53 protein-coding genes, 1 pseudogene and 1 riboswitch (1 of these 55 only partly in view) are annotated in these 57,120 nt (G+C 72.6%); of the genes and pseudogenes, 35 read left to right on the forward strand and 19 right to left on the reverse strand.

What is annotated here, in order from left to right:
* Positions 1-225: 225 nt before the first annotated feature.
* The 4 genes and pseudogenes from FGW31_RS35290 to FGW31_RS25595 all read left to right on the forward strand — a co-directional run.
* Positions 226-435, forward strand: a pseudogene (locus tag FGW31_RS35290) (Scr1 family TA system antitoxin-like transcriptional regulator); the annotation flags it as partial.
* On the forward strand, positions 432-620 hold the full coding sequence (locus FGW31_RS25585) for a DUF397 domain-containing protein (RefSeq protein WP_142195873.1): 189 nt from the start codon (positions 432-434) through the stop codon (positions 618-620). The pseudogene FGW31_RS35290 and the gene FGW31_RS25585, both read left to right, overlap by 4 nt.
* Positions 617-802 (forward strand): DUF397 domain-containing protein, encoded by a 186-nt coding sequence (locus tag FGW31_RS25590; RefSeq protein ID WP_142195874.1) that lies wholly within the window; start codon positions 617-619, stop codon positions 800-802. The genes FGW31_RS25585 and FGW31_RS25590 overlap by 4 nt, the downstream gene beginning before the upstream one ends.
* 39 nt (positions 803-841) lie before the next feature.
* The gene (locus FGW31_RS25595) at positions 842-1,597 is read left to right on the forward strand and encodes an endonuclease/exonuclease/phosphatase family protein (RefSeq protein WP_142195875.1); all 756 of its coding nucleotides are present in this window, start codon (positions 842-844) and stop codon (positions 1,595-1,597) included.
* 6 nt (positions 1,598-1,603) lie between these two features.
* On the opposite strand, the gene FGW31_RS25600 is transcribed toward FGW31_RS25595, so the two are convergent.
* Positions 1,604-2,260: a hypothetical protein gene (locus FGW31_RS25600; RefSeq protein WP_142195876.1), complete on the reverse strand. Its 657-nt coding sequence runs from the start codon at positions 2,258-2,260 to the stop codon at positions 1,604-1,606.
* Positions 2,253-3,050, reverse strand: a complete 798-nt coding sequence (locus FGW31_RS25605) for an alpha/beta hydrolase (RefSeq protein WP_142195877.1) — start codon at positions 3,048-3,050, stop codon at positions 2,253-2,255. Before FGW31_RS25605 ends, FGW31_RS25600 begins: the two co-directional genes overlap by 8 nt.
* A 221-nt stretch (positions 3,051-3,271) precedes the next feature.
* On the opposite strand from FGW31_RS25605, the gene FGW31_RS25610 reads away from it, so the two are divergent.
* From FGW31_RS25610 to FGW31_RS25620, 3 genes are read left to right on the forward strand one after another with little or no spacing between them, the layout of a single operon-like run.
* On the forward strand, positions 3,272-4,075 hold the full coding sequence (locus tag FGW31_RS25610) for a lysophospholipid acyltransferase family protein (protein ID WP_142195935.1): 804 nt from the start codon (positions 3,272-3,274) through the stop codon (positions 4,073-4,075).
* A 24-nt stretch (positions 4,076-4,099) separates the two neighbouring features.
* A complete protein-coding gene (macS, locus tag FGW31_RS25615; RefSeq protein WP_142195878.1) occupies positions 4,100-5,359 on the forward strand; it encodes a MacS family sensor histidine kinase in 1,260 nt (419 codons plus the stop codon).
* Positions 5,356-6,057: a response regulator gene (locus FGW31_RS25620; protein WP_142195880.1), complete on the forward strand. Its 702-nt coding sequence runs from the start codon at positions 5,356-5,358 to the stop codon at positions 6,055-6,057. Before macS ends, FGW31_RS25620 begins: the two co-directional genes overlap by 4 nt.
* Positions 6,058-6,132: 75 nt before the next feature.
* Here FGW31_RS25620 and FGW31_RS25625 read toward each other — a convergent pair whose 3' ends face one another.
* On the reverse strand, positions 6,133-8,037 hold the full coding sequence (locus FGW31_RS25625; RefSeq protein WP_142195882.1) for an anthranilate synthase family protein: 1,905 nt from the start codon (positions 8,035-8,037) through the stop codon (positions 6,133-6,135).
* A 146-nt stretch (positions 8,038-8,183) separates the two neighbouring features.
* Positions 8,184-8,240, reverse strand: a complete 57-nt coding sequence (locus FGW31_RS36255) for a trp operon leader peptide (RefSeq protein WP_142195936.1) — start codon at positions 8,238-8,240, stop codon at positions 8,184-8,186.
* Between the two features lie 416 nt (positions 8,241-8,656).
* Between FGW31_RS36255 and FGW31_RS25635 the strand changes: the two genes are divergently transcribed.
* Both FGW31_RS25635 and FGW31_RS25640 read left to right on the forward strand, forming a co-directional pair.
* Positions 8,657-10,009 carry a class II 3-deoxy-7-phosphoheptulonate synthase gene (locus tag FGW31_RS25635; RefSeq protein WP_142195883.1) on the forward strand — a complete coding sequence of 451 codons (1,353 nt, stop codon included), beginning with the start codon at positions 8,657-8,659 and terminating at the stop codon, positions 10,007-10,009.
* Between the two features lie 155 nt (positions 10,010-10,164).
* A complete protein-coding gene (locus tag FGW31_RS25640) occupies positions 10,165-10,401 on the forward strand; it encodes a (2Fe-2S)-binding protein (protein WP_182674608.1) in 237 nt (78 codons plus the stop codon).
* Between the two features lie 50 nt (positions 10,402-10,451).
* On the opposite strand, the gene bfr is transcribed toward FGW31_RS25640, so the two are convergent.
* Complete coding sequence (bfr, locus tag FGW31_RS25645; RefSeq protein ID WP_142195885.1) at positions 10,452-10,943, reverse strand: bacterioferritin; 492 nt, start codon at positions 10,941-10,943, stop codon at positions 10,452-10,454.
* Between the two features lie 182 nt (positions 10,944-11,125).
* On the opposite strand from bfr, the gene FGW31_RS25650 reads away from it, so the two are divergent.
* Positions 11,126-11,773: a sulfite oxidase-like oxidoreductase gene (locus FGW31_RS25650; RefSeq protein WP_142195886.1), complete on the forward strand. Its 648-nt coding sequence runs from the start codon at positions 11,126-11,128 to the stop codon at positions 11,771-11,773.
* Between the two features lie 83 nt (positions 11,774-11,856).
* On the opposite strand, the gene FGW31_RS25655 is transcribed toward FGW31_RS25650, so the two are convergent.
* The 5 genes from FGW31_RS25655 to thiO form a co-directional block, all read right to left on the reverse strand.
* The gene (locus FGW31_RS25655) at positions 11,857-12,735 is read right to left on the reverse strand and encodes a deoxyribonuclease IV (RefSeq protein WP_142195887.1); all 879 of its coding nucleotides are present in this window, start codon (positions 12,733-12,735) and stop codon (positions 11,857-11,859) included.
* Positions 12,736-12,806: 71 nt separating this feature from the next.
* Entirely contained in the window at positions 12,807-14,747 is a 1,941-nt protein-coding gene (gene pknB / locus FGW31_RS25660) for a Stk1 family PASTA domain-containing Ser/Thr kinase (RefSeq protein ID WP_142195888.1), read from the reverse strand.
* A 215-nt stretch (positions 14,748-14,962) separates the two neighbouring features.
* The gene (locus FGW31_RS25665) at positions 14,963-15,757 is read right to left on the reverse strand and encodes a thiazole synthase (RefSeq protein ID WP_142195889.1); all 795 of its coding nucleotides are present in this window, start codon (positions 15,755-15,757) and stop codon (positions 14,963-14,965) included.
* Between the two features lie 2 nt (positions 15,758-15,759).
* Positions 15,760-15,972 (reverse strand): sulfur carrier protein ThiS, encoded by a 213-nt coding sequence (thiS, locus tag FGW31_RS25670; protein WP_142195890.1) that lies wholly within the window; start codon positions 15,970-15,972, stop codon positions 15,760-15,762.
* Positions 15,969-17,135, reverse strand: a complete 1,167-nt coding sequence (thiO, locus tag FGW31_RS25675) for a glycine oxidase ThiO (protein WP_142195891.1) — start codon at positions 17,133-17,135, stop codon at positions 15,969-15,971. The genes thiS and thiO overlap by 4 nt, the downstream gene beginning before the upstream one ends.
* A riboswitch (TPP riboswitch) is annotated at positions 17,133-17,244 on the reverse strand. It overlaps the preceding gene by 3 nt.
* A gap of 50 nt (positions 17,245-17,294) precedes the next feature.
* On the opposite strand from thiO, the gene FGW31_RS25680 reads away from it, so the two are divergent.
* The 6 genes from FGW31_RS25680 to FGW31_RS25705 all read left to right on the forward strand — a co-directional run bounded on the left by FGW31_RS25680 (position 17,295) and on the right by FGW31_RS25705 (position 22,414).
* Complete coding sequence (locus tag FGW31_RS25680; RefSeq protein ID WP_142195892.1) at positions 17,295-17,696, forward strand: hypothetical protein; 402 nt, start codon at positions 17,295-17,297, stop codon at positions 17,694-17,696.
* 36 nt (positions 17,697-17,732) lie between these two features.
* Positions 17,733-18,974, forward strand: a complete 1,242-nt coding sequence (locus FGW31_RS25685; protein ID WP_182674610.1) for an NAD(P)/FAD-dependent oxidoreductase — start codon at positions 17,733-17,735, stop codon at positions 18,972-18,974.
* Between the two features lie 90 nt (positions 18,975-19,064).
* Positions 19,065-19,430: an Rv2175c family DNA-binding protein gene (locus tag FGW31_RS25690; RefSeq protein WP_125507055.1), complete on the forward strand. Its 366-nt coding sequence runs from the start codon at positions 19,065-19,067 to the stop codon at positions 19,428-19,430.
* Between the two features lie 289 nt (positions 19,431-19,719).
* On the forward strand, positions 19,720-20,382 hold the full coding sequence (gene thiE, locus FGW31_RS25695; RefSeq protein ID WP_142195893.1) for a thiamine phosphate synthase: 663 nt from the start codon (positions 19,720-19,722) through the stop codon (positions 20,380-20,382).
* A gap of 107 nt (positions 20,383-20,489) precedes the next feature.
* Entirely contained in the window at positions 20,490-21,413 is a 924-nt protein-coding gene (metF, locus tag FGW31_RS25700; RefSeq protein WP_142195894.1) for a methylenetetrahydrofolate reductase [NAD(P)H], read from the forward strand.
* A 56-nt stretch (positions 21,414-21,469) separates the two neighbouring features.
* On the forward strand, positions 21,470-22,414 hold the full coding sequence (locus tag FGW31_RS25705) for an SCO2102 family sporulation regulator (RefSeq protein ID WP_142195895.1): 945 nt from the start codon (positions 21,470-21,472) through the stop codon (positions 22,412-22,414).
* Between the two features lie 114 nt (positions 22,415-22,528).
* On the opposite strand, the gene FGW31_RS25710 is transcribed toward FGW31_RS25705, so the two are convergent.
* From FGW31_RS25710 to FGW31_RS25725, 4 genes are all read right to left on the reverse strand, one after another.
* The gene (locus tag FGW31_RS25710) at positions 22,529-24,025 is read right to left on the reverse strand and encodes a phytoene desaturase family protein (protein ID WP_142195896.1); all 1,497 of its coding nucleotides are present in this window, start codon (positions 24,023-24,025) and stop codon (positions 22,529-22,531) included.
* Positions 24,026-24,638: 613 nt separating this feature from the next.
* Positions 24,639-25,271, reverse strand: coding sequence for a TetR/AcrR family transcriptional regulator (locus FGW31_RS25715; RefSeq protein ID WP_142195897.1), 633 nt, complete (start codon positions 25,269-25,271; stop codon positions 24,639-24,641).
* Positions 25,272-25,306: 35 nt separating this feature from the next.
* The gene (locus FGW31_RS25720) at positions 25,307-27,391 is read right to left on the reverse strand and encodes a YhgE/Pip domain-containing protein (RefSeq protein WP_142195898.1); all 2,085 of its coding nucleotides are present in this window, start codon (positions 27,389-27,391) and stop codon (positions 25,307-25,309) included.
* Complete coding sequence (locus tag FGW31_RS25725) at positions 27,363-28,265, reverse strand: ATP-binding cassette domain-containing protein (RefSeq protein WP_142195899.1); 903 nt, start codon at positions 28,263-28,265, stop codon at positions 27,363-27,365. Before FGW31_RS25725 ends, FGW31_RS25720 begins: the two co-directional genes overlap by 29 nt.
* 166 nt (positions 28,266-28,431) lie before the next feature.
* On the opposite strand from FGW31_RS25725, the gene FGW31_RS25730 reads away from it, so the two are divergent.
* From FGW31_RS25730 to FGW31_RS25740, 3 genes are all read left to right on the forward strand, one after another.
* Positions 28,432-29,004 carry an SAV_6107 family HEPN domain-containing protein gene (locus FGW31_RS25730; RefSeq protein WP_142195900.1) on the forward strand — a complete coding sequence of 191 codons (573 nt, stop codon included), beginning with the start codon at positions 28,432-28,434 and terminating at the stop codon, positions 29,002-29,004.
* Positions 29,005-29,543: 539 nt separating this feature from the next.
* Positions 29,544-30,314, forward strand: a complete 771-nt coding sequence (locus tag FGW31_RS25735) for a methyltransferase (protein WP_161175631.1) — start codon at positions 29,544-29,546, stop codon at positions 30,312-30,314.
* 290 nt (positions 30,315-30,604) lie between these two features.
* Entirely contained in the window at positions 30,605-31,009 is a 405-nt protein-coding gene (locus FGW31_RS25740; protein WP_142195901.1) for a DUF3040 domain-containing protein, read from the forward strand.
* Between the two features lie 526 nt (positions 31,010-31,535).
* On the opposite strand, the gene FGW31_RS25745 is transcribed toward FGW31_RS25740, so the two are convergent.
* From FGW31_RS25745 to FGW31_RS25760, 4 genes are all read right to left on the reverse strand, one after another.
* A complete protein-coding gene (locus tag FGW31_RS25745; protein ID WP_182674643.1) occupies positions 31,536-33,875 on the reverse strand; it encodes a transglutaminase TgpA family protein in 2,340 nt (779 codons plus the stop codon).
* Positions 33,876-33,922: 47 nt separating this feature from the next.
* On the reverse strand, positions 33,923-35,284 hold the full coding sequence (locus tag FGW31_RS25750; RefSeq protein WP_142195902.1) for a DUF58 domain-containing protein: 1,362 nt from the start codon (positions 35,282-35,284) through the stop codon (positions 33,923-33,925).
* Positions 35,284-36,357 carry an AAA family ATPase gene (locus FGW31_RS25755; protein WP_370009518.1) on the reverse strand — a complete coding sequence of 358 codons (1,074 nt, stop codon included), beginning with the start codon at positions 36,355-36,357 and terminating at the stop codon, positions 35,284-35,286. Before FGW31_RS25755 ends, FGW31_RS25750 begins: the two co-directional genes overlap by 1 nt.
* 272 nt (positions 36,358-36,629) lie before the next feature.
* Positions 36,630-37,175: a beta-class carbonic anhydrase gene (locus FGW31_RS25760; protein ID WP_142195904.1), complete on the reverse strand. Its 546-nt coding sequence runs from the start codon at positions 37,173-37,175 to the stop codon at positions 36,630-36,632.
* 418 nt (positions 37,176-37,593) lie between these two features.
* On the opposite strand from FGW31_RS25760, the gene rsmH reads away from it, so the two are divergent.
* The 16 genes from rsmH (at position 37,594) to FGW31_RS25840 (ending at position 55,358) form a co-directional block, all read left to right on the forward strand.
* A complete protein-coding gene (gene rsmH, locus FGW31_RS25765; RefSeq protein ID WP_142195905.1) occupies positions 37,594-38,550 on the forward strand; it encodes a 16S rRNA (cytosine(1402)-N(4))-methyltransferase RsmH in 957 nt (318 codons plus the stop codon).
* A 99-nt stretch (positions 38,551-38,649) separates the two neighbouring features.
* On the forward strand, positions 38,650-39,195 hold the full coding sequence (locus FGW31_RS25770; RefSeq protein WP_142195906.1) for an FtsB family cell division protein: 546 nt from the start codon (positions 38,650-38,652) through the stop codon (positions 39,193-39,195).
* A gap of 5 nt (positions 39,196-39,200) precedes the next feature.
* The gene (locus FGW31_RS25775) at positions 39,201-41,159 is read left to right on the forward strand and encodes a peptidoglycan D,D-transpeptidase FtsI family protein (protein ID WP_373303335.1); all 1,959 of its coding nucleotides are present in this window, start codon (positions 39,201-39,203) and stop codon (positions 41,157-41,159) included.
* A 170-nt stretch (positions 41,160-41,329) separates the two neighbouring features.
* Complete coding sequence (locus tag FGW31_RS25780) at positions 41,330-42,850, forward strand: UDP-N-acetylmuramoyl-L-alanyl-D-glutamate--2,6-diaminopimelate ligase (RefSeq protein WP_142195908.1); 1,521 nt, start codon at positions 41,330-41,332, stop codon at positions 42,848-42,850.
* 4 nt (positions 42,851-42,854) lie between these two features.
* Positions 42,855-44,285 carry a UDP-N-acetylmuramoyl-tripeptide--D-alanyl-D-alanine ligase gene (locus FGW31_RS25785; RefSeq protein ID WP_142195909.1) on the forward strand — a complete coding sequence of 477 codons (1,431 nt, stop codon included), beginning with the start codon at positions 42,855-42,857 and terminating at the stop codon, positions 44,283-44,285.
* Entirely contained in the window at positions 44,285-45,355 is a 1,071-nt protein-coding gene (gene mraY, locus FGW31_RS25790) for a phospho-N-acetylmuramoyl-pentapeptide-transferase (protein WP_142195940.1), read from the forward strand. The genes FGW31_RS25785 and mraY overlap by 1 nt, the downstream gene beginning before the upstream one ends.
* Complete coding sequence (gene murD / locus FGW31_RS25795) at positions 45,352-46,755, forward strand: UDP-N-acetylmuramoyl-L-alanine--D-glutamate ligase (protein WP_142195910.1); 1,404 nt, start codon at positions 45,352-45,354, stop codon at positions 46,753-46,755. The genes mraY and murD overlap by 4 nt, the downstream gene beginning before the upstream one ends.
* A gap of 82 nt (positions 46,756-46,837) precedes the next feature.
* The gene (gene ftsW / locus FGW31_RS25800) at positions 46,838-48,190 is read left to right on the forward strand and encodes a putative lipid II flippase FtsW (protein ID WP_142195911.1); all 1,353 of its coding nucleotides are present in this window, start codon (positions 46,838-46,840) and stop codon (positions 48,188-48,190) included.
* 6 nt (positions 48,191-48,196) lie between these two features.
* A complete protein-coding gene (gene murG / locus FGW31_RS25805; protein WP_142195912.1) occupies positions 48,197-49,291 on the forward strand; it encodes an undecaprenyldiphospho-muramoylpentapeptide beta-N-acetylglucosaminyltransferase in 1,095 nt (364 codons plus the stop codon).
* A 25-nt stretch (positions 49,292-49,316) separates the two neighbouring features.
* Positions 49,317-50,114, forward strand: coding sequence for a cell division protein FtsQ/DivIB (locus FGW31_RS25810; RefSeq protein WP_142195913.1), 798 nt, complete (start codon positions 49,317-49,319; stop codon positions 50,112-50,114).
* A 287-nt stretch (positions 50,115-50,401) separates the two neighbouring features.
* Entirely contained in the window at positions 50,402-51,595 is a 1,194-nt protein-coding gene (gene ftsZ, locus FGW31_RS25815; protein WP_142195914.1) for a cell division protein FtsZ, read from the forward strand.
* The gene (gene pgeF / locus FGW31_RS25820; protein WP_142195915.1) at positions 51,592-52,320 is read left to right on the forward strand and encodes a peptidoglycan editing factor PgeF; all 729 of its coding nucleotides are present in this window, start codon (positions 51,592-51,594) and stop codon (positions 52,318-52,320) included. The genes ftsZ and pgeF overlap by 4 nt, the downstream gene beginning before the upstream one ends.
* 6 nt (positions 52,321-52,326) lie before the next feature.
* A complete protein-coding gene (locus FGW31_RS25825) occupies positions 52,327-53,046 on the forward strand; it encodes a YggS family pyridoxal phosphate-dependent enzyme (RefSeq protein ID WP_142195916.1) in 720 nt (239 codons plus the stop codon).
* 129 nt (positions 53,047-53,175) lie between these two features.
* Positions 53,176-53,817 carry a cell division protein SepF gene (locus tag FGW31_RS25830; protein ID WP_142195917.1) on the forward strand — a complete coding sequence of 214 codons (642 nt, stop codon included), beginning with the start codon at positions 53,176-53,178 and terminating at the stop codon, positions 53,815-53,817.
* A gap of 49 nt (positions 53,818-53,866) precedes the next feature.
* Positions 53,867-54,157 (forward strand): YggT family protein, encoded by a 291-nt coding sequence (locus tag FGW31_RS25835; protein ID WP_004932337.1) that lies wholly within the window; start codon positions 53,867-53,869, stop codon positions 54,155-54,157.
* A gap of 52 nt (positions 54,158-54,209) precedes the next feature.
* On the forward strand, positions 54,210-55,358 hold the full coding sequence (locus FGW31_RS25840) for a DivIVA domain-containing protein (RefSeq protein ID WP_142195918.1): 1,149 nt from the start codon (positions 54,210-54,212) through the stop codon (positions 55,356-55,358).
* A 315-nt stretch (positions 55,359-55,673) separates the two neighbouring features.
* Here the strand turns inward: FGW31_RS25840 and ileS are convergent, their stop codons facing one another.
* Positions 55,674-57,120, reverse strand: the 3' end of a protein-coding gene (ileS, locus tag FGW31_RS25845) for an isoleucine--tRNA ligase (protein ID WP_142195919.1). The gene runs 1,700 nt beyond the window's last position; the window shows 1,447 of its 3,147 coding nt (coding positions 1,701-3,147); the start codon falls outside the window, past its right edge; it ends in the stop codon at positions 55,674-55,676.

Below are 57,120 nucleotides of genomic sequence, written 5' to 3' on the forward strand. Positions count from 1 at the left end.
GGCCCGAGCAGAGGCCCCGCTCGTAACCCGGCCCGCCGACCGGAGCGTTGTACGGCTGCAAGGTTGCCGGCAACGTGACAAGGGGGTCGTCGTCCATGGCGAACGGCAGCACGCTCGAGTCGTCCGACAGTCTCAAGGCGTTCGGGGCGGCCTTGAAGGCGTTCCGGGAACGTGCGCTCCTCACCCAGGAGCAGCTTGCCGAGCGGCTCAGCGGTCCGGCAGCCGTATCACGCGGGGACGGATGGGCCGATGCGGCTTCTTGAGACCTCGGAGCGGCAGTGGGTGGGCTACTCCGAGGGGCAGAAGACGGGGCAGCTCGTGTGTGACCGAGAAGCAGTGAGTGTGATGCAGATGCGCTGTGCCAAGATGCGCTCACAGACCTTGTCCCCGGCGGACTCGGTGGAGTTGTTGCAGCGGATGAGGGGAGCGCTATGAACACCGTCAGCGAGCTGGACTGGTTGAAGAGCAGCTACAGCGGGTCCGAAGGCGACGACTGTGTCAAGGTGGCCTTCGCGCTTGGGATGGTGCACGTGCGGGACTCCAAGGAAATGGACGGGCCGCGGTTCGTGGTGTCCTCGTCCGCGTGGCGTGACTTCCTCGGCCGTGCGGGAGCCAAGTGAGCACCCACAGTGAGCTGGACTGGTTCAAGAGCAGCTACAGCGGATCTCAGGGCGACGACTGCGTGGAAGTGGCCTTCGCAGGCGACGCCGTGCACGTGCGGGACTCCAAGACACAGGACGGGCCGCGGTTCGTCGTCTCTCCGGCCGCGTGGCAGGACTTCCTCGGTCGCGTGCGGCGCTGACCCGCGTGGTGTCGTGCCGGGCGGCGTATCTTGATCCGCATGGCGACGACTCCGCTGCTGCCCGGCTCCCGGACCGAGGCCGACGGTTCGGCCGTCGTCCGGGTCCTGAGTTACAACGTCCGTTCGATGCGCGACGACACCGGCGCCCTCGCCCGGGTGATCTCCGCCTGCGCGCCCGATCTCGTCCTCCTCCAGGAGGCGCCGCGTTTCTTCCGCTGGCGCAAGAAGATCGCCCGGCTCGCCTCCGAGTCCGGGCTGGTGATGCTCTCCGGAGGTGCCACGGCCGCCGGTCCGGCGATCCTGTGCTCGCTGCGGGCGACCGTCGAGCGCACCGAGGACGTGCTGCTGCCGCTGACGCCCGGGCAGCACCGGCGCGGGTTCGCCACCGCCGTCGTACGGTTCGGCGGGGCGCGGCTCGGGGTGCTCAGCTGCCATCTGTCGCTGGAGCGGAACGAGCGGTACGAGCAGGGCGGCATGCTCCTCGACCGGCTCGCCGCGATGGGCGTGGAGCACGCCGTCGCCGGCGGGGACGTCAACGAGCGGCCGGACGGGCGCACCTTCCGGCGGCTGGCCGAGTCCCTGACCGACTGCTGGGCCGCCGCTCCCTGGGGCGGCGAACACACCTGGGTGCGCGACGCCCCGCACCGCCGCATCGACGCCCTCTTCACCACCAAGGGCGTGGAGGTGCTGGGCTGCGGCGTGCCGATCGAGCAGCCGGGCGTGACCGAGAACGACCTGAGGGCCGCCACGGACCACCTCCCGGTCCTGGCCGCCCTCAGAGTCCCGGGTGCCTGAGCGGCGTCAGACCACCGCACCCCGGCCCGGGTCGTCGTCGTCCTCGTCGTCGGTGCGCATGCGCACGACCAGCGTGGCGAAGCCGCCCAGGAAACCGCCGATGCACAGCGTGTTCAGCCACCAGGTCATCTCCCAGCCGAGCAGTATCGCCAGCAGCAGGAGCAGCGGCCCGCCGAGCACTCCGAGCCAGGCGAACTTCGAGGTGACGTCGGCCTCCGGCAGCGGCGGCGGCTCCGGCGGGACGAAGTGGCCCTCGTCGCTCTCGTCGAGGTCGTCGTCCGACGGTTCGGCCACGCTGTAGTCGCGCGGGCCGACGCCGGGCGCGAAGGACACCGAGCCGCCGAGCGGCTTGGCCGGCTTGTCCTCCGCCTTCCGCGCGGGCGCCTCGGCCCCGACGCCGCCCTCCTCGTTGGTCTCGGGCTCCAGCAGCGCCAGGTCCTCGACCGACTTGAACGGTTTGGCACCCGGCGGGTCCGGCGGTTCCTCGCCGTATCCGGCGACGATCGCCGCCCATGCGGCGTCCTCGTCGAAGGGGACGCCCGCCGTCTCCTCCGGCTCGCGGCCCCGGCGGTCCTCACGGTCCCGGCGATTCTCGCGGTCCTCGCGGTCCTCGCGATTCTCCCGGTCCTCGCGGTCCTCGCGGTCCGAGTCGTGCTCAGCCACCTGCGGTCGTCCCTTCCTTGCCGAGACCGGGCTCCCTGACGGCACCGGGTGCGAGCCGGCCGATGAACGCGGTGCTCTCCTCGAAGATCCGCTCCGCGTCATGGTCCAACGTCGCCACGTGGTAGCTCTGTTCCAGCAGGACCTCCGTCACGTCCGTCGACGACACCCGGCCGAGGATCCGCGCCGAGTCCGCGGGCGGCACCACGTGGTCCTGCGGGCTGCGCAGCAGCAGCAGCGGCTGGGTGACCCGGGGCAGCTCGCCGTCCAGCAGCCGCAGGAAGGTCCGCAGCGAGTGCGCCGCGTGCAGCGGCACCCGGTCGTAGCCCAGCTCCGTGACCGACGGCTTCGCGATGTCGCTCGCGATGCCCCTGGTCGCCGGAACGAGATGGCGGATCACCGGAAGGGCGTGCGCGGCGACGCCGTGCACCCGGTTGGCGGGGTTCACGACCATGACGCCGCTCACCGCGTCGCCGTGCAGCGCGGCCAGCCGCAGCGCCAGCGCACCGCCCATCGACAGGCCGGCCACGAACACCCGCTCGCTGCGCTCCCGCAGCAGCCGCAGCTCGCGGTCCACCTGCGCGTACCAGTCCTGCCAGCCGGTGACCCCGAGGTCCTGCCAGCGGGTGCCGTGCCCGGGCAGCAGCGGCAGCGAGACGGTCAGGCCGTGCCCGGCGAGATGCTCCGCCCAGGGGCGCAGCGACTGGGGTGAACCGGTGAAGCCGTGGCAGAGGAGGACGGCGGTCTCCCCGCCCTCGTGACGGAACGGCTCGGCTCCGGCGAGCAGCGGCACCTTCGGCCTCCTGTTCGTAGGAAGGTACGGACACTTCGCGAGAAGGTACGGATGAGAGGCCGGCACGCGTCGGACCGGCCGGACGGGCGGCACACGGATTGCAGGACCTTCACCGTACGCGACCGCACTGACACCGACCAGGGCCGTCGGGCCCTTTGACGGTGCTCCGGGATATGGTCTGACCGACAGACACAGGAGGCACTCGGTTGTTGTACGGCACGATGAAGGTCGCCATCGGAGGGCCGCTGAAGCTCGCCTTCAGACCCTGGGTGGAGGGCCTGGAGAACGTCCCCGCCGAGGGCCCCGCCATCCTGGCCAGCAACCACCTGTCGTTCTCCGACTCGTTCTTCCTGCCCGCCGTGCTGGACCGCAAGGTCACCTTCATCGCCAAGGCCGAGTACTTCACCACGCCGGGCGTCAAGGGCCGGCTGACGGCCGCCTTCTTCAAGGGCGTGGGCCAGCTCCCGGTGGACCGCTCCGGCGCGCGCGGCGCCGGCGAGGCCGCGATCAGGAGCGGCATCGAGGTCCTGGAGCGCGGCGAGCTGTTCGGCATCTACCCGGAGGGCACCCGCTCGCCCGACGGCCGCCTCTACCGCGGCAAGCCCGGCGGCCTGGCCCGCGTGGCGCTGGCCACCGGCGCGCCCGTCATCCCGGTCGCCATGATCGACACGGAGAAGATCCAGCCGCCCGGCAAGGTCGTGCCCAAGCTGATGCGCCCCGGCATCCGGATCGGCCGGCCGCTGGACTTCAGCCGCTACCAGGGCATGGACCACGACCGCTTCGTCCTGCGCGCGGTGACCGACGAGGTCATGTACGAAATCATGAAGCTCTCCGGCCAGGAGTACGTCGACATGTACGCCACCGCCATGAAGCGGCAGCTCACGGAGGCGGCCAAGGCGGAGAAGGAAGCCGAGAAGGCGGCGAAGGCCGCACTCGCGCGGGCGGAGAAGGAACAGGCCGAGAAGCTGAGGGCCGCGATGGAGCAGCCCGGCCGCGAGCAGACCGAGCGACGGTCCGACCCCTAGACGGGGTCCGGGGGAGTGGGGGACATGGCCAGCCGCGAGAAAGTCATGCGCATGTCGGTCGAGCAGCCGCTGTGGCGCGCACTGGCCGGCTACCGGATCCTCGCCCTGGTGTACGCGGTCGGCCTGTTCGCCGCCGCCCACGAGGAGTTCATCCGCCCCTGGCCTGCCGTCGCCTACTACGCCGTCCTGACGGTGTGGACCCTGGCCACCCTGCCCAGGGTCGCGAGCGCCGCCGCCTGCACCAAGCCGTTCCTCGCCGTCGACCTGACCATCGCGCTCACCGGCATCCTGCTCACCCCGTTCGCCGACGCGCACGAACGCGTCCAGGCGGGCGGCCCCACCCTGCCGTCCATATGGACCGCCGGAGCGGTGCTCGCCTTCGCCATCAAGGGCGGCTGGCGCTGGGCGGCCCTGGCCTCCACCCTGGTCGCCGTCGCCAACCTCGTCGAGCGCGGCGGCCCCGCCCGCGACACCGTGCACAACGTGATCCTCGTCTGGGTCGCCTCCATCGCCATCGGCTACGTCGTGGAGGTCGCCCGCGCCTCCGAGCGCACCCTCGCCCGCGCCCTGGAGATCGAGGCCGCTACCCGGGAGCGGGAGCGGCTCGCGCGGGACATCCACGACAGCGTGCTCCAGGTCCTCGCCATGGTGCAGCGACGTGGCGCGGTGATCGGCGGCGAGGCGGCCGAACTGGGCCGGATGGCCGGTGAGCAGGAGGTGGCACTGCGCACCCTGGTCTCCGGCGGCCTGGTACCGGTCTCCCGGACCTCGCCCGACACCGCGGCGGACAGCGCCGTACGGACCGCGGACCGGCACGCCGCGGACGCCGGGAGCACGGACGACGACGCGGACGAGCCGGTCGACCTGCGCGCGCTGCTCGCCCCCTACGCCGGGGCCCGGGTCAGCCTGGTCGAGCCGGGAGCGCCGGTCCGGCTGGCCCCGCTCGCCGCGCGCGAGGTGGCCGCCGCCGTCGGGGCCGCCCTGGACAACGTGCGCAAACATGCCGGTGAGCGGGCCTGCGCGTGGATCCTGGTCGAGGACGAGCCGCACGAGGTGACCGTCACCGTCCGCGACGACGGCCCCGGCATCCCCGAGGGCCGGCTCGCCCAGGCCGAGGGTGAGGGGCGGCTCGGCGTGGCGCTGTCCATCCGGGGCCGGCTGCGCGACCTCGGCGGCCGCGCGGAGCTGATCTCGGTGCCGGGACAGGGCACCGAGGTCGAACTGACCGTGCCCAAGGACCCGAAGACCACGAACGAACCCCGGGGGAAGGCGGAGCAGCGATGACGGACACGGCAGCCGGAGCAGGAGCCGGACAGGGCCCCATCAGGGTGATGGTGGTGGACGACCACCCCATGTGGCGCGACGCCGTCGCCCGCGACCTGTCCGAGTCCGGCTTCGAGGTGGTCGCCACCGCGGGCGACGGCGACCAGGCGGTGCGCCGCGCCAAGGCCGCCGCACCCGACGTCCTCGTCCTCGACCTGAACCTGCCCGGCAGGCCCGGCGTCCAGGTCTGCAAGGAGGTCGTCGCCGACAACCCCGCCGTCCGGGTGCTCGTGCTGTCGGCCAGCGGCGAGCACGCCGACGTGCTGGAGGCGGTGAAGTCCGGCGCCACCGGCTATCTGCTGAAGTCCGCCTCCACCGAGGACCTCCAGGACGCGGTGCGCCGCACCGCCGTCGGCGACCCGGTGTTCACCCCCGGCCTGGCCGGGCTGGTCCTCGGCGAGTACCGCCGCCTCGCCTCCGAACCGGCGGGCCCCGCCCCGGGCGACGACGCGGCGAAGGCACCGCGGCTGACCGACCGGGAGACCGAGGTGCTGCGCCTGGTCGCCAAGGGCCTCAGCTACAAGCAGATCGCCGAACGGCTCGTCATCTCCCACCGCACCGTGCAGAACCACGTGCAGAACACCCTCGGCAAACTCCAGCTGCACAACCGCGTGGAACTCGTCCGCTACGCCATAGAGCGCGGCCTCGACGACGAGTAGACGGTCCCCGCCGACGAGACGAATGGACGGCACGAAGAGACGGATCTCGGCGGCTCGGCGGCTCGCGGCCCTCGACTACAGCGCGGGCCGCCGCGCCGGGAACGCGTCGGTGCCGCACAGCCGACCCATCAGCTCCCGCACCACCGCCGCGCCGTTCAGCGTCAGCACCGACTCCGGGTGGAACTGCACGCCGGCGAAGCCCGGCCCGCGCAGCGCGTGCACCTCGCCGTTCGCCGCGTGGCTCACTTCGACGCCGTGCGCGGCCAGTTCCCGCAGCGCGTCCTCGTCGCAGTGCGCGACGAAGCTGTTGTAGAAGCCGACGGTCTCCGTCCGCCCGAACAGGTCGATCTCCGTCTGCGCCCCCTGGTACGGGACCTCCTTCCGTACGATCTCCAGGCCCAGCTCGGCCGCGATCAGCTCGTGGCCGAGGCAGACGCCGAGGACGCCGTGCCGGTTCTCCCGGACGGCCTCGGCCGCCAGCGCGCGCAGCAACCGCATCTTCGGGTCGGCCGTGTCGGACGGGTCGCCCGGGCCGGGGCCCAGCACCAGCGGCCCCTCGTGCGCGCGCACCGTCTCCCGCAGCCCCGGCTCGTCGTACCGGCGCACCGTCACCTCCAGTCCGCCCGCGCGCAGTACGTGCGCGAGCATCGCGGTGAAGGTGTCCTCCCCGTCGACCACCAGCGCGTGCCCGGTCAGCGTGTCGGACCGCTCCTGCATCCGCAGCCAGAACGGCGCCAGCGCGGCCCGGCGCCCGTCCAGCGCCGCCCGTACCCGCGGGTCGTCGGCCAGCCGCGGCCGTACGGCCCGCAGGCGCGGGCGGCCCGGGCGCACGCCCAGCGCGGCCAGCACCCCGGCCGCCTTGGCGTGGGTCTCCGCCACCTCGCCCGCCGGGTCCGAGCCGCGCACCAGCGTGGCCCCGACCGGCACCCGCAGCCGCCCGCGGGCGTCGATGTCGGCGGTGCGGATGAGGATGGGGGAGTCCAGGGTCTGGGCGCCGTTCGCGTCCCGGCCGAGGAGCGCCAGCGCGCCCGCGTAGTAACCGCGTCCGACGCCGTCCCGCCCGAGGGGCTCGTACCGCTCGATGACCCGGCAGGCGTTCTGCACCGGCGACCCGGTGACGGTCGCCGCGAACATGGTCTCCTTCAGCACCTCGCGCACGTCCAGCGAGGAGCGGCCGCGCAGTTCGTACTCGGTGTGCGCGAGGTGCGCCATCTCCTTCAGCCGCGGCCCGACCACCACACCGCCCATGTCGCCGACGGTGCACATCATCTTGAGCTCCTCGTCGACGACCATCGACAGCTCCTCGATCTCCTTGCCGTCGGCGAGGAACTCCAGCAGGTGCTCCGGCGTCGGGCCCTCGGCCGGGTAGCGGTAGGTCCCGCTGATCGGGTTCATCACGACCGTCCCGCCCGACGCCCGCACATGCACCTCGGGACTCGCCCCGACCAGCGTCCGCCCGCCGGTGTGCACGACGAACGTCCAGTACGCGCCCCGCTCGCCCTCCAGCAGCCGCCGGAACAGCGCGAGGGCGTCGGCCCGCCCGAACCCGGGGATCTCGCCCTCGTACGTCCGCCGGATCACGAAGTTGGCGCCCTCGCCCCGTCCGATCTCCTCCCGCAGCACCCGGCCGACGATCTCGGCGTACTCCTCGTCGGCCACGTCGAAGCCGCCGCCGGTCACCCGCACCGCGTGCGACGGCAGCTGCGACAGGGCGTCGGCGAGCGGGATGTCGTGGCGCTCCTGCGGGGTCAGCACCAGCAGCGGGGTGCCGTCGTCGCGGACGTCGAAGCCGCGCTCGCGGATCTGCCGGAACGGCACGAGCGCCAGGCAGGTGTCGGGCAGTTCGGCCAGGCGCTCACGGACGCCGACGGGGCCGATCAGCAACTCGACCACGTCGCCGTCCTCGACGGGACGGCCGGGCGTGCGGCGGCGCAGCAGGGCGAAGGGGCGGTCGTCGGTGACGAGCTGTGCCAGGTCCATGGTGCGTTCCTCGTTTCGTCGCGGTCGCGAGCGGTGACGCCGCCGTCGCGGGCGGTCGCGTCTGTCGTGAGCGGTGAGGAACGACCCCGGAAAACACCGAAGGCCGCCCCTCGGGCGGCCTTCGCGGAGTCTGTGCGTACGCGCAGTCAGTGGGCCGCCGGAGAAGCGGTCCACCACCAGTTCTGGATCGAGTGCGCGAACATGCGACGCACCCTACCGCATCAGCAGCAGGTCGAGCGTCCGCTGCGGACGGCGCTCCGGCTCCGCGTCCGCGGGCAGCGAGGCGGGGACGGCGCGGCCGGGCCGGACGTGCGGGCCGGCTCCGGTGCGGACGGTCCCGGCGTCGCGCGGTGCCTCTCGCTGCCCACCGCCGGCAGGTGTCGGTCCTGGTGGACGAGCCGGCCCGGCGGGTGACGACGAGCTGCAGGGGCCGGCTGCACGACCGGTGGGGCCGCCTCCACCGGGCGCCGGCCCGCCGCGGTCACCCCGTCGCCCCCCGCCTGCTGCGCGGCGCCCACCGCCGTCCCGCCCTCGCGGCACCCCGCGCGGGCGAGCGGCACCCGTCTCACTTGGTGAGCGGCGGGGTGGACGGCGGTGTCGACCCCGTAGTGTTGATGCCGTGACCGTGAACGCTAAGACCAGCGCGAGTGCTGGCAACACCTGGCGAAACCTGCCCGCGGCGCAGCAGCCCGAGTACCCCGACGCCGAGGCTCTGCGCGCAGTGATCGCGGACCTCGAGTCGTATCCGCCGCTCGTCTTCGCGGGCGAGTGCGACCAGCTGCGCGCCCGGATGGCGGCCGTCGCCAAGGGAGAGGCGTTCCTCCTCCAGGGCGGCGACTGCGCCGAGGCCTTCGACGCGGTGTCCGCCGACCACATCCGCAACAAGCTCAAGACGCTGCTCCAGATGGGCGCCGTCCTCACGTACGCGGCCTCCGTGCCGGTCGTGAAGGTCGGCCGGATCGCCGGCCAGTACTCCAAGCCGCGCTCCAAGCCCACCGAGACCCGCGACGGCGTGACGCTGCCCACCTACCGGGGCGACTCCGTCAACGGCTTCGACTTCACCGAAGAGGCCCGGATCCCGGACCCCGAGCGGCTGAAGCGCATGTACCACGCCTCGGCCTCCACGCTGAACCTGGTGCGCGCCTTCACCACCGGCGGCTACGCCGACCTGCGCCAGGTGCACGCCTGGAACCAGGACTTCGTGAAGTCGTCCCCGTCCGGCCAGCGCTACGAGCAGCTCGCCCGCGAGATCGACAACGCGCTGAACTTCATGCACGCCTGCGGGGCCGACCCGGAGGAGTTCAAGACCGTCGAGTTCTTCTCCTCGCACGAGGCGCTGCTGCTCGACTACGAGTCCGCGCTCACCCGTGTCGACTCCCGCACCGGCCAGCTGTACGACGTCTCCGCGCACATGGTGTGGATCGGCGAGCGCACCCGGCAGCTGGACCACGCGCACATCGAGTTCGCGTCGCGGATCCGCAACCCGATCGGCATCAAGCTCGGCCCGACCACCACGGCCGAGGAGGCGCTGCAGTACATCGACCGCCTCGACCCCGAGCGTGAGCCCGGCCGGCTGACCTTCATCGTCCGCATGGGCGCGGACAAGATCCGCGACAAGCTCCCCGAGCTGGTCGAGAAGGTCACGGCCTCCGGCGCCACCGTGGCCTGGGTGACCGACCCGATGCACGGCAACACCTTCGAGGCGGCCTCCGGCCACAAGACCCGCCGCTTCGACGACGTGCTCGACGAGGTCAAGGGCTTCTTCGAGGTCCACAAGGCGCTCGGCACCCACCCGGGCGGCATCCACGTGGAGCTCACCGGCGACGACGTCACCGAGTGCGTGGGCGGCGGCGACGAGATCTTCGTCGACGACCTGCACCAGCGCTACGAGACGGCCTGCGACCCGCGGCTCAACCGCAGCCAGTCGCTCGACCTGGCGTTCCTCGTCGCGGAGATGTACCGCGACCAGTGATCGGCTCCGCCGCTGACCAGTGGCGAAAGGGGGTGGGGCGCGGATCACACGGGACCGCGCCCCACCCCCCTTTCACGCCCTCGGGGCGACGGGTAAGGTTAGGTTTGCCTCACCGGCCAGGGTCGGTACGGCACGACCCAGCACTTCGTCGGGAGGTGAACCGCGTGTTCGTCTGCAGTTGCTTCGGTGTGACCGAGGAACAGGTGAAGAGCCACGCGGAAGCCGGCGCCTGCACGCCCCGGCAGATCGCCTCCGCCTGCAAGGCCGGAACGGACTGCGGCGGCTGCGTACGGCGCATCCAGGCACTGCTCGGCCGCGGTTCCTGCCCCCGCAGGCAGCTCATCGACCAGGGCGATTCCTCGCTGGCGGCGAAGCTGCCGGAAGCGGCCTAGGCCGCGCGCAGGCCTTCACGGCCTCTGGTGATCCTCCGGTGCGTTCGCCTCTAGTGCGACGCGTCGGGCTGTGACTGCTCGATCACCGTCGACAGGTACAGCGCCTCGCCCAGCTTCTCGATCAGCTCCAGCTGCGTGTCCAGGTAGTCGATGTGGTGCTCCTCGTCGGCCAGGATCGCCTCGAAGACGTTGGCCGACGTGACGTCGCCCTTGTTGCGCATGACCTCCACCCCGCGGCGCAGCCGGTCGATCGCCTCCAGCTCGATCTCCCGGTCGGCCTGGAACATCTCGGTCACCGTCTGGCCGACCCGGACGTGGAACAGCCGCTGGTAGTTCGGCAGGCCGTCGAGCAGCAGGATGCGGTCGGTGAGCACCTCCGCGTGCCGCATCTCGTCGAAGGACTCGGCGCGCGTGTACTGGGCGAGTTTCGTCCAGCCCTTGTGGTCCTGCAGCTTCGAGTGCAGGAAGTACTGGTTGATCGCCGTGAGCTCGGCGGTCAGCTGCTCGTTGAGGAATTCGATGACCTCGGGGTCGCCCTGCATCGCATGGGCTCCTTCCGCGCGGGAACTGGCAGGTTGGGGCGCATGATTGCACCGGCGAGGAAGATCGTCCAGTAAGTCTTCACTTAGTAAGTAAGTCCATGCTTAGTCGATTTAGTACCTGATTGCCCGAATCTTCCGGGCCCGGTTCAGGGGCATCGTCCCTGGTCTGTCAGGATGGAGACATGGGTCAGCCGGCGGAACGCGAAGCGGGGGAGCGCGCATCACAGGGGGCGGCGCGGTTCGAGCTCCCGCCGGGACAGCGACTGCAGAAGGGCTGGCCGGTCACGCACTACGGGCCGGTCCCGAAATTCCGTCCCGAGCGCTGGGAGTTCCGGGTCTTCGGCGCCACCGCCGACGGTGAGAAGCACTGCTGGAACCACGAGGAGTTCACGGCCCTGCCGTACACCACCGTCGTGGCCGACCTGCACTGCGTCACCAAGTTCAGCATGGTCGGCGCCGAATGGGGCGGGATCCCGGCGCGCACCGTCGTGGACATCGCCCCGCCCGCGCCGGACGTCACCCATGTGATGGTGTGGGCGGAGTACGGCTTCAGCTCCAACCTGCGGCTGGCCGACTTCATGTCCGAGCGCGCGCTGTTCGCCACGCACAAGGACGGCGAACTGCTGACCGCCGAGCACGGCTTCCCGCTGCGCCTGATCGTCCCCCATCTGTACGCCTGGAAGGGACCCAAATGGGTCCGCGGCGTGGAGTACATGACCGCCGACCGCCGCGGCTTCTGGGAGGAGCGCGGCTACCACAACGTCGGCGACCCCTGGCGCGAGCAGCGCTACTCCTACCAGGAGGAGCCCGGGGACGGCCCCGACCTCTGACCGCGGCCCGCCGGGCGGTCCTCTGACCGCGGCCCGCCGGGCGGTCCTCTGACCGCGGCCCGCCGGGCGGTCCCCGCGGTCTCTCAGAGGTCCCGCAGCTTCTTCAGCCGCTCCACGTCCGCCGCGTGCCCCTCCTTGCCGCCGGGCGTCTCGATGATCAGCGGTACGCCCTCGGTCGCCGGATGCGTCATCAGCGCCCGGAACGGGTCCTCGCCGATGTGCCCGGCGCCGATGTTCGCGTGCCGGTCCTTGTGCGCGCCGACCACGTCCATGGAGTCGTTGGCGTGGATCAGCTTCAGCCGCCCCTCACCGACCGTCTCCACCAGCAGATCGAGCGTCCGGTGCATCCCGGCCGGCCCGGTCAGGTCGTGGCCGGCCGCGAACACGTGGCAGGTGTCCAGGCACACACCCAGCTTCGGATGGGCGTCCAGCGCCTCGAAGTACGGTCCGAAGTCCCAGGTGCGCGAGCACAGCGAGGAGCCCTGCCCGGCGGTCGACTCCAGCAGCAGGAACGGGTCGTCGTCGTGGGTGAGCTCGTCGAGCAGCGGCAGCAGGTGCTCACGCACCTGCCGCAGCGCCACCGGCCGCTCCCGCCCGCCGGTCGCGCTGCCGGTGTGCACCACCACGCCCAGCGCGCCGATCTCCCGCCCGCGCCGCAGCGAGTGCCGCAGCGACGCCACGGACCGCTCGACGGTCGCCTCGGTGTGCGACCCGAAGTTGATCAGGTACGGGGCGTGCACGTACGCCGGGATCGACTCCGCCGCGCAGGCCGCGCGGAACGCCTCGTCCTGCTGCGGCCGGCCGGCCGGTGTGGCCCAGCCGCGCGGATTGGCGACGAAGACCTGCACGGCCTCGGCGTTCAGCTCACGCGCGTACGACAGACCGACGGAGTGCAGGCCGCCGGCCACAGGGACGTGGCCGCCGACCGGGTTGCGGGCGGGGCCGGACAGGTGACTCTTCACCCGTCAAGGGTGTCATGGCCACCCGGCCCGGCCGTCGGCGGAGTCAGCGGATCTCGATGGTGATCGCGGAGTCAGCGGATCTCGATGGTGATCGTCGAGCCCTTGGGCGCGGTGTCGCCGCCGTCCACGGACTGGCCCTTGACGGTGTCGCCGAACAGTCCGAGCAGCCCGCGGTCCTCGCGCACCGCGAACCCGGCGCCCTCCAGCTTCGCCTTCGCCTCGTCCACGCTGTCGCCGACCACGTCCGGGACCTCGATCATCTCCGGGCCCTTGGACAGGGTCAGCGTCACGGTGTCGCCCTCGGCGGCCTGCCGTCCGGCGCCCGGGGTCTGCCGGGCCACCCGGCCGGCGTCGTGCTCGGAGTTGACCCGCTCGGCGGCGATCTTCACCTCGAGCCCGGCCTCCCGCAGCTCGGTGCGGGCGTCCGCGAGGTCGTCACCGGTCACGTCCGGCACGTCCACCGGGCGGCCCTTGCTCACCGTCAGCGCCACCGCGGAGCCCGCGCGGACCTTGGTGCCCTTGCCCGGCTCGGTGGAGATCACCGAGCCCCGCGGGACCGTCCCGCTGAACGACCGGGTGACCATGCCGGGCTCCAGGCCCTCCTCCTCGAGCAGCGACCGCGCGTTGTCCAGCGGATAGCCGTCCAGGTCGGGCACCCGCACGGTCTGCGGGCCCTTGGAGAGGGTGAGCGACACCGCGTCGTGGCTGCGGATCCGGGCGCCCGCCTTCGGATCGGTGCTGATCACCGTGCCCCGCTCCACGGTGTCGCTGTACGCCTCCGTCACCTCGCCGACGTCCAGCCCGGCGTCCGCCAGCCGGTCCCGGGCCTCCTGCTCGGTCTTCGACAGCAGCGGCGGGACCTTGGTGAACTGGCCGGAGTTGATGTACCACACGCCCGTGCCGACCCCGAGGACCAGCAGCACGGCCACGACGACCGCCATCGGGCCGCGCCGCAGCGCCGTCCGGCGCCGGGGCGGCAGCGGCGGCGACCGGAACCGGCTGGTGCGGTGGAAGGAGTCCGCCGCGCCGCTGTCGTCGTCCCCGTCGTCCTCGTTGACCGGGAGCGGGCGGGGCACCGTCAGCGAGCGCGGGATGACGCTCGTACGGTCCTCGGCGTTGTCGTGCTCGACCGTCAGGGCCCGCGGCGGCATCGCGTCGAGCTGCCCGTCGCCGAGCCGGGCGCGGGCCGCGCGGACCTGCGCGAGCAGCGCCACCGCGTCGTGCGGACGGACCTCGGGGTTGCGCGCGGTCGCCGACGCCACCAGCTCGTCCAGCTCGTACGCCATGCCGGGCACGGTCGCCGACGGCGGCGGCACGTCGTCGTGCAGGTGCTTGTAGAGCACGATCGCGGGCGAGTCGCCGTCGTGCGGCTTCTCACCGGTCAGCATCTCGTGGAGCAGGATGCCGCAGGCGTAGACGTCCACGCGGGGGTCGGCGGTGCCGCTCTCGATCTGCTCCGGGGCGAGGTAGGAGACCGTGCCCAGCACGGTGCCGGTGGTGTTCGTCACCGTGTCCACGGCGCGCACCAGCCCGAAGTCGGCGACCTTGACCCGGCCGTCGTCCCCTATCAGCACGTTCTCGGGCTTCATGTCGCGGTGCACGAAGCCGGCCCGGTGCGCGGCGCCGAGCGCGGCCAGCACCGGCTCCAGGATGTCCAGCGCGGCCCGCGGCTGGAGCGCGCCGCGCTCGCGCAGCACGTCGCGCAGGGTGCAGCCGGCGATGTACTCCATCGCCAGGTAGACGTACGGCCCGTCGGTGCCCTGGTCGAAGACCTGCACGACGTTCGGGTGGTCCAGCCGGGCGGCCGACTTGGCCTCGCGGATGAACCGCTCGACGAAGGAGACGTCGGCGGCGAGGGAGGGGTGCATCACCTTGAGCGCGAGGACGCGGTCCAGCCGGGTGTCCACGGCCCGGTAGACCGTGGCCATCCCGCCGACCGCGATCCGCGCGTCGACGCGGTACCGGCCGTCGAGCACCTGCCCGACCAGAGGGTCCTGAAGGGTCGTGTCCACGCAGGGAGTCTACGATCCGCCACCGACACCGCCGTCCCGTTCACCCACCGTTGCAGCGGACCTGTGACGTGTATCGCGCAGCCGCCCGGCCGCCCCGACACCGCACCACGGGCAGGTCCGCCGCCTCGCCGCGGGCAGGCGCGCGGCCGGGGCGGCACGGGCGGGCGCGGCCACCGTGCCCGCGCGCACACCCGCCCCGACCCCGGCCCCGGCGCCTAGAAGGCGGGCCGCTCCGGATCCAGTACTGCCAGCCCTTCCGTGGGCGACGACGCCTCGGCGAAGTGCCGCCGCGGAATCCTGCCCGCCAGCCGGGCCAGCCGCCCCGCCTCCACCGCGCACCGCATCGCGGACGCCATCAGCACCGGCTCCTGCGCCCGGGTGACCGCCGACGCCAGCATCACCCCCGCACACCCCAGCTCCATCGCCAGGGCCGCGTCCGACGCCGTCCCGGCGCCCGCGTCCAGGATCACCGGCACGCCCGCCCGCTCCACGATCAGCTGGAAGTTGTGCGGGTTGCGGATCCCGAGCCCCGACCCGATCGGCGAGCCCAGCGGCATGATCGCCGCGCAGCCGACGTCCTCCAGCTTCCGCGCCAGCACCGGATCGTCGTTGGTGTACGGCAGCACCGTGAACCCGTCGTCGACCAGCGTCTCCGCCGCCTCCAGCAGCTCGATCGGGTCCGGCAGCAGGGTGCGCTCGTCGGCGATGACCTCCAGCTTGACCAGATCGGTGCCGAGCGCCTCGCGCGCGAGACGGGCCGTGAGCACGGCCTCCCCGGCGGTGAAGCAGCCCGCGGTGTTCGGCAGCACCCGGATGCCGAGCCGCTCCAGCACCGACAGCACCGAACCGTGCACCGAGGGGTCCACCCGGCGCATCGCCACGGTCGTCAGCTCGGTCCCGGACGCCACCAGCGCCCGCTCCAGCACGTCGAGGCTCGGCGCCCCGCCGGTGCCCATGATCAGGCGGGACGTGAAGGACGTACCGCCGAGGACGAACGGATCGTCGGCCATGGTCAGCCTCCCTGGACGGCGGTGAGGACTTCCACCCGGTCGCCGTCCGCGAGCGGGGTGGTGGGCCAGCGGTCGCGCGGGACGACCGTTTCGTTGAGGGCGGCGGCCACCCCGGAGGGCGCCGCGGTGAGGGACTTCACGACCAGGTCGAGGGCCGTGCCGGGCGCGAACTCCCGGGGTTCGCCGTTGACCGAGACGGTGAGGCGGGCGTTCATGCGGGCTGCTCCGTGAGTGCGGTGGCGCGAAAGCGCAAGGGGCTGAACGGACGGGCTTCCTCCGGCAGTTCGCCGGTGGTCAGGGCATGGGCCAGGACGTCGCCGGTCACCGGCGTCAGCAGCACGCCGTTGCGGTAGTGGCCGGTGGCCAGCAGCAGACCCTCCAGCGCGGTCGGGCCGAGCAGCGGCGCGTTGTCCGGGGAGCCGGGACGCAGCCCCGCCCGGGTCTCGGTGAGCGGCAGCTCGGTGATGCCGGGGACGAGCTCGTGGGCGTCGCGCAGCAGCTCGTACACGCCGCCCGCGGTGACCGTCGTGTCCCAGCCCAGCTCCTCGGTGGTCGCGCCGATCACCAGCTCGCCGTTCTCGCGCGGCACCAGGTACACCTGGCTGCCCCGCACCACGGCCCGCACGGTACGGGTCAGGAACGGGCCGAGCCGTTCGGGCATCGCCAGCCGCACCACCTGACCCTTCACCGGCCGCACCGGCGGCAGCACGTCCGCGGGCACTCCCGCGAGACGGCCGCTGAGGCTGCCCGCGGCGAGCACCACCTGCCCGGCGGCCAGCTCGGTGCCGTCCGCCGTGACCACGCCGGCCGCCCGGTCCCCGGCGACGACCAGCCGCTCCGCCCACGTGCGGTGGACGGCCACGCCCGCGCGCTCGCACGCGGTCACCAGGGCGGCCGCCAGCCGCCGCGGATCGATCTGGTGGTCGCCGTCCACGCGCAGGCCGCCGCGCACGCCCGGCGCCAGCATCGGCTCCAGCCGCCGGCACTCCCGTCCGGACAGCCACTGCGAGTCCAGCCCCGACCGCTCCTGCAGCGCGTGCAGCTCCCGCAGATGGGCGCGGTCGTCGGCGTCCAGCGCCACGGCGAGCGTGCCGCAGCGGCGGTAGCCGAGGTCGTGGCCGGTCAGTTCGGTCAGCTCCGCCGCGAAGTCCGGATAGCGGCGCGCGGAGGCCAGGTTCAATCCGAGCAGGGTGTGCTCGCCGTAGTGCAGCTCGGTGACGGCGGCCAGCATCCCGGCGGCCACCCGGGCGGCCCCGCCGCCCGGTTCGGGGTCCACCACGGCCGTGGCGAGACCGCGCTGCGCCGCCCGCCAGGCCGTGACCAGACCGATGATTCCGCCCCCGACGACGAGGACGTCCGAGGAACGCGTGCGCGACATGGGCGTCCAGCCCCTCCCTTCGCCGGCATGACCCGGATCAGGTTCGTACGGTCGGAGGCCGCCAGCCTCCCTCTCAGCCCGGTGCGTCCGGGCTCCCGCGAGTGCTTTACCTTGGCCACCCTAGCCGTCGGCCCACCGACCTCGTAAGGGAGCCTCCTCGTGACCCGCCCGCCCGTCACCGACCGCCCCGCGACGGAGGACTCCGCCCCGTCGCACCGATCCCTCGACGGACTCGTCCTCGCCCCCGTGGCCGACCAGGCCCCCGGCCAGGTCGGCACCGGCACCCGGTTCCGCTACCACGAACGGGACGGCGAGGTCTGGGCCGAGTACGCGGGCGGCGACGTGGTGCGCGGACACCTGGTGGGCACCCGCGCCGGGGACCGGCTGAACTTCCGCTACGTACAGCTCCGGTGGGACGGCACGACCGCCTCGGGGCACTGCGTGTCGACGGTCGTCGAGCTGCCCGACGGCCGGCTGCGTCTTGAGGAGACCTGGGAGTGGGAGTCGCAGCCGGGCAGCGGGACGAGCGTGGTGGAGCAACTGCCCGGGGACGGCAGGTGACCCTCCCGGGTTCCGCCGGGTGTCTATGGTGATCGGGTGAGCGAGCAGACGCAGGAACCGGGACGGTCCGAGCCGCGGCGCGTGGTCGTCGCGGGCGCGGGCATGGCCGGCGTGCAGACCGCGGCCGCCCTGCGCGAGCAGGGCTTCACCGGCACCGTGACCCTGATCGGCGCCGAACCGCACCAGCCCTACGACCGGCCGCCGTTGTCCAAGGCGGTGCTGCTCGGCACGGCCGAGGGATCCGCCTTCGACGTCGACTTCGAGGAACTCGGCATCGACCTGCGGCTCGGCTGCGAGGTGCTCGGACTGCGCCCCGCCGACCACGCACTGGACACCGAGGCCGGGCCCGTCCCGTACGACGTCCTGGTGATCGCCACCGGCGCCGAACCGGTCCGGCTGCCGGGCTCCGACGGCGTCCCCGGCGTGCATCTGCTGCGCACCCTGGACGACGCCGAGCGGCTGCGGCCGGTCCTCGCGCGGCAGCAGGACATCGTGGTGGCCGGCGCCGGCTGGATCGGCGCGGAGTTCGCCACGGCGGCCCGCGAGGCGGGCTGCGCGGTCACCGTCGTGGAGGCCGCGGAGCGCCCGCTCGCCGAGGCCCTGCCCGCCGAGGTGACGGCCCCGATGACCGCCTGGTACGCCGAGGCCGGCGTCGTGCTGCGCACGCACACGCGCGTGGCGCGGGTCGAGCCCGGCACCGTGGTCCTGGACGACGGCTCGCGGCTGCCCGCCGGTGCCGTGGTCGTCGGCATCGGAGCCCGGCCCGCGACGGCCTGGCTGGCCGGCTCCGGCATCGAGCTCGGCGAGCGGGGCGAGGTGGTGGCCGACCGCCATCTGACGACCTCCCTGCCGGACGTGTACGCGGTCGGCGACTGCGCCTCCTTCCCGTCGGGGCGCTACGGCGAGCGGCTGCTGGTGCACCACTGGGACAACGCCCTGCAGGGCCCCCGCACGGTCGCCGCGAACATCCTCGGCTCGGCCACGGGCCGGGAACCGGCCGTGTACGACCCGGTGCCGTACTTCTGGTCCGAGCAGTTCGGACGCTTCGTGCAGTACGCGGGACACCACGCGGACGCCGACCGCACCGTGTGGCGCGGCGACCCGGCCGCGGCGGCGTGGAGCGTCTGCTGGCTGCGCGGCTCCCGCCTGGTGGCGCTGCTCGCGGTGGGGCGGCCCCGCGACCTGGCGCAGGGGCGCAGGCTGATCGAGGCGGGCGCGGCGATGGACGCGGAGCTGCTGGCGGATCCGGCCAGGCCGCTGAAGTCGGCGACGGCGTGACGCCTCGGCCGGGCGGCTCCGGGCGACGCGTCCGGCCAGGTGGGCGGGGTCGGCTTCCGACTGTCAGTGGCAGGTGGCAGGCTTGTTCCCGTGACCGAGATTGACGCAAAGATCGATGCTCTCGTCCCCGCCTGGCTCACCCTGCCCGACATCGCCGAAAGGCTCGGCGTCGAGGTGACGCGCGTCCGGCAGCTGGTCAAGGAGGGCCAGCTCATCGCCGTACGCCGAGGTGAGAACCGCGCGCTGCACGTCCCCGCCGCCTTCATCGACGGGGACAAGGTGGTCAAGGGCCTGACCGGGACCCTGACGCTCCTGCGGGACGACGGCTTCACGGTCGAGGAGATGCTGGAATGGCTCTTCACCCCCGACCCCTCCCTGCCGGGCACGCCCGCCCAGGCCCTCAGCGAGAACCGCGGCACGGAGGTGAAGCGCCGGGCCCAGGCACTCGCGGTCTGACCCGCACCCGCCCGACCCACTGACCGGCCGCGCCGCACCACGCGGCGCCGCCCGAAACGGCACCGGCCGGGGCAGCACCACGGCCCCGGCCGCAGCACCTGCTCGTGCCGCCCGCAGCATCACCTGTGCCGCAGCAGCACCACCCGTGCCTGCCGCGGCACCACCCGTGCCTGCCGCGGCACCACCCGTGCCTGCCGCGGCACCCGCGCCGTACGGCCCGGGTGCCCGACGCGCACGGGCACACCGGGCCGCCGGACCCGTACGCCACCGACACCTGGGGGACTCCCGCATGACCGACACCGCTCGCGCCCGACTCGCCGACGCCCGGGTCTACCTCTGCACCGACGCCCGCAAGCGGCAGGGCGATCTCGCGGAGTTCCTGGACGCGGTCCTGGCCGGCGGGGTCGACATCGTGCAGCTGCGGGACAAGGGCATGGAGGCCGGCGAGGAGCTGGAGCACCTGGCGGTCCTCGCCGATGCCTGCGCCCGGCACGGCAAGCTGCTCGCGGTCAACGACCGCGCGGACGTCGCCCACGCCGCCGGCGCCGACGTCCTCCACCTCGGGCAGGGCGACCTGCCCGTCCCGGCCGCCCGGGCGATCCTCGGCGACGGGATCCTGATAGGCCGCTCCACCCACGCCGAGTCCGAGGCCGCCGCCGCGGCCGTCCAGCCCGGCGTGGACTACTTCTGCACCGGCCCCTGCTGGCCCACTCCCACCAAGCCGGGCCGCCACGCCCCCGGCCTGGACCTGGTCCGGTACACCGCCGCGCTGCGCACCGACCGCCCGTGGTTCGCCATCGGCGGCATCGACCTCGGCAACGTCGACCAGGTCCTGGAGGCCGGCGCCCGCCGGGTCGTCGTCGTGCGCGCCATCACCGAGGCGGACGACCCGGGCGCGGCCGCCGCCGCGTTCGCCGAGCGGCTGCGGCACACCGCCCCGGACGCCGGCTGACCCGTCCACCTCCGTGGTGTGTCCAAGGGATGGACAACAAGTCGGCATTAAGGACAAATCTCCCGCATCCGGTTGGGGGACCGGCGACCCCTGGCTAACCTGCGGGTATGGCCCTCGGAACCGCATCCACCAGGACGGATCGCGCACGCACCGTGCGTGACATGCTCGCCACCGGCAGGACGACCTACTCGTTCGAGTTCTGGGCCCCCAAGACGGAGAAGGGTGAGCGCAACCTGTGGAACGCGCTCCGCAGGGTCGAGGCCGTCGCCCCCAGCTTCGTCTCCGTGACGTACGGCGCGGGCGGCTCCACCCGTGCCGGCACGGTGAAGGCGACCGAGCAGATCGCCGCCGACACCACCCTCACCCCGGTCGCCCACCTCACCGCGGTCGACCACTCCATCGCCGAACTGCGCAACATCATCGGCCAGTACGCCGACGCCGGGATCCGCAACATGCTCGCGGTGCGCGGCGACCCGCCCGGCGACCCCATGGGCGACTGGGTGCCGCACCCGCAGGGCCTGACCTACGCCGCCGAACTGGTCCGACTCATCAAGGAGTCGGGCGACTTCTGTGTCGGGGTCGCCGCCTTCCCGGAGATGCACCCGCGCTCCGCGGACTGGGACACCGACGTCGCGCACTTCGTCGACAAGTGCCGGGCCGGCGCCGACTACGCGATCACCCAGATGTTCTTCCAGCCCGAGTCGTATCTGCGGCTGCGTGACCGGGTCGACGCGGCGGGCTGCGAAACGCCCGTCATCCCCGAGGTCATGCCGGTGACCAGCGTGAAGATGCTGGAACGGTTGCCAAAGCTCAGTAACGCCTCGTTCCCCGACGCCCTGAAAGAGCGGATCCTCACAGCGAAGGACGATCCGGCGGCGGTACGCTCCATTGGCATCGAGTTCGCCACGGAGTTCTGCGCGCGGCTGCTGGCCGAAGGTGTGCCCGGACTGCACTTCATCACGCTCAACAACTCCACGGCGACGCTGGAAATCTACGAGAACCTGGGTCTGCACCACCCACCGCAGAGCTAGACCGGTCGCACGCACATACGACACACTGCGTAGCGACCACTGGGAGAGGGGCGTACATGGGCTGGACGGTCCTCTACATCGCGTTCGGCATCGTCGCGCTGTGGTTGCTCGGCGAGGTGCTGCTGCAGTACAAGGCGCGTCTGCGCTGGCGGCTGCTCGCCTTCGCCGGCTTCCTCGGTGTCGTTCTCGGTGTGCTGATCCCGTCCGTCGTCGTCATCGGGCTGGGCGCCGCCGCCTTCGCGGTCGGGCAGACCTATGTGACGCTGTCGTTCCGCCGCGGCTTCGCGGCCGGCTGGGCGGTCAACGCGCCGATGCTGGCCGCCGCCACCGGCCGCCGCGGCGACCGCGGACGCCGGGAGCCGGCACCGGAGGACCTGGACACGGAGGTGTCCGGCGGGTACGACGACGGCGACGACCACCGCGACCGCACCCCGCCGGCCGCGGATGACGACTACGACCGCGACGACGTGTTCACGCCCGTGCGCCCCGGACAGGCGACGGCCGCCGAGACCACCGCCGTCTACGCGCCGCAGCCCCTGCCCGACGAGACCGGCTCCTACGGTGTCTACGGCAGCGACCCCGGCTACGCGGACCCGTCCCAGGACCAGTACGCGGCGGCCGCCCACGCCACCGACCCGAACCACGCCTACGACTACTCGGGTTACGGCCAGCAGCAGGGCTACGACACCACGGGCCAGCAGCAGTACGCCGCCTACTCCGACCCGTACATCGGCAACGCGACGTACGGCGGCACCGGCTACGACACCGGTTACGCCGACCCGCAGCAGTACGGCCAGCAGGGCTACGCCCAGGACCCGTACGCCGGCTCCTACGGCGGCGAGACCCCGGCCGGCGGACTGTGGGTCCCGCAGCAGCGCAGCCCCGAGGACCCCTACGGCAACGCTGAACTCCCGCCCGAGCAGCCCTACCCGTACCAGGGCGACGGACAGACCCACGGGCACGGCAACGGCAACGGGTACGACGAGCAGTACCGCTACTGAGCGGGGCTCACGGCGAGGAGTGCTGCTGAGCGGGCTCACGCCGAGGGGTACTGCTGAGCGGGCTCACGGCGAGCAGTACTGCTGAGCGGGCTCACGGCGAGGAGCTGAGCGGGCTCACTGGGACCCGCGGAAGTCCGGCCCCTCCACGATCAGTCCGGCGACCAGCGCCCCCGACATGCCGGCGTGCGGCAGGCCGCCGCCGGGATGGGACCAGCCGCCGGCCGTGAACAGCCCCGGCAACCGGGTCGTGTTGGACGGGTGCAGCAGCCGCCCGTCCGCCGCGGCCAGCGCCGGCACCGGCACCGCGCCGCCCGGCGCACCGGTCTCGCCGGCGATGTCGGCGGGGGTGCGCACCTCGTGCCACAGCAGCCGGTCGCGCAGACCGGGCACCGCACGCTCGGCGGCGGTGACCAGATGCTCGGCGAGCGCCTCCGGGCTCCCTCCGCATCCCTCGGGCACCACGGACGTCACCGTCACCGCCTCGTGTCCGGCGTCCGGGACCAGTGCCGGGTCGTCCGGCCGCAGCACCGTGACCGTGGGCCGGGCGGGCACGGCCGGGTCCGGACCGAACAGCGACTCAAGCTTCGCGTCCCGGTCCTCGCCGTGCACCACCGTGCGGTGCGCCACCCCCTCCGGGCGGCCGCCCCGCAGCGCCAGCAGCACCGTCAGCCGGCTCGCCGCGCCCCGCTGCGGCGGCACACCGTCGTCGCCGCGCGGCCGCGTGCCGCCGCCGAGCCGCTCCAGCACCGCCGGAGCCACCCCGGCGACCACCAGGTCCGCCTCCGCCACCGTGCCGTCGGACAGCTCCACGCCCGCCGCCCGGCCGTCCTTCTCCACGATCCCGGCGACCTCCGCACCGAAGCGGAACTCCACCCGGCGCGCCAGGCACCGCTCGTACACCGCCCGCGCCAGCTCGCGCATGCCGCCCCGCACGTACCAGGTGCCGAAGGCGTGCTCCATGTATGGCAGCACCGCCGCGCTCGCCGGGGTCCCGCGCGGATCGAGGCCGTACGCCAGCGCGTGACTCTCCAGCAGCGCGATCAGCCGGGGTTCGCGCAGCTCCCACGCGCCGACCTCCGCGAGGGTGCGTGCGGCGCGCGTGCGCAGGAACCTCTTGTGCGGGACCGCCGGGTAGGGCTCGCGCTCGGCCAGCACGTGCCAGTTGGGCCACAGCGGTTCCTCCAGCAGCGGCCGGCGCGAGCGGTCCCACGCCTCGCGGGCCCGCACCAGGAAGTCGCCCCAGCGCCTCGCCGCGGCCGGCCCGAAGGCGTCCTCCAGGGCGGCGACGACGCCCGCGCGGGAGGCGTTGGGCAGCGACACGCGCGTGCCGTCCGCGAACACGTGGTGCGAGGACGGGTCCACCTGCACCAGGTCGACGCACTCCTCCAGCGGCTCCCGGCCGGTCTTCAGGAACAGGTCGCGGTAGACGGCGGGCAGCGGCAGCAGCCCGGGACCGGTGTCGAAGCGGAACCCGTCCCGCTCCAGACGGCGCAGCGCGCCGCCGTACGTCTCCGTCCGCTCGTACACCACCACCCGGTGGCCCGCGACGGCCAGCCGGGCGGCGGCCGCCATCGCGCCCATCCCGGCGCCGATCACCGCAATCCGTGCCATGCCAGGGACTTTATCGGCCGGCACCGACAGTCCGTCCCGCACCGGCCGTCCACCCTGCGCCGCCGGTCCGATCCGAGCCGCAGGCCCGATCCGCTCGGTGGTACGTCCCGCACGGTGCTACGTCCCGCTCGGTGGTACGTCCCGCACGGTGCGCAGGTGCGCGCCGGCCGTCCGTTCCGTCTGGTGGTCCGTTCCGTGCAGTGCGCAGGTGCGCGCCGGTGGTCCGTCCCACCCGAGTAGCCGCGCCCCCGCCCGCGGGACCAGGGGGCGGGCCGCGGGGGTGGGCGCCGGTGCGCAGCACTGAGTACCCGTACCTAGGCGCCCAGATGAGTAGCCGCGCGGATGGGGCCCGACCTGCGTGAACGAGAGAGTGGAGACCACGGAGAGGGGCACGGCCGGCACCGGCGACACGGGGCGCCGGAACGGGCCGGGTCCGCGATCCGCTCCTTCCGTCGGCAGCGCCGGCGGGAGCGAGGCACGGGGGAACCCGGGGGACGACCGCAACGGGGGTTGCGGGGGAACGCACGGGGGAGTGCAAGAAGGCGCCGGTCCGACCGGTGGCCCGCGGGGGACGCGGCCACCGCCGGACCGGCGCTCTTCGTGTGCCGTGGGCTCAGCGGCAGCCGCTGACCCGCCCCTGGAGCAGCCGGGACAGCGCCGCATGCACGTCGTCCAGGGAGCGCTCCGGCTGGAAGGACTTCCAGTCCAGCGCGGCCACCAGCACCATGCCGACCAGGGCCGCCGCCGTCAGCGGGACGTCGATCTCCTCGCTGAACTCGCCGTTCGCCACACCGTCGCGCAGTACGCCTTCGACCACCGCGACGGCCTGCTGCCGCACCACCATCAGCGTGGACTGCCAGGCCCGGTTGGTGCGCCACAGCTCCGCCACGTACAGCTGGGTGAAGGCCGGGTAGCGGTCGATGAAGACCAGCCCGGCGCGGATCATCGCGTCCAGGGCGTCGACCTTGCTGCCGCCGTCGCCGACCGTCCGCTCGGCCGCCTCCCGCAGCGAGGCGGTCAGCAGACCGACCCCGTGCCGCAGCAACTCCTCGAAGAGGACCGACTTGCTCGCGAAGTTGTAGTAGACCGTGCCCTTCGCGACTCCCGCCCGTTCGGCGATCTCGTCCACGGTGGTGGCGGAGAAGCCCTGCTCGGCGATGAGGGTGACGGCCGCCTCGTAGAGCTTCTGCCGGGTGGCCTCGCGGCGGGCGCTGCCGCCGCCCGACGTGGTGCTGCTGCTGTCCATGGTCCCGATTCTCACAGTTGCCGCGGTGCGCGCGTTCACAGGCTCAGCTCCGGGTGCAGCCGGTCCACGGTCCACACCTGGCGGCGCCGCGCCGACAGGGCGGTCAGCGCCAGCGCGCCCGCCGTGAAGGCCGCCAGCACGGCGCACGCCAGCCACACCGGCTGCAGACCACCGCCGCTGATGAGCCGCCGCAGCGCCTCCACGACGTGACTCATCGGCAGGAACGGGTGCACCGCGTTGAAGAAGCCGGGGCTGGTCTGCACGGGGTACGTGCCGCCCGCCGAGGTGAGCTGGAGCATCAGCAGCGCCAGGACGAGGATCCGGCCCGCCGCGCCGAAGCGGGCGTTCAGCCACTGCACGATCGCCGCGAAGCACGCCGTCACCAGGAACAGGAACCCGACGGTGCCGGCCGCCCGCGCCATCTGCAGCCCGAGCCCCCAGTGCAGCACCGACATCAGCGCCACCGTCTGCGCCACTCCGATCGCCGCCACCGGCAGCCAGCCGGCCAGCGCGATCCGCCACGCCGAGGCGCCCGCCGCGAGCGCCCGCCGGTTCATCGGCGCGATCAGCATGTACGCCACCATCGCGCCCACCCACAGCGACAGCGGGATGAAGTACGGGGCGAAGCCGGTGCCGTAGTCCGGCGCCTTGTGCAGGTCGCGGGAGACCAGCTGGACCGGGTCGGCCATCACCTCGGTGCGCCGGTCGCGGTCCCGCTCGTCGTAGTCGGGAATCCGCCCGGCCCCGTCGTGCAGCCCGCCGGCCAGTTCACCGGAACCGTCGACCAGCTTGTACAGACCGCCGTTCAGATCGTCCGCGCCGGTCTTCAGCCTGCCCACGCCCTTGTCCAGGTCCACCGCGCCGGTCTCGGCGGTGCCCAGGCCCTTGTTCAGCTTCTTCGCGCCGGCCGCGACCTTCCCGGCCCCGGAGTTCAGCCGGTTGATGCGGGTGACGGCGTCGTCGAGGTCCTCCGAGAGGTGCGGGGCGCGGTCGGCGAGCGCCCGCGCCTGCTTCTCCAGGGTGCCGAGGTGGGTGTCGAGCTGCTTCAGGTCGGTGCGGTGGTCCGTGACCAGGGTGTTCACGTCGTCGGCGACCGCCGCCGCGGCGGCCGTCGCGTCCCGGGCCTTCTCCAGGTCCGGGCAGGCGGGGTCCGGCAGGACGGCGTCCGCGCAGCGCGTCCGGTGCACCTCGGCCATGCCGGCGGACGCCGCGCGGGCGTCCTTGGCGGCGGCCGGCGCCTTCTCCTGGAGCGCGTCGAGGTCGTCGCGGAGCCCGCCAGCGGAGTCGGCGACGAACCGGGCGGTGTCGCCGATGGTCTTCTCGTTGGCCTTCAGGAAGGGGCCCACCTCGGCGTTCACCGCGTTGACCTTCTCGGCGAGCCTGCGCGTGCCGTCCGCGACCTTCTTCGAGCCGTCCGCCAGGTCACCGGCGCCGTCGTGGAGGTCCTTCAGCCCCTTGGACAGCTTGCCGCTGCCCTTGCGGGCGTCGTCCAGGCCGGCGGCGAGGTCCTTGGCGCCCTTCTCCGCCTTGCCGATGCCGCCGTTGAGTTCGTCCGCCCCCTCGGCCGCCTTCACGGTCTCGTCGTGGATGCCGGAGAACGACACGAAGATCCGGTCCAGGAAGGAACGCGAGGTCTTCGTCGACGCGGCCCGGCGCACCTCGCCGAAGACGGTCCGGGAGATCTGTCCGACGATGTAGTTGTTGGCGTCGTTCGTCCGCACCTGCAGCGCGCCGGTCTCGGGCGAGTCGCCCGAACTGGAGGCGATGCGGCGGCTGAAGTCGGCGGGCATGGTCAGCGACAGGTAGTACGTGCCGTCCTCGACGCCGCGGCGGGCCTCGGCCGCGCTCACCTCGTGCCAGTCGAAGGTGCCGCTGTCGCGCAGCCCCTCGGCGATGTCGTCGCCCGCGGTGATCCGCTTCCCGTCGGCCGGCGCCCCACGGTCCTCGTTCACCAGCGCCACCGGGATGCGGTCCAGCCGGCCGTACGGGTCCCAGAACGACCACAGGTACAGCGCGCCGTACAGCAGCGGCAGCACCAGCAGCGCGACCAGGGCCGCACGGGGCAGCGGGCCGCGGCCGAAGCGCCGCAGCTCAAGAGCGGCCAGTCGCGGCGAGCGCATCGGCGTCCTCCTTCTCCTCGTGCTCCTCGTGCTCCTCGTGCTTGTCGTCGTCGTGCTCGTCGTGCCCGTCGTGCCCGTCGTGCTCGCCGTGGTGGTGCTTGTCGTGGTTGTGCTTGTCGTCGTCGTGCCTGTCCTGGCCGTGCTCGCCGTCGTGCTGCTGGTCCTCGTCGTGCGGGCCGGTCCCGGTGCGGACGGTCACGGCGTCGCGCGGTGCCTCGCTGCACACCGCCAGCACGGTGGTGCCGGCGGCGGCGACGGACCTCAACAGGTCCCATACGACGACGCGTTCGGCGGGCGGTAGCTTCAGGTCGACGTCGTCCACGCCGAGCAGCCGGGGCCGCCCCAGCAGCGCCAGCGCGAGCGACAGCCGCAGCGCCTCCACCCGCTCCAGATCCCGCACGGCGGTGCGCTCGCCCTTCGGCAGGGACTCCGGGTCCAGGCCGGCGGCGGCCAGGGCGGTGTCGACGCGCTCCCGCTCCTCGCGGGCGCGCACGGCGCGCGGGCGCGGCAGCAGGCGCCGCGGCGCGTCGCCGAACCGGCGCTGCAGCAGCGCCTGTTCGCGCAGGTGCTCGCCGACGGTGAGGGCCGGGTCCAGTTCGGTCACCCCGGCGACGTGCGCGAGCGCGCTGACCCGGCGTACGGCGGCCATCCGCCGGGGCAGTTCGAGACCGCCGACGGCGGCCTGGCCCTCCGTCGGACGCATCCGCCCGGTGAGCGCGAGCAGCAGGCAGGTGCGGCCCGAACCGGACGGCCCCTCCACCGCGATCAGCGACCCGGGCTCCGCGTCGGCCGAAACCCCGCGGAACGCCCAGCCCCGCGGCCCCTTCAGACCGAATCCGCTAGCCGTGACGGCAAGTCCGTGCGGACCGTCCACCCTGCCCCCAACATTTGAACTGACTGGTCAGTGCAAAAGTTAGCCCGAACGGTCGAGCGAAGCAAAAGCCCAGGTCAGAACGGATTGTCAGTGCCATACCTCACGATGTGCACATACGGCACCTCGTGTCCGGGTGTGCCGTCACGAAGACGACAGGAGGTTCGTCATGGCCAACTCGTCCGCGTCCGCGGCCCGTCGGCACCGCGCAACCCGCCCTGCCCCCTCGCTGAACGGCCCGGCGAGCGACATCCACCCCGTGCTGCGCCGCGCCGCGGCTCCGCCCGCCGCCCTCGACCTGCTCGCCCAGGCCCGTTCCGGACTCGACGAGGCCGCCGTCCTCGACACCCCCAACGAGCGCTATGCGACGGCCCATCTCGCTGCCCTGCGCACCGCCGCCGCCGTCCTCGCCGCCCGCGGACGGCCCGAGACCTCGCCCAGGGCCCGGGCCAGGATCCGCAGCGCCTGGGACGTGCTCCCCGAGATCGCACCCGAACTCACCGAATGGAGCGCGCTGTTCGCCGCCGGCGCCGCGCGCCGCGCCCGCGCCGAGGCGGGCATACAGGGCGCGGCGACGGTGCGGGACGCCGACGACCTGATACGTGACGCGGCGATGTTCCTCCGCCTGGTGGAACGCATGCTCGTCCTCCAGCCGGCCCTCCCGCAGCCCCGTACCGACACCGACCACCCCCGACCCGGAAGGCCCGACGACGCCCCCCGGGACATGCCGGACGCGGGCTGACGCCAGACGGTGACCACGGCACCGGGCGGTGGCCGTTGCGTGGGGCGGGCGGTGAGCACAGCGCCGAGCTGTGGCCGCAGCGCCGAGCGGTGGCCACGATGCCGGGCGGTGGCCGTTGCGTGGGGCGGTGGCCGACCGTGCGGCGCCCCGCGCGGTGGCTCCGTCCGGGAACTCTCCGGGACGCTCCGGATCGCCCCGATCGCCCCGGAGTGCTGCCGCCGAGCGAGCCGTGGTGACCGCGTGGCAGTGGCATGGCGACGGGCCGTGGCGGCATGGCGACGGGACCTGGCGACGGCGTGGCCACGACGCGGCGGCGCGGTGGCCCGGTGGCGCGGCGGTGCCCGGTTCGTGCCGTCCGCGCGAGCCCGTCGTCCGTCCTGTCGAGCGGGTGCGTATCGGGGAGTGGGCAGGTGGGCGGGGGCCGCGGGGGAGGCAATAGGGTGGGCAGCGCCTAAGCCCTTTTCCGGCCGGTACACGGCCGGAAAGGGAGTCCGAATGCTCCGCCGAGGTGGCGGTGCCGCGCCGAGGAGTCAACTGCCGTGTCGGACCCGATGCGATCCCGCGCCGCTCTCCGGACCGCCGTCGTCCGGGATGTCCTCCAGGACGCTCTGGAACGCCGGGTCAAGACCACCGGACGGCAGGCGCTGGACGTCCTCGACACCGGCGGCGGCAGCGGCAACTTCGCGGTTCCCCTCGCCCGGCTCGGCCACCGGGTGACCGTCGTCGACCCCAGCCCCAACGCGCTCTTCGCGCTGGAGCGCCGCGCCGCCGAGGCCGGTGTCGCCGACCGCGTCCAGGGCGTCCAGGGCGACGCCCACGGCCTCTTCGACGTGGCCGAGCGCGGCGGCTACGACGCCGTGCTCTGCCACGGCGTCCTGGAGTACGTGGACGACCCGGCCGAGGGCGTCCGCAACGCCGTGGCCGCCCTGCGCCCCGGCGGCGTCCTCAGCGTGCTCGCCGCGAGCCTCGGCGGCGCCGTCCTCGCCCGCGCCCTCGCCGGGCACTTCACGGAGGCCCAGCAGGCGCTCGACGACCCGAACGGCCGATGGGGCACGGGCGACCCCATGCCGCGCCGCTTCACCGCCGACCAGCTCACCGCGCTCGTGGAGGGAGCCGGCCTCCGTGTCGGCGCCGTGCACGGCGTACGGGTCTTCGCCGACCTGGTCCCCGGCGTGCTCGTGGACACCGAGCCCGGCGCCCTGGACGCCCTGCTCAAGCTGGAGGCCGCAGCCGCCGAACTCCCCGCCTTCCACTCCGTGGCCACCCAGCTCCACGTGCTCGGTGAGACGGAAGGTGACTCCGAGGCCTGAGCGCCGCATGGGACGCGCCGCTGATCAGCGGCGCGTCCGGCGCCCACAGGCGCACATGGAGTGCGCCACAGGCCCCCCGAATGGCGGCTTGGCGCCGTATGATCGAAGGAGACCGTCCGGCATGACGGGTCCGCCGCCGGGGAATGAAAAGCCTCAGCGGGCCGGGTCGCGCATGGCGGGAACCGGTTGGCCAATTGGCGCAGAGGGGCGGGTTTCACGGGGGCGATTCCCTGCCTATCCTGAAGGGACCCCCCGGGTCGCCCCGGCGACTGCACGATGAGGAGGACTCCGTGCCGCTCTCGGAGCACGAGCAGCGCATGCTCGAGCAAATGGAGCGAGCGCTGTACGCCGAAGATCCCAAGTTCGCGACGGCGCTCGAGGGAAGCGGGCTGCGTACGTACACCCGGCGACGGGTCTACCAGGCGGTCGCCGGCTTCCTCGTGGGTATTGCGCTCCTCATGGCCGGTATGGTCGCCCAGCAGGTCTGGCTCAGCGTCGTGGGATTCCTCGTGATGCTGGGCTGCGCGGTTCTCGCGGTGACCGGCTGGCGCAAGGCCCCCAAGCCGGGCGAACAGGCAGCCGCCGGTACCCCGGGCGCGCCGCAGGCGGGCCGTCAGGGCAGACAGCGCCGTTCCATGATGGACCGCATCGAGGAGCGGTGGCAGCGCCGCCGCGACGAACAGGGCGGCCACTAGAGCCCCGGGGGCGGCCCCGGGCGGAGAGCCCGGCGAAGACATCGCTCAGGGGGTGACCACCGACTCGGTGGTCACCCCCTGACGCATACTCCGGCAGCACCCGTCCGATGGCAGCACACGCCCGCGCCGCACCCTCGTCGAAGTCGGCCGGACGCCGTGCGGCGGACCGCCCGAAACCGCCCCGCCACCCACGTCCTCATCCCTGCTGCCGCGACGGCCCCGCCGCCCTCGACCTCATCCCGCAGCCGGCACAGCCCCGCCGCCCGGCCTCGTCGTCAGCCCGTTGCCGGGACGCCCTCGCCCCACCGGCCGTCCTCACCCCGTTGCACGGGACGCCCCCCGTCCCACCGGCCTCGACCTCACCCCATTGCCGAGACGCCCCCCGCCCCGCCGGCCGTCCTTACCCCGTTGCCGGGGCGCCCCGCCCCGCCGGCCGTCCTTACCCCGTTGCCGGGGCGCCCCCGTCCCACCACACCTCGACCTCACCCCCGTTGCACGGGACGCCCCTGCCCCACCGCCCTCGTCGTCAGCCCCGCTGCCGGAACGGCCCCCGCCCCGCCAACCGCATCCCGGCGACCCGCTCACGCACTCCGGACCACCACGCCGAGACCGCCCACACCACACGTACAGCGGAACGCGGCACGAGCACCGCGCGCAGCCGCGTCCGCCGGCCGACCGGCGCCCGCAGCCCCGCCACCGCCCGGCGCACCTCGTCCGCCAGACCCGCCACCGGCCGCGGCCGCGGCGCGTACAGAACCTGCTCCACCGCGTCCGCCACCCGGTGCACCGACGCCGCCGCATCCGGGTCGAGCCGGCCCAGCCGCACGATCCGGGCCGCCGCCCCGCGCGGACTCAGCGACTCGTCCGGCGGGACACCGAGGTCCCACGCCGTGTCGCTCAGCTCGTCCCAGAGGGACAGGACGTACGGCGCCGCCTCCGCCTCCGACCGGCCGTGCGCACCCAGCCGCACCGCCCGTATCCTCATCCGCCACAGCATCGGCGCCAGCGGCAGCACCAGCAGGGCGAGACCGGCCAGCACCCACGCCGGCACCACGTACCACGTGCGGTCGTCGTCGTCCGTGGGCGGGGCCGCCTGCGGCGACTCGCCGCCGCACGCCTCCAGCTTCCGCTCCTCCGCCGTGCAGCTCTCGCTCCGCGACGGCTCGGCCGACGGCTGGTCGGGCGCCGCACGGGACGGCCGGGCCGGGTCCGGCAGCGAACTGTCCGCGGCGTCCGGCACGGTGTACGCCGGCGCCGAACCCCGGCTCGGAGTCGGCTCGAAACGGGTCCAGCCCACACCCTCGAAGTACAGCTCCGGCCAGGCGTGCGCGTCCCGCAGCCCCACCGCGACCGAACCGTCCGCCTGCGGCGTGCCCGGCGCGAAGCCCACCGCCACCCGCGCCGGTATGCCCAGCGAACGGGCCATCGACGCCATCGCGAACGAGAAGTGCATGCAGAAGCCCTGCTTGTCCCGCAGGAAACGCGCGATGCCCTGCGCACCACTGCCGACGGCCACCTCGGTGTCGTACTCGAAGCCGCCGGTGAGCGTGAAGTACTCCTGGAGCCGGACCGCCCGCTCGTAGGCGTTGCCCGCGCCCTCGGTGACCTCGCGGGCGGTCCGCGACACCACCGCGGGCAGCGAGTCCGGCAGCTCGGTGTACTCCCGCTCCAGGGCGGGCGCCGGCCTCGGCGCGCCGGCCAGCTGCTCCGGGGTGGGCTGCACCAGGAGACTGCGCACCTCGTACGTCAGACCGCGCGTGTCCTGGCCGCCGGCGCCGGCCACCGTCATGCCGACCGGCTCGTAGCGCCAGTTGCCGCTGACACCGACCCGGCTCGGCGGGTACGGCATCGGCAGCCAGTCCTGGCCGTACCAGTCGGCGGTGGAGATCGTGGTGCCGACCTCCGTGCGCCCGACGCCGGGGCCCAGGCCCGGCGGCGTCGGGAACGGGCCCTGGGGCACGGCGGTGTGCGACCGCTTGGACGGCTTCCACGTGGTGCCGTCGAACTCGTCCAGGGACACGATCCGCAGATACAGGTCCGTCACGTCCGTCAGCTCGGTGCGCACCGACATGACCTGGCGGTCCTCGTCCACGTTCAGCGAGTCCTGCAGTGACACCAGAGGACTCACCTCGGATATCGTGCCGCCCCCGCCGGTGCCCCGGCCCACGCGCGAACCCGCCGCGTCCAGCAGGCCGCCGTTCATCGACGGCAGGCCGAGCGGCACCACCAGGGCGATGCCCAGCGCCACCGCTCCGATCCGCCGGCCGGTGCGCACCGGAGCGGCGGCACCCGGTGGCCGGCTGCCCGGCCCGCGCGCCGCGGTGCCGAACACCCGGCCCCACTGCGCGAGCCGGTCACGCCCCTCGGCGAGCAGCAGCATCAGATAGCCGGCCGCCGCCAGCAGGAACCACAGCCATTCGACGCCGTTGTCCGACAGCCCCGCCGCCACCGAGTACAGGGCGAGCAGCGGAAGCCCTGCCGGGGCCGCGCTGCGGAAGGTCACCGCGAGGGTGTCCACCAGCAACCCGATCACCAGGACCCCGCCGACCAGCATCAGCCGGATGCCGTCCGACAGCGGCGCCGGGATCGCGTACCGGCCGACGTCGCTCCCGCCCCGCTCCAGCAGGTCGGCGAAGAAACGGAAGGCGTCCGGGCCGGGAAACAGTCCGGCGAAGGCGTGCGCACGGGCGAAGACCAGCGTCAGCAGCACGAGCGTGACCAGCACCTGGAGGGCAACCGTCACCGGCCGCGCCAGCGGCACCCGGCGGGCCGCCGCACCCACGCCCGACTGCACGCCCAGCAGCAGCGCCGCCTGGACGATCCACGACACCGGTTCGACCAGCGGCAGCAGCGCGCACGCCGTCATCAGGGTGGCCGCCCACGCGCACAGCGCCAGCCTCGCCCGCCCGCTGATCACGGTCCCTCCCCGCCGCCCGCCGCCGCCAGGCCCGACCGCTCCCGGTCGGCCTGCCGCCACAGCTCGCCCAGCGGGGCGCCCCGCGGCACACCCAGGGCCGTCCAGCCCGCCTCGCGCAGCATCCGCATCCCCTCCCCGCTCACCGCGGGCGGACCGGGCACGCCGGCCGGTTCCCGCAGCCAGGACTCACTGTCCAGTACGAAGGCGAGGGCGCCCCCGCTGCGCCGCCGCATCCGGGCGAGCACCTCCGCCTCGTCCTCGTCGAGGTCGCCGAGGAAGGCCACCAACAGCCCTTCGTTGCCGCCGCGCAGCACGTCGTAGGCGCGCGACAGACCCGCCTCGTCGGAGTGGTCCACCACGGCGAGGGTGTCCATCATCAGTCCCGCCGCGTCCGCCGACTCCTGGCTCGCGCCCGCGAACCCGTCGGCCCCCTCACCCGGCACCGAGGCGCCCGTGTCGGTGAGCAGCCGCACCGAGAAACCCCGCTCCAGCATGTGCACCAGCACCGAGGCCACGCCCGACACCGCCCACTCGAACGCCGAGTCCGGCCCGGCGCCCGCGTAGGCGACGGCCCGGGTGTCCAGCAGCACCGTGCACCGGGCGCGCTGCGGCTGCTCCTCGCGGCGCACCATCAGCTCGCCGTGGCGCGCGGTGGAGCGCCAGTGCACCCGGCGCAGATCGTCGCCGTGGCGGTAGCCGCGCGGGATCACGTCGTCCTCGCCGGCCAGCGCCAGCGAACGCTGCCGCCCGTCGCCGTACCCCTTCGCCTCGCCGCTCAGCCGCACCGGCGGCAGCGGTTCCACGCGCGGTACCACCGTCAGCGTGTCGTGGGCCGAGAAGGACCGGGTCAGCTCGCACATCCCGAACGGGTCGCTCAGCCGCAGCTGGAGCGGCCCCAGCGGATAGCGGCCGCGCAGATCCGAACGCACCCGGTAGGACACCTCGCGGCGCCCGCCCGCCTCCACCCGGTCCAGCAGGAACCGCGGCCGCGGCCCGAGCACGTACGGCACCCGGTCCTGGAGCATCAGCAGACCCGTCGGCATCCGGGAGACGTTCTCCATCCGCAGGTGCACCCGCGCCTCGGAACCGGCGGGCACCCGCCCGGGGGAGAGGCCGCGGCTGCCGGCGACGCGGTGGCGGGTGCGGTAGAGCACGGTCGCGCAGACCAGCGGCAGCACCGCCAGCAGCAGCCCGACCCGCAGCAGATCGCTCTGCCCGAGCACGTACGCGCAGACCGCGGCCGCCACACCGGCGGCGAGGAAGGACCGCCCGCGGGTGGTGAGTCCCGCCAGGGCCGTCCGGACGCCGCCCCGCTCGCCCGCCCCACCCTCCCCGTGGACCGCACCCGCGGTGGTCATCACAGCCTCCGGGGCGGCTGCTGGCCGTACCCCTGCCCGCCCCGGCCCAGGCCGAAGCCGGACTGCTGCCCGGTCGCCGCGGGCACCGGGGTGCGCTGCAGGATCTCCTGCACCACCTGCTCGGCGGTGCGGCGGTTCAGCTGTGCCTGCGCGGTGGGCAGCAGCCGGTGGGCCAGCACGGCCACGGCGAGCGCCTGCACGTCGTCCGGCAGCGCGTACTCCCGCCCGCACAGGGCCGCGGACGCCTTCGCCGCGCGCAGCAGGTGCAGCGTCGCCCGCGGGGAGGCGCCGAGTCTGAGGTCCGGGTGCGTACGGGTGGCGGCCACCAGGTCCACCGCGTACCGGCGCACCGGCTCCGCCACGTGCACGCCGCGCACCGCCTCTATGAGCTTCAGGATCTCGTGCGCGTGCGCCACCGGCTGGAGGTCCTCCAGCGGGGAGACGCCACCGTGCACGTCCAGCATCCGCAGCTCGGCCTCCGCGCTCGGGTAACCGACCGAGACGCGGGCCATGAAACGGTCGCGCTGGGCCTCCGGCAGCGGATAGGTGCCCTCCATCTCGACCGGGTTCTGCGTCGCCACGACCATGAAGGGGCTGGGCAGTTCGTAGGTCTTGCCGTCGATGGTGACCTGGCGCTCCTCCATCGACTCCAGCAGCGCCGACTGCGTCTTCGGCGACGCGCGGTTGATCTCGTCGCCGATCACCACCTGCGCGAAGATGGCGCCCGGCTTGAACTCGAAGTCGCGACGCTGCTGGTCCCAGATGGACACCCCGGTGATGTCCGAGGGCAGCAGGTCCGGTGTGAACTGGATCCGCCGCACCGAGCAGTCGATGGACCGGGCCAGTGCCTTGGCCAGCATCGTCTTGCCGACGCCCGGGACATCCTCGATGAGCAGATGCCCCTCCGCGAGCAGCACCGTCAGCGAGAGCCGTACGACCTCGGGCTTGCCCTCGATCACGCCCTCCACCGAACCCCGCACGCGCTCCACCACGGCGGTCAGGTCATCCCCCACCCGCGAAAAATCTCGGGCGGGGGGACCTCCATGGCTCGCTCGATCGTCATAGGTCGTCACCCGGCCCTCCTCGGCCTTTCCCCGCGCTCCGCAAAGGAGCGGGGAACCCCAAATGTCCCGGGCCGACGCCTTGCCGCGCGGACCGGCCCACCCCGAATCACGGACGTCACGCCGGAAAAGTTCCGCGTGACACCACTCCCGCATTCTTGCCGCCGTTACCGATTCGTGTCACTCGCCTGTGGACAACCGGCGGCGAAACGCCGGGTTCCGCACGTTTCACGAACCGTGCGTTCGGGTCGTCTCCGGGGCGGGCGGCCGCTGCCGGTGTCCGCTCAGGCGGGGTCGACCTCGCGCAGCAGACCCGTCTTCACGTCGAAGACGAAGCCGCGCACGTCGTCGGTGTGCAGCAGGAACGGCGAGGTGCGCACCCGCTGCATCGACTGCCGCACGTCCTGGTCGACGTCCCGGAAGGCCTCCACGGCCCAGGAGGGACGCTGGCCCACCTCCATCTCCAGTTCGTGCCGGAACTCCTCGGTGAGGGATTCCAGGCCGCAGCCGGTGTGGTGGATGAGGACCACGCTGCGGGTGCCGAGCGCCCGCTGGCTGATGGTGAGCGAGCGGATCACGTCGTCGGTCACGACACCGCCCGCGTTGCGGATGGTGTGGCAGTCGCCGAGGGAGAGGCCGAGCGCGTCGTGCAGGTCGAGGCGGGCGTCCATGCAGGCCACCACGGCGACGTGCAGCACGGGACGGGCGTCCATCCCGGGATCGGTGAAGGCGGCGGCGTACTGCTGGTTGGCCTCGACCAGACGGTCGGTGACCGTGCCCTGGCCGTGGGTGTCTCCGGAGCCGGTGGGAACCGATGCAGAAGTCGTCATACTCATGACGTTACTGGTCACACGGCCGTCGCACTCGTTGTGAGAGGGGACAAAGAACGTCAGCGGTTCTTGGAGTGAGGTAACCCACACGAGTGGTGTGAGCCCCCTCCCGCGGGTGATTCGCCCGCCGTACGCCTTGACCCCGCGCGCGGACCGCGACGCGCAGGCCGGTTGATTGACCGGGCGACACCGTGGACTAAAGTGACGCGAAGCGGGAGGCGAGACCGCCCGCCGCACTGATTTCCCCCGGAGATCCCGGCACCGACCGGCCGATCTCCCCGCGTGCGCGGCGCGTACGCACGGCTCGGCCTCCTCCCGCCGCCGGCCGGCTGACGCCTCCGGCGCCGGCCGCCCCTTCACCGGGGGAGAGCGGGAACCCGGCGGTGCGTGACGGCCGTGCCGGACCTGAGAGGGCCAGTTGAGCCAGAGTCGACACGTCCCGGTGATGCTCCAGCGGTGCCTGGACCTGTTGGCGCCCGCGCTGGAGCGGCCGGGAGCCGTCGTGGTCGACTGCACCCTGGGCCTCGGCGGCCACAGCGAGGCCCTGCTCCGGCGGTTCCCCGAGGCCCGGCTCGTCGCCCTGGACCGCGACAAGGAGGCCCTGCGCCTGTCCGGCGAGCGGCTCGCGCCCTTCGGCGAGCGCGCCACCCTGGTGCACGCCGTCTACGACGAACTCCCCGACGTCCTCGACCGGCTCGGCCTCCCGCGCGTGCAGGGCGTCCTGTTCGACCTCGGCGTGTCCTCCATGCAGCTCGACGAGGCCGACCGCGGCTTCGCCTACGCCCAGGACGCCCCCCTCGACATGCGGATGGACCAGACGACCGGCATCAGCGCCGCCGAGGTCCTCAACACCTATCCGCCCGGCGAGCTCGTGCGGATCCTGCGCGCCTACGGCGAGGAGAAGCAGGCCAAGCGGATCGTGTCGGCGATCGTGCGCGAGCGCGCGAAGGAGCCGTTCACCACCAGCGCGCGGCTGGTCGAACTCATCCGGGACGCGCTGCCGCAGGCCGCCAAGCGCACCGGCGGCAACCCGGCCAAACGCACCTTCCAGGCCCTGCGGATCGAGGTCAACGGCGAACTGTCGGTGCTGGAGCGGGCGATCCCGGCGGCGGTGAAGGCCCTCGACGTCGGCGGACGCATCGCCGTGCTGTCGTACCACTCCCTGGAGGACCGCCTCGTCAAGCAGGTGTTCGCGGCCGGCGCCGCCACCACCGCACCGCCCGGGCTCCCGGTCGTGCCCGAGCACCACCAGCCCCGGCTCAAGCTGCTCACGCGCGGTGCCGAACTTCCCACCGAGGAGGAGATCGCCGAGAACCGGCGCGCGGCCCCCGCGCGGCTGCGCGGCGCCCAGCGGATCCGGGAGGACGTCGTTTGAGGCAGGGGACGGACCGCGGGGCGTGAGGCCCGGGACCGCCCACGAGGCGGGTGACGGGCCGGGTGCACGGGTGGGAAAGCCGAACTCAGGGGAGCGTGAGTGAGTAGGAAACCCGAACCGAGGGGGAAGCCGGGGCTGCCGCGGCAACCCGAACTGCGGGGCAGGGCGGCCCGGCTCGCGCGTCTCCTGCCCACCGGACGGGCCCAGGCGGCGCGCACCCCCTTCGTCCTCCTCGTCGTCCTCCTCCTCGGCGGTGGTCTGATCGGCCTGCTGGTGCTGAACTCCGCGCTCAGCGAAGGCGCCTTCCAGCTCGACGACCTCCAGCGGGAGACGAAGAACCTCACCGACGAGGAACAGGCGCTGCAACGCGACATCGACGCCTACTCCGCCCCCGACGCCCTCCAGCGCCGCGCCCGCGAACTCGGCATGGTGCCCGGCGGCGACCCCGCCTTCCTGAGCCCCGACGGCAAGGTCAAGGGCGTGCCCAGCGCCGCCTCCGCCGTCCGCGCGCCGATGGTCCTCGCCCCCGAGGCGCTGGCCACCGCGACGGTCCCGCCGCCGCACTCGGCACCGAGCCCGGCGGGCGGCGCCCCGGCCGCCCCCGACCCCACGCCCTCCGCGTCGACATCGAACCCCGGCAGGTGACGGAAGTGTCCGACAGGGAACCGCCCCGCCGCCGGGTGCCCGGACCCGCCAGGCCCGCCCGGCCGGGCGCCGGCGGGCGCCCGGGCCCCGGCGCCCGCCCGGCCCGCCGGCCCGCCGGCCCCCGCGCAGGGGCCCCGAAGACGATCAGACTGGGCAGCCCGCGCCCCCGCCTGCGTCTGATCGGCGTGACCCTGACCCTCGTGCTGCTCGCCTTCGTCGTACGCCTGTTCCAGGTGCAGGCCGTCGACGCGAGCACCTACGCCTCCAAGGCCGAGCGGAACCGCTACGTGGGGCAGGTGCTGGCCGCCGAACGCGGCGAGATCACCGACCGCAACGGCGTGGCCCTGGCGACCAGCGAGGACGCCTACGACATCACCGCCGACCCCACGATGTTCGCCCCGGACGAGCTGGAGATCGCCGACGGCCCCGAGCAGGCCGCGGCCCTCCTCGCCCCGATCCTCGGCCAGGACCAGGAGGACCTGGTCCGGAAACTGCGGCCGGAGAACAAGGCCCTGCGCTACGTCAAGCTGGCCGGCCGCCAGACCCCGCAGGTCTGGAAGCAGATCAAGGACCTGAAGGCCGCGCTGGCGAAGAAGACCGAGACCGACGAGTCCGCCGCCAACGTGCTGGCCGGCGTCTTCTCCGTGCCCACCAGCAAGCGCGTGTACCCCAACAACGAGCTCGCCGCCGGGATACTGGGCTGGGTCAACGCCGAGGGCAAGGGCGCCGGGGGCGTCGAGCTCCAGCTGGACAAGCGGCTGGCCGGCAAGGACGGCAAGATCCGCTACGCCCAGTCCGGCGGCCGTCTGGTCCCCACCGCGGGCTCCACCGAGACCCCGGCCGTGCCCGGCAGCGACATCGAGCTCACCATCGACCGCGACATCCAGTGGGCCGCGCAGAACGCCATCAGCAAGCAGGTGAAGGAGTCCGTGGCCGACCGCGGCTACGTCATCGTGCAGGACACCCGCACCGGCGAGGTCCTGGCGATGGCCAACGCGCCCGGCTTCGACCCCAACGACCTCTCCGAGGCCGACCCCACGGCGCTCGGCAACGCCGCTCTCCAGGACGCCTACGAGCCCGGCTCCACCGCCAAGGTCCTCTCGATGGCCGCGGTCCTGGAGGAGAACGCCGCCACCCCGCTGACCCATGTCGTCGTGCCCAACCGGCTGCACCGCGGCGACCGGCTGTTCAAGGACGACATCGACCACCCGACCTGGTACCTCACGCTCAACGGCGTGCTCGCCAAGTCCAGCAACATCGGCACCATCCTCGCCACCGGCCAGCTCGGCAGGACCCAGGCGCAGGCCAACCGGGTCCTCTACGACTACCTGCGCAGGTTCGGCTTCGGCAGCCACACCGGGCTGGGCTTCCCCGGCGAGACCAAGGGCATCCTCGCCCCGCCGGACACCTGGTCCACCTCGCAGCAGTACACGATCCCTTTCGGCCAGGGCGTCTCCATCAACGCCATGCAGGCCGCGTCCGTGTACTCGACCATCGCCAACGGCGGCGTCCGCATCGAGCCCACCCTGGTGCGCGGCGCCAAGGGACCTGACGGACGCTTCACCCCCGCCCCGAAGCCCAAGAAGACGAGGGTCGTCAGTGAGAAGACGGCGAAGACCCTCGCCCGGATGCTGGAGTCGGTCGTGGACGACGAGGAGGGCACCGGCACCAAGGCCCGCATCCCGGGCTACCGGGTCGCGGGCAAGACGGGTACGGCGAACCGAGTGGATCCGGCCACCGGCAAGTACCACGGCTACACCTCGTCGTTCGCCGGATTCGCGCCCGCCGACAAGCCGCGGATCACCGTGTACTGCGTCATCCAGAACGCCACCGAGGGCAACTACTTCGGCGGCCAGATCTGCGGCCCCGTCTACAAGCAGGTCATGGAGTTCGCCCTGAAGACCCTCCAGGTGCCGCCCACCGGCGCCGATCCCGCCAGAATCCCGGTCACCTTCAAACCCTGACCCGTACCGAGCACCGAGCCACCAGGAACCACCCCGTGACGACGATCACCCCCGACCCCGGGAACCAGAGCACCCCCCGCCCCTCGCTTGGCCCCCGGGCCGCCGAGCCCGGTACGCTCACCGCCGTGCCACACGCTGATCAGTCCCAAACCACCCAGAAGGGTCATCCCGTGACATATCCGGGACCGCCCCGTCCGGTACACGTCTCCGCCACATCCCTGGCGGAGCTCGCCGGTCAGCTGGGTGCCCCCGCGCCGGAGAAGAACGTCGAGGTCACGGGCATCACCCATGACTCGCGTGCCGTCCGGCCCGGCGACCTGTACGCCGCCCTGCCGGGCGCCCGCGCGCACGGCGCCGACTTCGTCAACCAGGCCGCGGGGCTCGGCGCGGCCGCCGTGCTCACCGACCCGGCCGGCGCCGAGCGCGCCGCCGCGGCCGGACTGCCGGCGCTGGTGGTCGAGGACCCGCGCGGCCGGATGGGCGAGCTGGCGGCGACCATCTACGGCCACCCGGGCCGGGACCTGCTGCAGATCGGCATCACCGGCACCTCCGGCAAGACCACCACCGCCTACCTCGTCGAGGGCGGTCTGCGCACCGTCCGCAGCACGGGACTGATCGGCACCGTCGAGATGCGCATCGGCGACGAGCGCATCAAGTCCGAGCGCACCACGCCGGAAGCCACCGACCTGCAGGCCCTGTTCGCCGTCATGCGCGAACGCGGCACCGAGGCGGTCGCCATGGAGGTGTCCAGTCACGCCCTGGTCCTCGGCCGGGTCGACGGCTGCGTCTTCGACATCGCCGTCTTCACCAACCTCAGCCCGGAACACATGGAGTTCCACTCCGACATGGAGGACTACTTCCGGGCCAAGGCGCAGCTGTTCACGCCGGAACGCAGCAAACTCGGTGTGGTCAACGCCGACGACGAGTACGGCCGCCGCCTCGCCCGGGAGGCCGGCGTCCCGGTCGTCACCTACTCCGCCGAGGGCCACCCCGACGCCGACTGGCGCGCCGACGACGTGCAGGTCGGCCCGATGGACGCGACGTTCACCGTGATCGGCCCGAAGGACGAGCGGATCGCCGCCCGGTCGCCGCTGCCGGGCACCTTCAACGTCGCCAACACCCTCGCCGCGATCGTCGCGCTGGCCGCCGCCGGCCTCGACCCGCAGGCCGCCGCCGACGGCATCGCCGCCGTGCCGGGCGTACCGGGCCGGCTGGAGCGCGTCGACGCCGGGCAGCCGTACCTCGCGGTCGTGGACTACGCCCACAAGACCGACGCCGTGGAATCGGTGCTGCGCGCCCTGCGCAGGGTCACCGAGGGCAAGGTGCACGTGGTGCTCGGCTGCGGCGGCGACCGGGACACCACCAAGCGCGCCCCCATGGGCGCCGCCGTGGCGCGGCTGGCCGACACGGCCGTACTGACCTCCGACAACCCCCGCTCCGAGGACCCCCTCGCGATCCTCGCCACCATGCTCCAGGGCGCGGCCTCCGTGCCCGCCCACGAGCGCGGCGAGGTGCAGGTCTTCGAGGACCGGGCCGCAGCCATCGCCGCCGCCGTCGCCCGGGCCCGGCCCGGCGACACCGTGCTGGTCGCGGGCAAGGGCCACGAGCAGGGGCAGGACATCGCCGGGGTGGTGCGTCCCTTCGACGACCGCCAGGTGCTTCGCGAAGCCATCAAGAAGACCCAGGGATGAACTTGTGATCGCCCTCTCCCTCGCCGAGATCGCAGAAGTCGTCGGCGGGCAGACGCACGACATACCGGACCCCTCCGTCCAGGTCACCGGACCGGTCGTCCGGGACTCGCGGGAGGCGGGGCCGGGCAGCCTGTTCGCCGCCTTCGTCGGCGAGCGCGTGGACGGACACGACTACGCGGAAGCGGTCGTCGAGGCGGGTGCGGTGGCCGTGCTGGCCTCCCGGCCCGTCGGCGTCCCCGCGATCGTCGTGGCGGACGTCCAAGCGGCGCTCGGCGCCCTCGCCCGGCACGTCGTCGGCCGGCTCGGCGCCACCCTCGTCGCGCTCACCGGCTCGGCCGGCAAGACCAGCACCAAGGACCTGATCGCCCAGGTGCTGCGGCGCAAGGCGCCGACCGTCTTCACGCCCGGCTCGCTCAACAACGAGATCGGGCTGCCGCTCACCGCGCTCACCGCCACCGAGGAGACGAAGTTCCTCGTGCTGGAGATGGGAGCGCGCGGAATCGGCCATATTCGCTACCTCACCGGTCTGACCCCGCCGAAGATCGGACTCGTCCTCAATGTCGGCTCCGCCCACATCGGCGAGTTCGGCGGCCGGGAGCAGATCGCCCAGGCCAAGGGTGAACTGGTCGAGGCCCTGCCGTCGGCCGAGGAGGGCGGCGCCGCGATCCTCAACGCGGACGACCCCTACGTACGGGCCATGGCCTCCCGTACGAAGGCGAAGGTGATCCTTTTCGGAGAGTCCGGCGAAGCGGACGTTCGGGCCGAGAACGTGCGACTCACGGACAGCGGACAGCCTTCCTTCAGGCTTCACACACCCTCCGGTGCAAGCGATGTGACCATGCGCCTGTACGGTGAGCATCACGTGTCGAACGCGCTCGCCGCGGCCGCCGTCGCCCACGAGTTGGGCATGTCCGCAGACGAGATCGCCCGCGCGCTCTCCGAAGCGGGCTCCCTCTCCCGCTGGCGGATGGAGGTCACCGAGCGCCCGGACGGCGTGACGGTCGTCAACGACGCCTACAACGCGAACCCCGAGTCCATGAAGGCCGCGCTGCGCGCGCTGGCGGCCATGGGCGAAGCCTCACGGGCGAAAGGGGGTCGCACGTGGGCGGTGCTCGGCAAGATGGCCGAGCTCGGGGACGAGGCGCTCGCCGAGCACGACGCGGTCGGACGGCTCGCCGTTCGGCTCAACGTCAGCAAGCTCGTCGCGGTCGGGGGCAGGGAAGCCGCCTGGCTGCAACTGGGCGCATATAACGAGGGTTCGTGGGGTGAGGAGTCGGTGCACGTGTCCGACGCACAGGCGGCGGTCGACCTGTTGCGCAGCGAATTGCGCCCGGGAGACGTCGTACTCGTGAAGGCGTCCCGTTCGGTCGGGCTCGAGAGCGTGGCGCAGGCGCTGCTCGAGACCGGTGCCGAGGGTGAGGTCGCCGCCCGATGATGAAGCAGATCCTGTTCGCAGGAGTCATTGGCCTCTTCCTTACGCTGATCGGCACTCCGCTGCTGATCAAGCTGCTCGCCCGCAAGGGCTACGGGCAGTACATCCGCGACGACGGCCCGCGCGAGCACGCCAGCAAGCGCGGTACGCCGACGATGGGCGGCATCGCCTTCATCCTGGCGACGGTCGCCGCCTACTTCCTGTCCAAGGTGATCACCGGTTACACCCCGACCTACTCGGGTCTGCTGGTGCTCGGCCTCATGGTGGGCATGGGCATGGTCGGTTTCCTGGACGACTACATCAAGATCGTCAAGCGGCGTTCGCTGGGTCTGCGGGCCAAGGCCAAGATGGCCGGCCAGCTGATCGTCGGTATCGCTTTCGCGGTGCTGTCCCTGCAGTTCGCGGACTCCCGCGGACAGACCCCGGCCTCCACCAAACTGTCGTTCATCACGGACTTCGGCTGGACCATCGGCCCGGTGCTGTTCGTCGTCTGGGCGCTGTTCATGATCCTTGCGATGTCGAACGGCGTGAACCTCACCGACGGTCTGGACGGCCTCGCCACCGGCGCCTCCGTCCTGGTCTTCGGCGCCTACACCTTCATCGGCGTCTGGCAGTTCCAGGAGTCCTGCGCCAACGGTGAGACGCTGACCAACCCGGGCGCCTGCTACGAGGTGCGCGATCCGCTGGACCTGGCGGTCGTCGCCTCCGCGCTGATGGGTGCCTGCCTGGGCTTCCTGTGGTGGAACACCTCCCCGGCCAAGATTTTCATGGGCGACACCGGTTCGCTGGCGCTCGGCGGTGTGCTCGCGGGTCTCGCGATCTGCTCCCGCACCGAGCTGCTGCTGGCCATCCTGGGCGGTCTGTTCGTCCTCATCACCATGTCGGTGGTCATCCAGGTCGGATCCTTCCGGCTCACCGGGAAGCGGGTCTTCCGGATGGCGCCGCTCCAGCACCACTTCGAACTCAAAGGCTGGTCCGAAGTCCTCGTGGTGGTCCGCTTCTGGATCATTCAGGGCATCTGTGTCATTGTCGGACTCGGCCTCTTCTACGCGGGATGGGCAGCTGACAAGTGACCGACTGGCAGGGTAAGCACGTCACCGTCGCCGGACTCGGCGTCTCCGGCGTCCCGGCGGCCAAGGTGCTGCACGGGCTCGGCGCGAAGGTCACCGTCGTCAACGACGGGGACGACGCACGCGCGCGGGAGCAGGCCGCCGAACTCCAGGCCCTCGGTGTCACCGTGCGCCTCGGCGACGGCGCCACCCTGCCCGAGGGAACCGAGCTGATCGTCACGGCCCCCGGCTGGAAGCCGGACAAGCCGTTGTTCGCGGCGGCGGACGAGGCCGGGGTGCCGGTGTGGGGCGACGTCGAACTCGCCTGGCGGCTCAGGAAGCCCGACGCGGCGCCCTGGCTCGCGGTCACCGGCACCAACGGCAAGACCACGACCGTCCAGATGCTCGCCTCCATCCTGAAGGCGGCGGGCCTGCGCACCGCCGCCGTCGGCAACATCGGCGTCTCACTGCTCGACGCGGTGCTCGGCGAGGAGCAGTACGACGTGCTCGCCGTGGAGCTGTCCAGCTACCAGCTCCACTGGGCGCCCTCCCTGCGCGCCCACTCGGCGGCCGTGCTGAACCTCGCCCCCGACCACCTCGACTGGCACGGCTCCATGGAGGCGTACGCCGCCGACAAGGGCCGTATCTACGAGGGCAATCGCGTGGCCTGCGTCTACAACGTCGCCGACAAGGCGACCGAGGACCTGGTCCGCGAGGCCGACGTCGAGGAGGGCTGCCGCGCCATCGGCTTCACCCTCGGCACCCCGGGCCCCTCCCAACTCGGCGTCGTGGAGGGCATCCTGGTCGACCGCGCCTTCGTCGAGAACCGGCACAAGAACGCCCAGGAGCTCGCCGAGGTCACCGACGTCAACCCGCCGGCCCCGCACAACATCGCCAACGCCCTCGCGGCGGCGGCCCTCGCCCGCGCCTTCGGCGTGCCGGCGAGCGCGGTGCGCGACGGGCTGCGGGCCTTCACCCCGGACGCCCACCGCATCGCGCACGTGGCCGACGTGGACGGGGTGGCCTACGTCGACGACTCCAAGGCCACCAACACCCATGCCACCGAGGCGTCGTTGGCGGCGTACGAGTCGATCGTGTGGATCGCCGGCGGCCTCGCCAAGGGCGCCACCTTCGACGAACTGGTCGCGGGCGCGGCGAAGCGGCTGCGCGGCGCCGTGCTCATCGGCCGGGACCGCGCGCTCATCCGCGAAGCCCTGGCGCGACACGCCCCGGAAGTACCCGTGGTCGACCTCGACCGGACCGACACTGGGGCGATGCTCCAGGCCGTCCAGGAGGCGCGGCGGCTCGCACGCCCCGGCGACACGGTGCTGCTGGCCCCCGCCTGCGCCTCGATGGACATGTTCGCCAACTACAACAAGCGCGGTGACGCGTTCGCACAGGCGGTGCGCGAGCTCGGCGCCTGACCCCGGCCGCCTGCCGCCGGGCGACCTTGGGAGGGACGCGTGAGAGGCCCCAGCCCCTGTTCGGCGCACCGCGGAGGCCGTGATGCCCAGTAGCCGTACCGGCCGCCCGCCCGTGCAGCGGGCCGCCCGCAGACCCGTCGTGCCCGGCCCCCCGCGCGAGAACCCCCTGCGCACCCTGCACACCAGGGCGCGCAGGGCCTGGGACCGTCCGCTGACCGCCTACTACGTGATCCTCGGCGGCAGTGCGCTGATCACCGTGCTGGGCCTGGTGATGGTCTACTCGGCCTCCCAGATCACGGCACTGCAGATGTCCCTGCCGGGCTCCTACTTCTTCCGCAAGCAGCTGCTGGCCGCCGTCATCGGCGCCGTACTGCTGCTGGTGGCCTCCCGGATGCCGGTGAAGCTGCACCGGGCGCTGGCCTACCCCATCCTCGCGGGCGCCGTCTTCCTGATGGCGCTGGTGCAGGTGCCGGGGATAGGAGTCGCGGTCAACGGCAACCAGAACTGGATCGCCCTCGGCGGCTCCTTCCAGCTCCAGCCCAGCGAGTTCGGCAAGCTGGCGCTGGTGCTGTGGGGCGCCGACCTGCTCGCCCGCAAGCAGGACAAGCGGCTGCTGGCCCAGTGGAAGCACATGCTGGTGCCGCTGGTGCCGGCCGCCTTCATGCTGCTCGGGCTGATCATGCTCGGCGGCGACATGGGGACGGCCATCATCCTCAGCGCGATCCTGTTCGGCCTGCTGTGGCTGGCCGGCGCGCCCACGCGGCTGTTCGTCGGCGTGCTGTCGGTGGCCGCTCTGATCGGTGCGGTCCTCATCCGCACCAGCCCCAACCGCATGGCCCGGCTGGCCTGCCTCGGCGCCACCGAACCGCAGACGGGACCGGTCGACTGCTGGCAGGCCGTGCACGGCATCTACGCCCTCGCCTCCGGCGGGATCTTCGGCTCCGGGCTCGGTGCGAGCGTGGAGAAATGGGGACAACTGCCGGAAGCGCACACGGACTTCATCTTCGCCGTCACCGGTGAGGAACTGGGTCTGGCGGGGACGCTGTCGGTACTCGCCCTGTTCGCGGCTCTAGGCTATGCGGGTATCCGCGTGGCCGGACGCACGGAGGACCCCTTCGTCAGGTATGCCGCGGGAGGCGTGACCACCTGGATCACGGCCCAGGCCGTGATCAACATCGGTGCGGTGCTCGGACTGCTGCCGATCGCCGGTGTCCCGCTCCCGCTGTTCTCCTACGGAGGATCCGCCCTGCTGCCGACCATGTTCGCCATCGGGCTGCTCATCGCCTTCGCGCGTGAGGACCCCGCTGCGCGGATGGCGCTTGCGATGCGGCAACCCCGCTTTGGTAAAAAGCGGAACGGGGGTTCTCAGGGGCCCCGGAGATGGAACACGATGCGACGGCGCGCCCCGGTGGCGCGTTCGTCCGGAGAGCGGTGAATTTCGGTGCATGTCGTACTCGCCGGCGGAGGAACCGCGGGCCACATCGAGCCCGCGCTCGCCCTCGCGGACGCCCTGCGCAGGCAGGATCCGACCGTGGGCATCACGGCCCTGGGCACGGAGCGCGGCCTCGAGACCCGTCTCGTACCCGAGCGCGGGTACGAGCTGGCGCTGATCCCCGCCGTACCGCTGCCACGCAAGCCCACGCCCGAGCTGATCACCGTCCCGGGCCGGCTGCGCGGCACCATCAAGGCGACCGAGCAGATCCTGGAGCGGACCAAGGCGGACGCCGTGGTCGGCTTCGGCGGCTACGTCGCCCTGCCCGGCTACCTCGCGGCCAAGCGGCTCGGCGTGCCGATCGTGATCCACGAGGCGAACGCCCGGCCCGGTCTGGCCAACAAGATCGGCTCCCGGTACGCCGCCCAGGTCGCCGTCTCCACGCCCGACAGCAAGCTGCGCAACTCCCGCTACATCGGCATCCCGCTGCGCCGCTCCATCGCCACCCTGGACCGCGCCGCCGTGCGGCCGGAGGCCCGCGCCGCGTTCGGGCTGGACCCGAACCTGCCGACGCTGCTGGTGTCCGGCGGCTCGCAGGGCGCCCGGCGCCTCAACGAGGTCGTCCAGGCGGTCGCCCCCTGGCTGCAGCAGGCCGGCATCCAGATCCTGCACGCGGTCGGTCCGAAGAACGAACTGCCGCAGGTGCAGCAGATGCCGGGAATGCCCCCCTACATCCCGGTAAGTTACCTGGACCGGATGGACCTCGCGTACGCCGCGGCCGACATGATGCTCTGCCGGGCGGGCGCGATGACCGTCGCCGAGCTCTCCGCCGTCGGTCTGCCGGCCGCCTACGTCCCGCTGCCCATCGGCAACGGCGAACAGCGGCTCAACGCCCAGCCGGTGGTCAAGGCCGGCGGCGGACTGCTGGTCGACGACGCGGAACTGACGCCGGAGTGGGTGCAGCAGAACGTGCTGCCGGTCCTCGCCGACCCGCACCGGCTGTACGAGATGTCCCGCGCAGCCGCCGAGTTCGGCCGCCGGGACGCCGACGACCTGCTCGTCGGCATGGTGTACGAGGCGATCGCCGCCCGTGCGCAGCGTTAGACGCGTCTGACGGAAGGCAGGCAACGTGGCCGGATCGACCACCGCCGAGCGCGGTGCACGCCAGCAGGGGTCGTCCGGCCCGCCGCCGCCCGTCCGGCGGTTCGGGCGACGGCACTTTCGTCGGATCATCGTTCTGGCCGTCGCCCTGCTGTTCCTCTCCAGCGGGGCGTTCTGGCTGCTGTACGGGTCGGACCTGGTCCGCGTGGAGCGCGTATCGGTCTCCGGGACCCGGGTCCTGACGCCGGATCAGGTGCGTCGCTCCGCCGACGTCCCGCTCGGGGAACAGCTGGTCTCCGTGGACACCGAGGGCATCGAGGCGCGGTTGGCCGAGGCGTTGCCCCGGATCGACACCGTTGACGTGGTCCGTGACTGGCCGAGCGGAATCACACTGGAAGTGACGGAACGCACTCCGGTTCTTCTCGTTCACAAAGGCGGGAAGTTCATCGAAGTGGACAAGGAAGGTGTCCGTTTCGCCACGGTTTCCAAGGCGCCCAAAGGCGTACCCGCGCTGAAATTGGCCGTCTCCAGGACCGGTTCCACGGCGGCCAGCCTGCGCCGCTTCGGCGAGGACCGGCTGGTGCGGGAGGCGGTCCGGGTGGCCGGCGCCCTCCCGTCCTCCGTGGCCCGGTCCACCCGGAGTGTCAAGGTCCGTTCCTACGACGCCATCTCGCTGGAGCTGGCGGACGGCCGGACGGTCGACTGGGGAAGCGGTGAGAAGAACGCCGAGAAGGCCCGTACTCTCACCGCGCTGATGAAAGCGGAGCCCGGCGCGCGCCACTTCGACGTCAGCGTTCCCACCGCGCCTGCGTCATCGGGGAGTTGACGCTCATCCGTGCAGGCCAGCACCCTGGCTGGGCAGCGCTACGGCTGATCACATAGGGTGAAAAGAAAAACGGGAGGTTCGGCGTGTTCGTTGAACGTGCGCCACTTGTCGACTTAGTGTCCTGTTCAGAAGACTCCAGGGAACAGACACACTGGTAACCCTAAACTTCAACGTTAGGGTTCGGGTCGGCGATACGGACCGTCCCATTCGGCATCAGTCGTCGGAACGCGGAGCAGCAGTGCTTCGGCGGTTCGGCGACACGTAACTCGAGGCGAGAGGCCTTCGACGTGGCAGCACCGCAGAACTACCTCGCAGTCATCAAAGTCATCGGTGTCGGCGGCGGTGGTGTCAATGCCATCAACCGGATGATCGAGGTCGGTCTCAAGGGCGTCGAGTTCATCGCCATCAACACCGACGCGCAAGCTCTGTTGATGAGCGACGCCGACGTCAAGCTCGACGTCGGCCGTGAACTCACCCGCGGACTCGGCGCCGGAGCCAACCCGGCCGTCGGCCGCAAGGCCGCCGAGGACCACCGCGAGGAGATCGAGGAGGTCCTCAAGGGGGCCGACATGGTCTTCGTGACGGCCGGTGAAGGCGGCGGCACCGGCACCGGCGGCGCGCCCGTCGTGGCCAACATCGCCCGCTCGCTCGGTGCCCTCACCATCGGTGTGGTCACGCGCCCGTTCACCTTCGAGGGGCGGCGCCGCGCGAACCAGGCCGAGGACGGCATCGCGGAGCTCCGCGAAGAGGTCGACACCCTCATCGTGATCCCGAACGACCGGCTGCTGTCCATCTCGGACCGCCAGGTTTCGGTTCTCGACGCCTTCAAGTCGGCCGACCAGGTCCTGCTCTCCGGTGTGCAGGGCATCACCGACCTCATCACCACGCCCGGTCTCATCAACCTCGACTTCGCCGACGTCAAGTCGGTCATGTCGGAGGCCGGTTCCGCCCTCATGGGCATCGGCTCGGCCCGCGGCGACGACCGCGCGGTGGCCGCGGCCGAGATGGCGATCTCCTCGCCGCTGCTGGAGGCCTCCATCGACGGCGCGCGCGGCGTGCTGCTCTCCATCTCCGGCGGCAGCGACCTCGGTCTGTTCGAGATCAACGAGGCCGCCCAGCTGGTCAGCGAGGCCGCGCACCCCGAGGCCAACATCATCTTCGGCGCGGTGATCGACGACGCCCTCGGCGACGAGGTCCGGGTCACCGTGATCGCCGCCGGCTTCGACGGCGGACAGCCGCCCGCCAAGCGGGACAACGTGCTCGGTTCCTCCTCGGCCAAGCGCGAGGAGCCCGCGCCCGCGCGGCAGCCCGAGAGCCGCCCGTCCTTCGGTTCGCTCGGCAGCGTCACGCCGAAGGAGGACCCGGAGCCGGTGCTGCCCGAGCCGGTGAGCGAGATCCCGGCCGCCCAGCCCCCGGTCCCGCCGTCGCGGACCTACGACAGCGCGGCCGAGGAACTGGACGTACCGGACTTCTTGAAGTGATAGGACAGCGCGAGACCGTGAGCGGCGCGCACTTCGCCTTCACCGACCGGTGGGGCGGGGTGAGCGCCGCTCCGTATGACGAGCTCAACCTCGGCGGTGCGGTCGGTGACGACCCCGGCGCGGTACGTACCAACCGCGAACTGGCCGCCAAGTCCCTCGGCGTCGACCCGGCCCGGGTGGTCTGGATGAACCAGGTGCACGGCGCCGACGCGGTCGTGGTCGAGGAGCCGTGGGGCGAGAGGCCCGTGCCCGAGGTCGACGCGATCGTCACCGCGCGGCGGGGCCTCGCCCTCGCGGTGCTCACCGCCGACTGCGTGCCGGTGCTGCTGGCCGACCCCGTCGCCGGGATCGCCGCCGCCGCCCACGCGGGCCGGCCCGGACTGGTCGCCGGCGTGGTACCCGCCGCCGTACGGGCCATGACCGAACAGGGCGCCGACCCCGCGCGGATCGTCGCCCGGACCGGGCCCGCCGTCTGCGGCCGGTGCTACGAAGTGCCTTCGGCGATGCGTGCCGAGGTGGCCGCGGTCGAGCCGGCGGCGCACGCCGAGACGAGTTGGGGCACTCCGGCGGTCGACGTGGCCGCGGGCGTGCACGCGCAGCTCGAACGGCTCGGGGTGCGCGACCGGGAGCAGTCGCCGGTGTGCACGCTGGAGTCGGCGGATCACTTCTCGTACCGCCGCGACCGCACCACCGGGCGGCTCGCGGGCTATGTGTGGCTGGACTGATGGGACATGACGGACCGTAAGGACGAACTCGCCGCGAACCTGGCGAGAGTGGAGGAGCGGATCGCCGCCGCGTGCGCGGCCGCGGGACGCGGGCGGGACGAGGTGACCCTGATCGTGGTGACCAAGACCTACCCCGCGAGCGATGTGCGGATCCTGTCGGAACTCGGTGTGCGCCACGTCGCCGAGAACCGGGACCAGGACGCCGCCCCCAAGGCCGCCGAATGCTCGGATCTGCCCCTTACGTGGCATTTCGTCGGTCAGCTTCAGACCAACAAAGTGCGATCAGTGGTCGGTTATGCGGACCTCGTGCACTCTGTCGACCGTTCCCGACTGGTGACGACGCTCTCCAAGGAGGCGGTGCGAGCCGGGCGCGAGATCGGATGCCTGCTCCAGGTCGCGCTGGACGCCGGAGTCGGCGGCCGGGGCGAGCGCGGGGGCGTGGCGCCCGACGGGATCGAGGAGTTGGCCGGTCTCGTGGCCGGGGCCCCGGGGCTGCGGCTGGCCGGGCTGATGACGGTCGCCCCACTCACCGGCGAGTACGCGGGGCGCGAACAGGCGGCGTTCGAGCGCTTGATGGATTTGTCGACCGACCTGCGCCGGACCCATCCGACTGCGAACATGGTCTCGGCAGGGATGAGTGCGGACCTCGAACAGGCTGTGGCCGCCGGAGCGACACATGTGCGCGTCGGCAGTGCGGTACTCGGAGTCCGCCCCGGGCTCGGGTAACGTCGCCAAGAAGTCGGACCACAGCAGAAAATATGGTCATTTCCGCCGAACAGCGGACGTAAGGACCTAGTGGATCGCGGGCACTTGGCGGTCGTCAGCAGATCCACCACAGAGCGGAGGACTCGGAGCATGGCCGGCGCGATGCGCAAGATGGCGGTCTACCTCGGCCTCGTGGAGGACGATGGGTACGACGGCCGCGGATTCGACCCAGACGACGACTTTGAACCCGAACTCGACCCGGAGCCCGAGCGGGACCACCGGCGGCATGAGTCATCTCACCAGTCACACGGGTCACACCAGTCTCAAAGAGACGAAGAGGTGCGAATCACCCACCCTCCCGCGCCGCGCGAACCGGTCGCCCGTTCCGCTTCGCTGCCCGCGGAATCGCCACGCCCGGCGCGGATCGCGCCCGTGGCGTCCATCACACAAGAACGCGCAAGCCTGGAGAAGAACGCACCGGTGATCATGCCCAAGGTCGTGTCGGAACGAGAGCCTTACCGGATCACCACACTTCACCCCCGGACCTACAACGAGGCCCGTACCATCGGGGAACACTTCCGTGAGGGCACTCCGGTGATCATGAATCTCACTGAGATGGATGACACAGACGCGAAGCGACTTGTCGACTTTGCGGCCGGTTTGGTGTTTGGTCTTCACGGCAGTATCGAGCGGGTGACGCAGAAGGTGTTCCTGCTGTCTCCTGCTAACGTCGATGTCACGGCGGAGGACAAGGCCCGCATCGCAGAGGGCGGGTTCTTCAACCAGAGCTGAGACGCAGTACCGGACCGAGCAGTGCACAGGGGAGAGGGAAAGACAGGCCATGAGCGTGTTCGCGCAGGTGATCTACATCGCGCTGATGGTGTTCCTCATCGTGCTCATCTTCCGTTTGGTCATGGATTACGTGTTCCAGTTCGCCCGCTCGTGGCAACCCGGCAAGGCGATGGTGGTCGTCCTGGAGGCCACCTACACTGTCACCGATCCACCGCTGAAGCTTCTGCGGCGGTTCATCCCGCCGCTGCGTCTCGGGGGCGTGGCGCTCGACCTGTCCTTCTTCGTACTGATGATCATCGTCTACATCCTGATCTCGATCGTGGGCAATCTCGCGAGGTGACTGTGGACGATACGGTCTTGCCGACTGCCGATGACTACGTTGAGGTGAAGAGATGCCGTTGACCCCCGAGGACGTGCGGAACAAGCAGTTCACGACCGTCCGCCTCCGAGAAGGCTATGACGAGGACGAGGTCGATGCCTTCCTCGACGAGGTCGAAGCCGAACTGACGCGCCTGCTCCGCGAGAACGAGGACCTGCGCGCCAAGCTGGCCGCGGCCACGCGCGCCGCTGCGCAGAACCAGCAGAACATGCGCAAGCCTCCTGAGCCACAGGACCAGCAGCAACAGCAGCAGGGGCCGCCCCAGGGCATGCCCCAGCAGGGCATGCGAGGTCCCGGCGCTCCGGTGCCCGCCGGCATATCGGGCCCGCCGCAGCAGCAGATGGGTGGCCCCATGGGTGGTCCGCCCCAGCTGCCGAGCGGTGCGCCGCAGCTGCCCGCCGGCCCCGGCGGACAGGGCCCGCAGGGTCCCGGACCGATGGGTCAGGGTCCCGGGCCGATGGGCCAGGGCGGCCCGATGCAGGGGCAGATGGGCCCCGGTGGCCCGATGGGCGGTCCCATGGGCGGTCCCGGTATGCCCGGTCAGGGCGGCCCGGGTGGCGACAGCGCCGCGCGCGTTCTGTCGCTGGCCCAGCAGACCGCCGACCAGGCGATCGCCGAGGCCCGTTCCGAGGCCAACAAGATCGTCGGCGAGGCGCGTTCGCGTGCCGAGGGTCTCGAGCGGGACGCCCGCGCCAAGGCGGACGCCCTGGAGCGGGACGCGCAGGAGAAGCACCGCGTCGCGATGGGCTCCCTGGAGTCCGCCCGCGCCACGCTGGAGCGCAAGGTCGAGGACCTGCGCGGCTTCGAGCGCGAGTACCGCACGCGGCTGAAGTCCTACCTGGAGTCGCAGCTGCGCCAGCTGGAGACGCAGGCGGACGACTCGCTCGCCCCGCCGCGTCAGGCACCCGCCTCCAGCGCTCCGTCGCTGCCGCCGTCCCCGGCGCCCTCGATGGCTCCGGCCGGTGCCGGTGCGCCGTCCTACGGCGGCAACCAGACGATGGGCGGCTCTCCGAGCCAGTCGGGCCCGTCGTACGGCGGTCAGCAGCAGATGCAGCCGGCGATGACCCAGCCGATGGCGCCGGTGCGTCCGCAGGGCCCCTCCCCGATGGGTCAGGCGCCCTCGCCGATGCGCGGCTTCCTCATCGACGAGGACGACAACTGACGGTCGTGTGGCCATGAGTACGGCGTAGCAGTCGGCAGTGTTCAGGGCGGGGCCCCGGATTCGAGGAATCCGGGGCCCCGCCCTTTGGCGTGCGTGGACGCCCGTGGTGTGGGGGTGTGTGTTCGGGTCTGCGTGTGATGTGCGACGCACACAACGCCGAAGGCCCGGGTCCACCGGAAAAGTTGGTGGACCCGGGCCGTGTGGGGTGTCTCACGTGCCGGAGGCGGGGCTCCGCCACGGGTGTGGTCGGCGACGGACTGCGCGGGGCCGCAGCGGGAGCGTGCGCGGCCGGCGCCGCGCACGCCCGGCGGTGCCCTACGCCTTGCGCAGGCGGAAGGTCAGCGACAGCCCTTCGTCGGTGAACGGGGCGCCGTAGGTGTCGTCCGCCTCGCCCTGGGCGAAGTCCGTCGCCAGGACCTCGTCGGCGATCAGTTCCGCGTGCTCTGCCAGTGCGGCGGTCGTGGCGGGTTCGCCGGCCGTCCAGCGCAGGGCGATCCGGTCGGCGACGTCGAGGCCGCTGTTCTTGCGGGCCTCCTGGATGAGGCGGATCGCGTCGCGGGCCAGGCCGGCGCGGCGCAGTTCCTCCGTGATCTCCAGGTCCAGGGCGACGGTGGCGCCGGCGTCGGACGCCACCGACCAGCCCTCGCGCGGGGTTTCCGTGATGATCACCTCGTCCGGGGCGAGGTCGATCGTCTCGCCGTCGACCTCCACGGAGGCCGTGCCGTCGCGCAGCGCCAGGGACAGCGCGGCGGCGTCCGCGTTGGCGACGGCCTTGGCGACGTCCTGGACCCGCTTGCCGAACCGCTTGCCGAGGGCCCGGAAGTTGGCCTTCGCCGTGGTGTCCACCAGGGAGCCGCCCACCTCGGACAGCGACGCCAGCGACTCGACGTTCAGTTCCTCGGTGATTTGCGTGTGCAGTTCCGGGTCGAGAGCGTCGAAGCCGCCCGCGGCGATCAGCGCCCGCTTCAGCGGCTGGCGGGTCTTCACGCCGGACTCGGCGCGGGTGGCGCGGCCCAGTTCGACGAGACGGCGCACCAGCACCATCTGCTTCGACAGCTCCGGGTCGATGGCGGACAGGTCCGCCTCCGGCCAGGACGACAGGTGCACCGATTCCGGGGCGCCCGGGGTGACCGGGACGATCAGGTCCTGCCAGACCCGCTCGGTGATGAACGGGGTCAGCGGGGCCATCAGCCGGGTGACCGTCTCCACGACCTCGTGCAGGGTGCGCAGCGCGGCCTTGTCGCCCTGCCAGAAGCGGCGGCGGGAGCGGCGCACGTACCAGTTGGACAGGTCGTCGACGAACGCGGAGAGCAGCTTGCCGGCGCGCTGGGTGTCGTAGCTCTCCAGCGCCTGGGTCACCTGGTCGGTGAGGGCGTGCAGTTCGGACAGGAGCCAGCGGTCGAGGACCGGGCGGTCGGCCGGGGCCGGGTCGGCCGCGGACGGTGCCCAGTTCGAGGTGCGGGCGTACAGGGCCTGGAAGGCGACGGTGTTCCAGTACGTCAGCAGCGTCTTGCGGACGACTTCCTGGATGGTGCCGTGGCCCACGCGGCGGGCCGCCCACGGTGAGCCGCCGGCCGCCATGAACCAGCGGACCGCGTCCGCGCCGTGCTGGTCCATCAGCGGGATCGGCTGGAGGATGTTGCCCAGGTGCTTGGACATCTTCCGGCCGTCCTCGGCGAGGATGTGACCGAGGCAGACGACGTTCTCGTACGAGGACTTGTCGAAGACGAGCGTGCCGACGGCCATCAGGGTGTAGAACCAG

It is taken from the genome of Streptomyces calvus (genome assembly GCF_006782915.1).
GTDB classification, from domain to species: domain Bacteria; phylum Actinomycetota; class Actinomycetes; order Streptomycetales; family Streptomycetaceae; genus Streptomyces; species Streptomyces calvus.

Coding starts and splice junctions, on each gene's coding strand:
- FGW31_RS25585 (WP_142195873.1), top strand. CDS start 432: ATGAACACCGTCAGCGAGCTGGACTGGTTGAAGAGCAGCTACAGCGGG.
- FGW31_RS25595 (WP_142195875.1), top strand. CDS start 842: ATGGCGACGACTCCGCTGCTGCCCGGCTCCCGGACCGAGGCCGACGGT.
- FGW31_RS25610 (WP_142195935.1), top strand. CDS start 3,272: ATGAAGGTCGCCATCGGAGGGCCGCTGAAGCTCGCCTTCAGACCCTGG.
- macS (WP_142195878.1), top strand. CDS start 4,100: ATGGCCAGCCGCGAGAAAGTCATGCGCATGTCGGTCGAGCAGCCGCTG.
- FGW31_RS25620 (WP_142195880.1), top strand. CDS start 5,356: ATGACGGACACGGCAGCCGGAGCAGGAGCCGGACAGGGCCCCATCAGG.
- FGW31_RS25625 (WP_142195882.1), bottom strand. CDS start 8,037: ATGGACCTGGCACAGCTCGTCACCGACGACCGCCCCTTCGCCCTGCTG.
- bfr (WP_142195885.1), bottom strand. CDS start 10,943: ATGCAGGGCGACCCCGAGGTCATCGAATTCCTCAACGAGCAGCTGACC.
- FGW31_RS25650 (WP_142195886.1), top strand. CDS start 11,126: ATGGGTCAGCCGGCGGAACGCGAAGCGGGGGAGCGCGCATCACAGGGG.
- FGW31_RS25665 (WP_142195889.1), bottom strand. CDS start 15,757: ATGGCCGACGATCCGTTCGTCCTCGGCGGTACGTCCTTCACGTCCCGC.
- thiS (WP_142195890.1), bottom strand. CDS start 15,972: ATGAACGCCCGCCTCACCGTCTCGGTCAACGGCGAACCCCGGGAGTTC.
- thiO (WP_142195891.1), bottom strand. CDS start 17,135: ATGTCGCGCACGCGTTCCTCGGACGTCCTCGTCGTCGGGGGCGGAATC.
- thiE (WP_142195893.1), top strand. CDS start 19,720: ATGACCGACACCGCTCGCGCCCGACTCGCCGACGCCCGGGTCTACCTC.
- metF (WP_142195894.1), top strand. CDS start 20,490: ATGGCCCTCGGAACCGCATCCACCAGGACGGATCGCGCACGCACCGTG.
- FGW31_RS25705 (WP_142195895.1), top strand. CDS start 21,470: ATGGGCTGGACGGTCCTCTACATCGCGTTCGGCATCGTCGCGCTGTGG.
- FGW31_RS25710 (WP_142195896.1), bottom strand. CDS start 24,025: ATGGCACGGATTGCGGTGATCGGCGCCGGGATGGGCGCGATGGCGGCC.
- FGW31_RS25715 (WP_142195897.1), bottom strand. CDS start 25,271: ATGGACAGCAGCAGCACCACGTCGGGCGGCGGCAGCGCCCGCCGCGAG.
- FGW31_RS25720 (WP_142195898.1), bottom strand. CDS start 27,391: ATGCGCTCGCCGCGACTGGCCGCTCTTGAGCTGCGGCGCTTCGGCCGC.
- FGW31_RS25730 (WP_142195900.1), top strand. CDS start 28,432: ATGGCCAACTCGTCCGCGTCCGCGGCCCGTCGGCACCGCGCAACCCGC.
- FGW31_RS25745 (WP_182674643.1), bottom strand. CDS start 33,875: ATGACGGCGTGCGCGCTGCTGCCGCTGGTCGAACCGGTGTCGTGGATC.
- FGW31_RS25750 (WP_142195902.1), bottom strand. CDS start 35,284: ATGACCACCGCGGGTGCGGTCCACGGGGAGGGTGGGGCGGGCGAGCGG.
- FGW31_RS25760 (WP_142195904.1), bottom strand. CDS start 37,175: ATGACGACTTCTGCATCGGTTCCCACCGGCTCCGGAGACACCCACGGC.
- mraY (WP_142195940.1), top strand. CDS start 44,285: ATGAAGCAGATCCTGTTCGCAGGAGTCATTGGCCTCTTCCTTACGCTG.
- ftsW (WP_142195911.1), top strand. CDS start 46,838: ATGCCCAGTAGCCGTACCGGCCGCCCGCCCGTGCAGCGGGCCGCCCGC.
- FGW31_RS25825 (WP_142195916.1), top strand. CDS start 52,327: ATGACGGACCGTAAGGACGAACTCGCCGCGAACCTGGCGAGAGTGGAG.
- FGW31_RS25830 (WP_142195917.1), top strand. CDS start 53,176: ATGGCCGGCGCGATGCGCAAGATGGCGGTCTACCTCGGCCTCGTGGAG.
- FGW31_RS25835 (WP_004932337.1), top strand. CDS start 53,867: ATGAGCGTGTTCGCGCAGGTGATCTACATCGCGCTGATGGTGTTCCTC.
- FGW31_RS25840 (WP_142195918.1), top strand. CDS start 54,210: ATGCCGTTGACCCCCGAGGACGTGCGGAACAAGCAGTTCACGACCGTC.